The organism is Streptomyces sp. NPDC044571 (genome assembly GCF_040647115.1).
Lineage (GTDB): Bacteria > Actinomycetota > Actinomycetes > Streptomycetales > Streptomycetaceae > Streptomyces.
In genome coordinates this window covers 1-54,869 of record NZ_JBEZBN010000003.1, presented here as the reverse complement: position 1 = coordinate 54,869, position 54,869 = coordinate 1, and the positions used below count along the sequence as shown (strand labels likewise).

At 72.0% G+C, this 54,869-nt stretch carries 58 protein-coding genes (1 of these 58 running past the window's edge); 35 read left to right on the top strand and 23 right to left on the bottom strand.

All coding sequences use genetic code 11. From position 1 onward, the window contains the following. Positions 1-853 carry the 3' portion of a cystathionine gamma-synthase gene (locus AB0B01_RS02445; protein ID WP_361712115.1) on the top strand. It extends 305 nt beyond the left edge of the window, so only the last 853 of its 1,158 coding nucleotides appear in the window; its start codon lies beyond the left edge, outside the window; its stop codon occupies positions 851-853. A gap of 27 nt (positions 854-880) precedes the next feature. Here AB0B01_RS02445 and AB0B01_RS02440 read toward each other — a convergent pair whose 3' ends face one another. From AB0B01_RS02440 to AB0B01_RS02430, 3 genes are all read right to left on the bottom strand, one after another. Then, on the bottom strand, positions 881-1,132 hold the full coding sequence (locus AB0B01_RS02440; RefSeq protein WP_361712114.1) for a hypothetical protein: 252 nt from the start codon (positions 1,130-1,132) through the stop codon (positions 881-883). Next, positions 1,129-1,560: a sigma factor-like helix-turn-helix DNA-binding protein gene (locus AB0B01_RS02435; RefSeq protein WP_361712113.1), complete on the bottom strand. Its 432-nt coding sequence runs from the start codon at positions 1,558-1,560 to the stop codon at positions 1,129-1,131. Before AB0B01_RS02435 ends, AB0B01_RS02440 begins: the two co-directional genes overlap by 4 nt. A gap of 138 nt (positions 1,561-1,698) precedes the next feature. Further along, positions 1,699-2,220 (bottom strand): MarR family transcriptional regulator, encoded by a 522-nt coding sequence (locus tag AB0B01_RS02430; protein WP_361712112.1) that lies wholly within the window; start codon positions 2,218-2,220, stop codon positions 1,699-1,701. A gap of 205 nt (positions 2,221-2,425) precedes the next feature. Between AB0B01_RS02430 and ilvA the strand changes: the two genes are divergently transcribed. From ilvA to AB0B01_RS02415, 3 genes are all read left to right on the top strand, one after another. Then, the gene (gene ilvA / locus AB0B01_RS02425) at positions 2,426-3,658 is read left to right on the top strand and encodes a threonine ammonia-lyase (RefSeq protein ID WP_361712111.1); all 1,233 of its coding nucleotides are present in this window, start codon (positions 2,426-2,428) and stop codon (positions 3,656-3,658) included. Positions 3,659-3,724: 66 nt separating this feature from the next. After that, the gene (locus AB0B01_RS02420; RefSeq protein ID WP_361712110.1) at positions 3,725-4,741 is read left to right on the top strand and encodes an ATP-binding cassette domain-containing protein; all 1,017 of its coding nucleotides are present in this window, start codon (positions 3,725-3,727) and stop codon (positions 4,739-4,741) included. Then, complete coding sequence (locus AB0B01_RS02415; RefSeq protein WP_361712109.1) at positions 4,738-5,595, top strand: ABC transporter permease; 858 nt, start codon at positions 4,738-4,740, stop codon at positions 5,593-5,595. The genes AB0B01_RS02420 and AB0B01_RS02415 overlap by 4 nt, the downstream gene beginning before the upstream one ends. A 71-nt stretch (positions 5,596-5,666) precedes the next feature. Here the strand turns inward: AB0B01_RS02415 and greA are convergent, their stop codons facing one another. Continuing rightward, positions 5,667-6,164, bottom strand: coding sequence for a transcription elongation factor GreA (gene greA / locus AB0B01_RS02410; RefSeq protein WP_361712108.1), 498 nt, complete (start codon positions 6,162-6,164; stop codon positions 5,667-5,669). A gap of 190 nt (positions 6,165-6,354) precedes the next feature. Beyond that, positions 6,355-6,777 carry a DUF4307 domain-containing protein gene (locus tag AB0B01_RS02405; protein WP_361712107.1) on the bottom strand — a complete coding sequence of 141 codons (423 nt, stop codon included), beginning with the start codon at positions 6,775-6,777 and terminating at the stop codon, positions 6,355-6,357. A 121-nt stretch (positions 6,778-6,898) separates the two neighbouring features. On the opposite strand from AB0B01_RS02405, the gene mca reads away from it, so the two are divergent. Beyond that, complete coding sequence (mca, locus tag AB0B01_RS02400; protein WP_361712106.1) at positions 6,899-7,786, top strand: mycothiol conjugate amidase Mca; 888 nt, start codon at positions 6,899-6,901, stop codon at positions 7,784-7,786. Further along, a complete protein-coding gene (locus tag AB0B01_RS02395) occupies positions 7,783-8,007 on the top strand; it encodes a hypothetical protein (protein WP_361712105.1) in 225 nt (74 codons plus the stop codon). Before mca ends, AB0B01_RS02395 begins: the two co-directional genes overlap by 4 nt. A 145-nt stretch (positions 8,008-8,152) precedes the next feature. Here the strand turns inward: AB0B01_RS02395 and AB0B01_RS02390 are convergent, their stop codons facing one another. Then, positions 8,153-11,350, bottom strand: a complete 3,198-nt coding sequence (locus tag AB0B01_RS02390; RefSeq protein ID WP_361712104.1) for a tetratricopeptide repeat protein — start codon at positions 11,348-11,350, stop codon at positions 8,153-8,155. Positions 11,351-11,527: 177 nt separating this feature from the next. Here AB0B01_RS02390 and AB0B01_RS02385 point away from each other — a divergent pair, with 177 nt between their 5' ends. From AB0B01_RS02385 to AB0B01_RS02375, 3 genes are all read left to right on the top strand, one after another. Further along, on the top strand, positions 11,528-12,256 hold the full coding sequence (locus tag AB0B01_RS02385) for a DUF4344 domain-containing metallopeptidase (RefSeq protein WP_361712103.1): 729 nt from the start codon (positions 11,528-11,530) through the stop codon (positions 12,254-12,256). 241 nt (positions 12,257-12,497) lie between these two features. After that, positions 12,498-12,653 (top strand): hypothetical protein, encoded by a 156-nt coding sequence (locus AB0B01_RS02380; RefSeq protein ID WP_361712102.1) that lies wholly within the window; start codon positions 12,498-12,500, stop codon positions 12,651-12,653. Positions 12,654-12,687: 34 nt separating this feature from the next. Continuing rightward, positions 12,688-14,778: a thioredoxin domain-containing protein gene (locus tag AB0B01_RS02375; RefSeq protein ID WP_361712101.1), complete on the top strand. Its 2,091-nt coding sequence runs from the start codon at positions 12,688-12,690 to the stop codon at positions 14,776-14,778. A gap of 84 nt (positions 14,779-14,862) precedes the next feature. Here the strand turns inward: AB0B01_RS02375 and AB0B01_RS02370 are convergent, their stop codons facing one another. Next, positions 14,863-15,531 carry a hemolysin III family protein gene (locus tag AB0B01_RS02370; RefSeq protein WP_361712100.1) on the bottom strand — a complete coding sequence of 223 codons (669 nt, stop codon included), beginning with the start codon at positions 15,529-15,531 and terminating at the stop codon, positions 14,863-14,865. A gap of 219 nt (positions 15,532-15,750) precedes the next feature. Here AB0B01_RS02370 and AB0B01_RS02365 point away from each other — a divergent pair, with 219 nt between their 5' ends. Continuing rightward, positions 15,751-17,583 carry a phosphoenolpyruvate carboxykinase (GTP) gene (locus AB0B01_RS02365; protein ID WP_361712099.1) on the top strand — a complete coding sequence of 611 codons (1,833 nt, stop codon included), beginning with the start codon at positions 15,751-15,753 and terminating at the stop codon, positions 17,581-17,583. A 634-nt stretch (positions 17,584-18,217) separates the two neighbouring features. Beyond that, a complete protein-coding gene (locus tag AB0B01_RS02360) occupies positions 18,218-18,637 on the top strand; it encodes a hypothetical protein (protein ID WP_361712098.1) in 420 nt (139 codons plus the stop codon). Positions 18,638-18,693: 56 nt separating this feature from the next. On the opposite strand, the gene AB0B01_RS02355 is transcribed toward AB0B01_RS02360, so the two are convergent. Beyond that, complete coding sequence (locus AB0B01_RS02355; protein ID WP_361712097.1) at positions 18,694-19,101, bottom strand: hypothetical protein; 408 nt, start codon at positions 19,099-19,101, stop codon at positions 18,694-18,696. A gap of 110 nt (positions 19,102-19,211) precedes the next feature. Next, entirely contained in the window at positions 19,212-20,423 is a 1,212-nt protein-coding gene (locus AB0B01_RS02350) for a pyridoxal phosphate-dependent aminotransferase (RefSeq protein ID WP_361712096.1), read from the bottom strand. 266 nt (positions 20,424-20,689) lie between these two features. Between AB0B01_RS02350 and AB0B01_RS02345 the strand changes: the two genes are divergently transcribed. Beyond that, complete coding sequence (locus tag AB0B01_RS02345; protein ID WP_361712095.1) at positions 20,690-21,223, top strand: Appr-1-p processing protein; 534 nt, start codon at positions 20,690-20,692, stop codon at positions 21,221-21,223. Here the strand turns inward: AB0B01_RS02345 and AB0B01_RS02340 are convergent. The 4 genes from AB0B01_RS02340 to AB0B01_RS02325 all read right to left on the bottom strand — a co-directional run bounded on the left by AB0B01_RS02340 (position 21,163) and on the right by AB0B01_RS02325 (position 24,915). Continuing rightward, positions 21,163-21,615: a nitroreductase family deazaflavin-dependent oxidoreductase gene (locus tag AB0B01_RS02340; protein WP_361712094.1), complete on the bottom strand. Its 453-nt coding sequence runs from the start codon at positions 21,613-21,615 to the stop codon at positions 21,163-21,165. The genes AB0B01_RS02345 and AB0B01_RS02340 overlap by 61 nt on opposite strands. Positions 21,616-21,776: 161 nt before the next feature. Further along, positions 21,777-21,968 carry a hypothetical protein gene (locus AB0B01_RS02335; RefSeq protein ID WP_361712093.1) on the bottom strand — a complete coding sequence of 64 codons (192 nt, stop codon included), beginning with the start codon at positions 21,966-21,968 and terminating at the stop codon, positions 21,777-21,779. A 74-nt stretch (positions 21,969-22,042) separates the two neighbouring features. Then, positions 22,043-23,614, bottom strand: a complete 1,572-nt coding sequence (locus AB0B01_RS02330) for a D-aminoacylase (RefSeq protein WP_361712092.1) — start codon at positions 23,612-23,614, stop codon at positions 22,043-22,045. Between the two features lie 8 nt (positions 23,615-23,622). Beyond that, a complete protein-coding gene (locus AB0B01_RS02325; RefSeq protein ID WP_361712091.1) occupies positions 23,623-24,915 on the bottom strand; it encodes an alanine racemase in 1,293 nt (430 codons plus the stop codon). A gap of 143 nt (positions 24,916-25,058) precedes the next feature. Between AB0B01_RS02325 and AB0B01_RS02320 the strand changes: the two genes are divergently transcribed. Continuing rightward, a complete protein-coding gene (locus AB0B01_RS02320; protein ID WP_361712090.1) occupies positions 25,059-25,826 on the top strand; it encodes an IclR family transcriptional regulator in 768 nt (255 codons plus the stop codon). After that, positions 25,819-26,229: a RidA family protein gene (locus tag AB0B01_RS02315; RefSeq protein WP_361712089.1), complete on the top strand. Its 411-nt coding sequence runs from the start codon at positions 25,819-25,821 to the stop codon at positions 26,227-26,229. The genes AB0B01_RS02320 and AB0B01_RS02315 overlap by 8 nt, the downstream gene beginning before the upstream one ends. Before the next feature lie 55 nt (positions 26,230-26,284). On the opposite strand, the gene AB0B01_RS02310 is transcribed toward AB0B01_RS02315, so the two are convergent. After that, entirely contained in the window at positions 26,285-27,622 is a 1,338-nt protein-coding gene (locus AB0B01_RS02310; RefSeq protein WP_361712088.1) for a M14 family zinc carboxypeptidase, read from the bottom strand. 140 nt (positions 27,623-27,762) lie between these two features. Beyond that, the gene (locus AB0B01_RS02305) at positions 27,763-29,454 is read right to left on the bottom strand and encodes a glycoside hydrolase family 18 protein (protein WP_361712087.1); all 1,692 of its coding nucleotides are present in this window, start codon (positions 29,452-29,454) and stop codon (positions 27,763-27,765) included. A gap of 363 nt (positions 29,455-29,817) precedes the next feature. On the opposite strand from AB0B01_RS02305, the gene AB0B01_RS02300 reads away from it, so the two are divergent. The 14 genes from AB0B01_RS02300 to AB0B01_RS02235 all read left to right on the top strand — a co-directional run bounded on the left by AB0B01_RS02300 (position 29,818) and on the right by AB0B01_RS02235 (position 40,940). After that, the gene (locus AB0B01_RS02300) at positions 29,818-30,741 is read left to right on the top strand and encodes a hypothetical protein (protein WP_361712086.1); all 924 of its coding nucleotides are present in this window, start codon (positions 29,818-29,820) and stop codon (positions 30,739-30,741) included. Between the two features lie 46 nt (positions 30,742-30,787). Beyond that, on the top strand, positions 30,788-31,489 hold the full coding sequence (gene cpaB / locus AB0B01_RS02295) for a Flp pilus assembly protein CpaB (protein ID WP_361712085.1): 702 nt from the start codon (positions 30,788-30,790) through the stop codon (positions 31,487-31,489). A 7-nt stretch (positions 31,490-31,496) separates the two neighbouring features. After that, complete coding sequence (locus AB0B01_RS02290) at positions 31,497-32,801, top strand: AAA family ATPase (protein ID WP_361712084.1); 1,305 nt, start codon at positions 31,497-31,499, stop codon at positions 32,799-32,801. A gap of 3 nt (positions 32,802-32,804) precedes the next feature. Further along, positions 32,805-33,164 (top strand): TadE/TadG family type IV pilus assembly protein, encoded by a 360-nt coding sequence (locus tag AB0B01_RS02285; RefSeq protein WP_361712083.1) that lies wholly within the window; start codon positions 32,805-32,807, stop codon positions 33,162-33,164. 1 nt (position 33,165) lies between these two features. Continuing rightward, positions 33,166-33,573, top strand: coding sequence for a TadE/TadG family type IV pilus assembly protein (locus AB0B01_RS02280; protein ID WP_361712082.1), 408 nt, complete (start codon positions 33,166-33,168; stop codon positions 33,571-33,573). Further along, on the top strand, positions 33,570-34,916 hold the full coding sequence (locus tag AB0B01_RS02275) for a CpaF family protein (protein ID WP_361712081.1): 1,347 nt from the start codon (positions 33,570-33,572) through the stop codon (positions 34,914-34,916). Before AB0B01_RS02280 ends, AB0B01_RS02275 begins: the two co-directional genes overlap by 4 nt. After that, positions 34,913-35,851 (top strand): type II secretion system F family protein, encoded by a 939-nt coding sequence (locus tag AB0B01_RS02270; RefSeq protein WP_361712080.1) that lies wholly within the window; start codon positions 34,913-34,915, stop codon positions 35,849-35,851. Before AB0B01_RS02275 ends, AB0B01_RS02270 begins: the two co-directional genes overlap by 4 nt. A gap of 9 nt (positions 35,852-35,860) precedes the next feature. After that, positions 35,861-36,754 (top strand): DUF5936 domain-containing protein, encoded by an 894-nt coding sequence (locus AB0B01_RS02265; protein WP_361712079.1) that lies wholly within the window; start codon positions 35,861-35,863, stop codon positions 36,752-36,754. Positions 36,755-36,757: 3 nt separating this feature from the next. Then, positions 36,758-38,041, top strand: coding sequence for an ATP-binding protein (locus tag AB0B01_RS02260; RefSeq protein WP_361712078.1), 1,284 nt, complete (start codon positions 36,758-36,760; stop codon positions 38,039-38,041). Next, positions 38,041-38,724 carry a response regulator transcription factor gene (locus AB0B01_RS02255; protein ID WP_361712077.1) on the top strand — a complete coding sequence of 228 codons (684 nt, stop codon included), beginning with the start codon at positions 38,041-38,043 and terminating at the stop codon, positions 38,722-38,724. The genes AB0B01_RS02260 and AB0B01_RS02255 overlap by 1 nt, the downstream gene beginning before the upstream one ends. A 110-nt stretch (positions 38,725-38,834) precedes the next feature. Beyond that, positions 38,835-39,035 (top strand): hypothetical protein, encoded by a 201-nt coding sequence (locus tag AB0B01_RS02250; protein WP_361712076.1) that lies wholly within the window; start codon positions 38,835-38,837, stop codon positions 39,033-39,035. Beyond that, positions 39,032-39,676, top strand: a complete 645-nt coding sequence (locus AB0B01_RS02245; protein WP_361712075.1) for a pilus assembly protein TadG-related protein — start codon at positions 39,032-39,034, stop codon at positions 39,674-39,676. The genes AB0B01_RS02250 and AB0B01_RS02245 overlap by 4 nt, the downstream gene beginning before the upstream one ends. A gap of 30 nt (positions 39,677-39,706) precedes the next feature. Next, on the top strand, positions 39,707-40,297 hold the full coding sequence (locus AB0B01_RS02240; protein ID WP_361712074.1) for a hypothetical protein: 591 nt from the start codon (positions 39,707-39,709) through the stop codon (positions 40,295-40,297). A gap of 4 nt (positions 40,298-40,301) precedes the next feature. Further along, positions 40,302-40,940 (top strand): OmpA family protein, encoded by a 639-nt coding sequence (locus AB0B01_RS02235; protein WP_361712073.1) that lies wholly within the window; start codon positions 40,302-40,304, stop codon positions 40,938-40,940. Here the strand turns inward: AB0B01_RS02235 and AB0B01_RS02230 are convergent. Next, positions 40,937-41,524 (bottom strand): helix-turn-helix domain-containing protein, encoded by a 588-nt coding sequence (locus tag AB0B01_RS02230; protein WP_361712072.1) that lies wholly within the window; start codon positions 41,522-41,524, stop codon positions 40,937-40,939. The genes AB0B01_RS02235 and AB0B01_RS02230 overlap by 4 nt on opposite strands. Before the next feature lie 103 nt (positions 41,525-41,627). On the opposite strand from AB0B01_RS02230, the gene AB0B01_RS02225 reads away from it, so the two are divergent. Then, positions 41,628-42,053, top strand: coding sequence for a nuclear transport factor 2 family protein (locus tag AB0B01_RS02225; RefSeq protein ID WP_361712251.1), 426 nt, complete (start codon positions 41,628-41,630; stop codon positions 42,051-42,053). 31 nt (positions 42,054-42,084) lie between these two features. On the opposite strand, the gene AB0B01_RS02220 is transcribed toward AB0B01_RS02225, so the two are convergent. Further along, positions 42,085-43,116 (bottom strand): SGNH/GDSL hydrolase family protein, encoded by a 1,032-nt coding sequence (locus AB0B01_RS02220; RefSeq protein ID WP_361712071.1) that lies wholly within the window; start codon positions 43,114-43,116, stop codon positions 42,085-42,087. A 159-nt stretch (positions 43,117-43,275) separates the two neighbouring features. Beyond that, entirely contained in the window at positions 43,276-43,854 is a 579-nt protein-coding gene (locus tag AB0B01_RS02215) for a helix-turn-helix domain-containing protein (RefSeq protein ID WP_361712070.1), read from the bottom strand. Positions 43,855-43,970: 116 nt separating this feature from the next. Here AB0B01_RS02215 and AB0B01_RS02210 point away from each other — a divergent pair, with 116 nt between their 5' ends. The 3 genes from AB0B01_RS02210 (at position 43,971) to AB0B01_RS02200 (ending at position 47,135) form a co-directional block, all read left to right on the top strand. Then, complete coding sequence (locus tag AB0B01_RS02210; protein ID WP_361712069.1) at positions 43,971-45,560, top strand: MDR family MFS transporter; 1,590 nt, start codon at positions 43,971-43,973, stop codon at positions 45,558-45,560. 297 nt (positions 45,561-45,857) lie between these two features. Then, complete coding sequence (locus AB0B01_RS02205) at positions 45,858-46,685, top strand: polysaccharide deacetylase family protein (RefSeq protein WP_361712068.1); 828 nt, start codon at positions 45,858-45,860, stop codon at positions 46,683-46,685. 126 nt (positions 46,686-46,811) lie between these two features. Continuing rightward, positions 46,812-47,135, top strand: a complete 324-nt coding sequence (locus AB0B01_RS02200; RefSeq protein WP_361712249.1) for a nuclear transport factor 2 family protein — start codon at positions 46,812-46,814, stop codon at positions 47,133-47,135. On the opposite strand, the gene AB0B01_RS02195 is transcribed toward AB0B01_RS02200, so the two are convergent. Continuing rightward, the gene (locus tag AB0B01_RS02195; RefSeq protein WP_361712067.1) at positions 47,126-48,298 is read right to left on the bottom strand and encodes a serine hydrolase domain-containing protein; all 1,173 of its coding nucleotides are present in this window, start codon (positions 48,296-48,298) and stop codon (positions 47,126-47,128) included. The two genes, AB0B01_RS02200 and AB0B01_RS02195, sit on opposite strands and share 10 nt — an antisense overlap. Positions 48,299-48,437: 139 nt before the next feature. On the opposite strand from AB0B01_RS02195, the gene AB0B01_RS02190 reads away from it, so the two are divergent. Next, on the top strand, positions 48,438-49,061 hold the full coding sequence (locus AB0B01_RS02190; protein ID WP_361712066.1) for a hypothetical protein: 624 nt from the start codon (positions 48,438-48,440) through the stop codon (positions 49,059-49,061). A 230-nt stretch (positions 49,062-49,291) separates the two neighbouring features. Here AB0B01_RS02190 and AB0B01_RS02185 read toward each other — a convergent pair whose 3' ends face one another. The 3 genes from AB0B01_RS02185 to AB0B01_RS02175 form a co-directional block, all read right to left on the bottom strand. Beyond that, the gene (locus AB0B01_RS02185; RefSeq protein WP_361712065.1) at positions 49,292-50,575 is read right to left on the bottom strand and encodes an extracellular solute-binding protein; all 1,284 of its coding nucleotides are present in this window, start codon (positions 50,573-50,575) and stop codon (positions 49,292-49,294) included. 297 nt (positions 50,576-50,872) lie between these two features. Then, complete coding sequence (locus AB0B01_RS02180) at positions 50,873-51,490, bottom strand: SMI1/KNR4 family protein (RefSeq protein WP_361712064.1); 618 nt, start codon at positions 51,488-51,490, stop codon at positions 50,873-50,875. A gap of 59 nt (positions 51,491-51,549) precedes the next feature. After that, positions 51,550-51,936: a DUF192 domain-containing protein gene (locus AB0B01_RS02175; protein WP_361712063.1), complete on the bottom strand. Its 387-nt coding sequence runs from the start codon at positions 51,934-51,936 to the stop codon at positions 51,550-51,552. Between the two features lie 69 nt (positions 51,937-52,005). Here AB0B01_RS02175 and AB0B01_RS02170 point away from each other — a divergent pair, with 69 nt between their 5' ends. Continuing rightward, complete coding sequence (locus AB0B01_RS02170; RefSeq protein ID WP_361712062.1) at positions 52,006-52,740, top strand: A24 family peptidase; 735 nt, start codon at positions 52,006-52,008, stop codon at positions 52,738-52,740. 141 nt (positions 52,741-52,881) lie between these two features. On the opposite strand, the gene mgrA is transcribed toward AB0B01_RS02170, so the two are convergent. Then, entirely contained in the window at positions 52,882-53,919 is a 1,038-nt protein-coding gene (gene mgrA / locus AB0B01_RS02165) for an L-glyceraldehyde 3-phosphate reductase (protein ID WP_361712061.1), read from the bottom strand. A gap of 130 nt (positions 53,920-54,049) precedes the next feature. Here mgrA and AB0B01_RS02160 point away from each other — a divergent pair, with 130 nt between their 5' ends. Further along, positions 54,050-54,811, top strand: coding sequence for an isoprenyl transferase (locus AB0B01_RS02160; RefSeq protein WP_361712060.1), 762 nt, complete (start codon positions 54,050-54,052; stop codon positions 54,809-54,811). Positions 54,812-54,869 lie beyond the last annotated feature (58 nt).

Genomic DNA, 54,869 nt, shown 5'->3' with positions numbered 1-54,869 from the left:
CATCCCCAACGACGCCTACGGCGGAACCTTCCGCCTCTTCGCGAAGGTCGTCTCCCGCTGGGGCGTCGAGTGGTCGGTGGCCGACACCTCGGACCCGGACTCCGTACGCGCCGCCCTCACCCCGAAGACCAAGGCCATCTGGGTCGAGACCCCCTCCAACCCGCTGCTCGGCATCACCGACATCGCCGTCGTCGCCGACATCGCGCGCACGGCCGGCGCCAAGCTGGTCGTCGACAACACCTTCGCCTCGCCCTACCTCCAGCAGCCCCTCGCCCTGGGCGCCGACGTGGTCGTGCACTCCCTGACCAAGTACATGGGCGGCCACTCCGACGTCGTCGGCGGCGCCCTCGTCACCGCCGACGCGGCGCTCGGCGACGAACTGGCCTACCACCAGAACGCGATGGGCGCCGTGGCCGGCCCCTTCGACTCCTGGATCGTGCTGCGCGGCATCAAGACCCTCGCCGTCCGCATGGACCGCCACGCGGAGAACGCCGCCAAGGTCGCCGAGATGCTGACCCGCCACCCCAAGGTGCACACGGTCCTCTACCCGGGCCTGCCCGAGCACCCCGGCCACGAGATCGCCGCCAAGCAGATGCGCAACTTCGGCGGCATGATCTCCTTCCAGGTCACCGGCGGCGAGGCCGCGGCGGTCGAGGTCTGCAACCGCGCCAAGCTCTTCACCCTGGGCGAGTCCCTCGGCGGTGTCGAGTCCCTCATCGAGCACCCGGGCCTCATGACCCACGCCTCGGTGGCCGGCTCGGCCCTGGAGGTCCCCGCGGACCTGGTCCGCCTCTCCGTCGGCATCGAGAACGCCGACGACCTGATCGCGGACCTGACCCAGGCCCTGGGCTAGGACGAAGAGCGCGCCGCCGGGCGCGGGCTACCAGCCCTCCAGAGGCGGGGAGACATCGCTCGGCGGCACCTCCCACGGGTGGGCCAGCGAGGCCCACACCGCGAAGGCCACCGCAGCCGCGCACAGCAGCACCCAGCCGGCCCGGCGCAGCGCCCGGCGGCGCCGCAGCAGCCGGTCGCCCCGGGCCGCGGCGCTCGCCGCGAGCCCGGCCGGAACCACCGGGTACGGGCCCTCCATCAGCCGCCTGACCTGGGATTCCTTGCGGTCCGGGAGGCTCATACGGCCGTCTCCGCGGAGCGCATCACGGCCACCGCCCGGCTGCACAGCACCCGTACCCGCTCGACCGGCAGCCCCAGCTGCGCGGCGGTGACCTCCTCCGCGACGCCCTCGTACACGCGCAGCACGAGGACGAGCCGTTCCAGCGGGCCGAGCCGGGCGAGGACTCCCGGACCGCCGTGCAGGCGCCGACCGGTGCGGGCGAAGGCCGTGCACAGCTCCTGGCGCGTCGCGGCGTACGGGTCGTCGCCGCGCAGCCTGCGCCAGTTCGCGTACGTGTGCGCCAGCGCCCCCGCGAGCAGGCGCCGGGCGGCGACCGGCCGGTCCGGCGGCTCGGCCGTCAGCAGCAGGGCGACATGCAGGAGCCGGCCCGCCGCCCCCGCGACGAAGGCCTCGAACTCCGCGTAGCCGCCCGGCCGGTGGTCGTCCACAGGGCACATAGTGCGGGCAGCGCCACCGCCCCGGTCAAGGGGTCGTACGCACCCGGCTCGGGACCCGGATCGGCCCCCGGCTCGGGACCCGGCTCGGGACCCGGCCCGGGATCTGGTTCGGGACCGGGCAGGACCGGCTCAGGAGGCCGGGCCGGCCTCCGCGACGGCGCCCATCAGCTCGGACAGGGAGACGTTGAAACGGGTCAGCAGCGCGGTGAACGACTCGCGCTCCTCCTCGGTCCAGTCGTCCGTCACCCGGGCCATCAGCTCGCGCCGCGAGGAGCGCACCTCCTCCAGCCGCGCCTGCCCCCGCGGGGACAGCGCGAGGACCACGGCCCGCCCGTCCTCCGGGTGCGAGGTGCGCTTGACCAGGCCGCTGTCCACCAGCGGCGCGACCTGACGGGTCACGGTGGAGGAGTCGATGCCCATGCCGCCCGCGAGCGCCTTGACACCCATCGGGCCTTCCAGGTCGAGCCGGTTCAGCAGCAGGTAGGCGGCCCGGTCCATCGAGTTGCGGGCCTGGCCGACCCCGCCCAGGCGGGTCTGCTCGGCGCGGCGGGCGAAAACGGCCACCTGGTGCTGGAGCGCGTCGAGGAGACCGGCTTCGGCGGGCGTCTCGGCCGCCTTGGACAGGTCGGAATTGGCCGGGATGGAGGGCATGGCCGTGAGCTCTCTTCGCGTGGGGCCGACAAGGATGGGGGACAGAGTACGCGGCCGTGCGGGCGCTCGTACGCCGCGTACGAGAACTGGTACGGGCAGTGCGGACCCGGCCCGCGGACCTGTCCCGGATGGCGGGATTTCGCCCCTGTACGACCCCCCACCGCCGTCCTGAGCCGTGCCCCGCACGGGCTGCGAGACTTGCGGCATGAGCTACCGCGTGCCCCAGCCCGTCCCGCAGGTCATCCTCGACGACGTCCGGGGGGCCCAGAAGATGCTCTCCGGTGTCTCCCGGGTCACCCCGATGGAAGGCAGCAGGCACCTCTCCGCCCTCACCGGCTCCCCGGTCCACTTCAAGTGCGAGAACCTCCAGCGCACCGGCTCCTTCAAGCTGCGCGGCGCGTACGTGCGCATCGCGGGCCTGCGCCCCGAGCAGCGGGCCGCCGGCGTCGTCGCCGCCAGCGCCGGCAACCACGCGCAGGGCGTGGCCCTCGCCTCCTCCCTGCTCGGGGTCCACTCGACGGTGTTCATGCCGGTCGGGGCGCCCCTGCCCAAGGTGGCGGCGACCCGGGAGTACGGCGCCGAGGTACGGCTGCACGGGCAGGTCGTCGACGAGACGCTCGCGGCCGCCCAGGACTACGCCGACCGCACCGGAGCGGTCTTCATCCACCCCTTCGACCACCGCGACATCATCGCCGGCCAGGGCACGGTCGGCCTGGAGATCCTGGAGCAGTGCCCGGAGGTCCGCACGATCCTCGTCGGCATCGGCGGCGGCGGCCTCGCCGCGGGCATCGCCGTCGCCGTGAAGGCGCTGCGGCCGGACGTCAAGGTCATCGGGGTCCAGGCCGCCGGGGCCGCCGCGTACCCGCCCTCGCTGAAGGCCGGGCACCCGGTGTCGATCGACAACCCCGTGACGATGGCGGACGGCATCAAAGTCGGCCGCCCCGGCGACGTCCCCTTCAAAATCATTGGCGAACTGCTCGACGAGGTCCGTACGGTCTCCGAGGACGCGCTCTCCAGCGCGCTGCTGCTGTGCTTGGAGCGGGCCAAGCTCGTCGTCGAGCCGGCCGGCTGCAGCCCGGTGGCCGCACTGCTGAGCGAGCCCGAACTGTACGGCGGCGGTCCGGTCGTCGCCGTGCTGTCCGGGGGCAACATCGACCCGCTGCTCCTCCAGCGCATCCTGCGCCACGGCATGGCGGCCGCGGGCCGCTACCTGTCGCTGCGGCTGCGCGTGGCCGACCGGCCGGGGGCGCTGGCCGGACTGCTGGCCGTGTTGTCAGTGGTGGATGCGAACGTGTTGGACGTGAGCCACGTACGGACCGACCCGCGGCTCGGGCTCACCGAGGTGGAGGTGGAGCTGCACCTGGAGACGAAGGGTCCGGAACACTGCGCCGAGGTCGCGCGGTCGCTGCACAGCGCCGGGTACGGGGTCATGGGCTGAGTACCGGATCAGTGATGTGACAGTCCGCTGAGGAATACGAACACACTTCACACTGGGAGAACCTCTATGCCAGGCGCCATCTACGCCGAAGGCCTGGTCAAGACCTTCGGCGACGTCCGGGCTCTGGACGGCGTGGACCTCGATGTCCCCGAAGGCACCGTGCTCGGCCTGCTCGGCCCCAATGGAGCCGGCAAGACCACCACCGTGCGCGTCCTGACCACCCTCCTCAAGCCCGACAGCGGCAAGGCCGTCGTCGCCGGAATCGACGTCCTCAAGCACCCCAACGAGGTCCGCCGGGCGATAGGCCTCTCCGGCCAGTTCGCCGCCGTCGACGAGTACCTGACCGGCCGCGAGAACCTCCAGATGGTCGGCCGCCTCTACCAGATGAGCGCCAAGGCGGCCAAGGCCCGGGCGGGCGAGCTGCTGGAGCGCTTCAACCTCGCCGACGCCGCCGACCGCACGGCCAAGACGTACTCCGGCGGCATGCGCCGACGCCTCGACCTCGCCGCGGCCCTCGTCGTACGCCCGCCCGTGATGTTCATGGACGAGCCCACCACCGGCCTCGACCCGCGCAACCGCCAGCAGCTCTGGGACGTCATCCAGGAGCTCGTCGCCGGCGGCACCACCCTGCTGCTCACCACGCAGTACCTGGAGGAGGCCGACCACCTCGCCCACGACATCTGCGTGGTCGACCACGGCAAGGTCATCGCCCGCGGCACCTCCGACCAGCTCAAGGCCCGCACGGGCGGCGAGCGGGTGGAGGTCGTCGTCCACGACCGCGAGCGCATCGCCGACGCCGGCGCCGTCCTCGCGGGCTTCGGCAAGGGCGAGACCACCGTCGAGGAGCACACCCGCAAGCTCACCGTGCCGGTGACCGGCGGCGCCAAGCTGCTCGCCGAGGTCATCCGCGAGCTGGACGCCCGGGGCATCGAGATCGACGACATCGGCCTGCGCCGCCCCACCCTCGACGACGTGTTCATCTCCCTCACCGGCCACGCGGCCGCCCTGGCCGGCGAGGAGAACGGCGAGGCGCCACCGGAAGACGCCAAGGGCCGCAAGGCCCGGAAGGAGACGGCGAAGTGACCACCACCTCCCCGACCCCGGAGCTCACCGCCCCCCGCCCGCGCGGCGGCATCGCCCAAGGCGTCAGCGACTCCCTGGTGATCGCCAAGCGGAACCTGATCCGGATGTCCCGGATCCCGGAGATGATCATCTTCGGTGTCATCCAGCCGGTCATGTTCGTCGTGCTGTTCAGCTACGTCTTCGGCGGCTCGATCAGCGTCGGCGGCAACACCTCGCCGGCGGCCTACCGCGAGTTCCTGATGGCGGGCATCTTCGCCCAGACCGTCACCTTCGCCACGGCCGGTGCGGGCGCGGGCATCGCCGACGATATGCACAAGGGCCTCATCGACCGCTTCCGCTCGCTGCCGATGGCCCGCGGTGCGGTCCTGACCGGCCGCACGCTCGCCGACCTCGTCCAGACCACGCTCACCGTGGTCGTCCTGGCCGTCGTCGCCCTGATCGTCGGCTGGCGTACCCACGAGAACTTTGCCAAGGTGCTCGCCGGCTTCGGCCTGCTGCTCCTGCTCGGCTACGCCTTCTCCTGGATCGGCGCCCTGATCGGCCTCTCGGTGCGTACCCCGGAGGCGGCCACCTCCGGCGGGCTGATCTGGCTCTTCCCCCTGACGTTCATCTCGAACGCCTTCGTCCCCTCCGACAATATGCCGGCCTTCCTGCGGCACATAGCGGAGTGGAACCCGTTCAGCGCCACCGTCCAGGCCGCCCGCGAGCTCTTCGGCAACCTGCCGCCCGGCTACGAGGCGCCCCAGGCCTGGCCGATGCAGCACCCGGTTCTCGCATCCGTCCTGTGGTCGCTGCTGATCATCGCGGTCTTCCGCACCCTGGCGGTCCGCAAGTACCGCTCGGCCACCGCGTAGCGCGCGCCCCGCACAATGCAGGAGCCCCCGCCGGATTACTCCGTCGGGGGCTCCTGCGTGTCCGAGGGTGATCAGCCGGTGAACGGCTTGACGTCCAGGATCTTGACCGTGGCCTTCTTGCCGTTCGGCAGCTCGTACTCGGCGTCCTCGCCGATCTTCTTGCCGAGCACCCCGGTGCCCAGCGGGGACTGCGGGGAGTACGTCTCGAAGTCCCCGGACGCGTACTCGCGCGAGGCGAGCAGGAAGGACATGGTGTCGTCCTCGTCGCCGTCGAAGGCGATCGTGACGACGGTGCCCGGGGCCACCTCGCCCTCTGCGGCGGGGGCGGTGCCGACCTTGGCGTTCTCCAGGAGCTGCGTCAGCTGGCGGACGCGGAGCTCCTGCTTGCCCTGCTCCTCCTTGGCCGCGTGGTAACCGCCGTTCTCCCGCAGGTCGCCCTCTTCGCGGGCGGCTGCGATCTTCGTGGCGATCTCCGTGCGTGCGGGACCAGAGAGGTAGTCCAGCTCGGCCTTCAGCTGGTCGTACGCCGCCTGGGTCAGCCAGGTGACGCTCTCGCTCGTCTGGGTCACGGGTGCTCCTCGTCGGTACAGGGGACTACATGGCCGCCAGCGGCGGGCGAAACCACGAGCCTAACAATTCGGGAAGAAAAGGGGGAGGACACCATGGGTATGAAGTGTGTCATTGGGCCCGGTGGGCGGTACGTGCCCGATGGGTCCGCCGGAGCGGCCGCGGGGCCGCAGCCGCCCGGTGCAGGGCTGGTCAGCGGGCCTGGCCCTGCGGGCCGGCCGCCTGGCAGCCGACCAGTTCGATCATCACGGCGCGGCCGGTCGTCCGCAGCGAGACGACCTCGTCCACCCGCGAGTCCTCCTGCCCGAAAGTGAAGTCCGCACGCCCGACCTCGCCATGGTCCTTGTCCTGGGAGCTCAGGGTGCACACGCCGGTCACGGAGGGGTCCTTGCGCACCTCCAGGTGCACCTTCACCTCGGTGTCGGACACCACCTGGAACTTGATCACCTCGGCGCTGACGCTCTGCCCGGCCACGTAGTCCCAGCCGATCCAGCCGACCACCGCGAGCAGCCCGACCCCGAGGGCCGACCCGACGATCTTCAGCCGCCGGTCCGCACGCTGGTCCCCGGACCGCCCGTAGCGACCCTCGGGCAGTCCCTCGCGCACCGCGCTCATGATCTTTCCTTCCGAGAGGGCCGGGTCGCCGCCGATTCCGGGGCCACCCCGGAATTTTTCCACCCCCCGATTCGGTCACTATAGGAGGCGTCCGCCCTGACGAATCACAGAGGATCCTGTCTTGACCGAGCAGCTTCGACTGATGGCCGTCCATGCCCACCCCGACGACGAGTCGAGCAAGGGCGCGGCCACCATGGCCAAGTACGTGTCCGAGGGGGTGCCCGTGCTGGTGGTGACCTGCACCGGCGGCGAGCGCGGCTCGATCCTCAACCCCAAGCTCCAGGGTGACAAGTACATCGAGGAGAACATCCACGAGGTGCGCCGCAAGGAGATGGACGAGGCGCGCGAGATCCTCGGCATCCAGCAGGAGTGGCTCGGCTACGTCGACTCCGGCCTGCCCGAGGGCGACCCGCTGCCGCCGCTGCCGCAGGGCTGCTTCGCCCTGGAGGACGTGGACGAGGCCGCAGGGCGGCTGGTGCAGAAGATCCGTGCCTTCCGGCCGCAGGTCATCACCACGTACGACGAGAACGGCGGCTACCCGCACCCCGACCACATCATGACCCACAAGATCTCGATGGTGGCCTTCGAGGGCGCGGCCGACACCGAGAAGTACCCGGAGGCCGAGTTCGGCCCGGCGTACCAGCCGCAGAAGCTCTACTACAACCAGGGCTTCAACAAGCCGCGCACCATCGCCCTGCACGAGGCGCTGCTCTCGCGGGGCATGGAGTCCCCTTACGGGGAGTGGCTGGAGCGCTGGAAGGAGTTCGAGCGCACCGAGCGGACGCTCACCACGCACGTGCCCTGTGCGGAGTTCTTCGAGATCCGCGACAAGGCCCTGATCGCGCACGCCACGCAGATCGATCCGGACGGCGGCTGGTTCCGTGTCCCGATGGAGATCCAGAAGGAGGTCTGGCCCACGGAGGAGTACGAGCTCGCGAAGTCGCTCGTCGACACCTCCCTCCCCGAGTCCGACCTGTTCGCGGGCATCCGGGAGAATGCTCAGTCATGAGCGCTACGCAGGCAGCACTGACCCAGCTCCTCCCGCTGGCGGGTGACACCTTCGACAAGAACAAGGTGACGCCCGGCCTCCTGGGCTTCATCGTGTTCGCGGCCCTCGCCCTTGGCGTGTGGGGCCTGATGAAGTCGATGAGCCGGCACATGAACCGCGTCGACTTCGAGGAAGCCCCGGACCCGGCGGCCCAGCCGGCCGGCGGCCGGCCCACCCCGTAGGGAACGCCCCGGGACGCGCCGCCCCGCCGACCGGCGGGGCCGCCCCGCCGCCCCGCCGACCGGCGGGGCCGCCCCGCCGCCCCGCCGACCGGCGGGGCGGCGGCTTCCGTGTGCCGCCGTCCCCGCCGCCCCGGGCCCGGGCCTCTCAGGGAGCGGCCGGCGGCGGCAGCGGGACCCCCATGATCTCCCGCGAGTGCAGGTTCGGGACCATCCCCAGGCGCCAGGCCTGCCAGTCCTCCGCCGGGTCCACACCCCGTCCCAGGGCCACCGCGTACGCGTCGAGGCAGTCCTCCAGCCGGCCGTCCCGCATCGGGTGCGGGGCATCGGCCAGCCTGGCCAGCTCGGTGCGGGCCTCCTCGGCGCCACCGCCCGGGACCGCGTACGGCAGCAGCGTGCAGCGCAGGAAGCGGGCCCAGTCCTCGCCGCGCCGGTCTCCGTACGAGATGAACAGCCGGGCCGCCTCCTCGCACAGGCCGAGCGCCTGCGCCACCCGCCCGTTGCCCGCGTCGACCACTGCCAGCTCCAGGCAGGTCCAGGCCTCGCCGTGGGCCAGGGAGATCCGCCGGAAGTCGGCCCGCGCGTCCACCAGCAGCTGCCGCGCGAACCCGGAGTTCTTCAGGTTCCCCGTCTGCGCGGCGCGCTGGTCGCGGGTGACGCGGCCCGAGTGGTGGCGGGCGTGGGCCAGCCCGTACACGTCCCGCATCCGCGAGAACATCGTGCGGGACCGTTCCAGCTCCCGGACCGCCTGGTCGCGTTCGCCGCTCTCCTCCAGCGCCTGGCCCAGGTAGTACAGCGTCCACGCCTCGCCGCGCGCGTCCTCCGCCTCCCGGTGCCGGGCCAGCGCCTCCCGCAGGCGTTCCACCGCCGGTCCGGGATCGCCGGCCACCACCCGGGCCCGGCCCAGCTGGGTCAGCGCCCAGGCCTGGCCGCGGTCGTCGCGGGTGCGGCCGTACAGGTCGAGGGCCAGGCGCAGCTCCTCCTCCGCCCGCGGGACCTCGCCGAGCCGCAGGTGGACCTGGCCGAGCTGGAAGTGCGCCCAGGCCTCGCCGTGGACGCTCTCGCTCTCGCGGTGCAGGGCGAGGGACTGCTCCAGCAGCGTCATCGCCTCGGCCAGGTGGGCCCGGTCCCGTTCGACGGCCGCCAGTGCGTGCAGGCCCCACGCCCGGTCGCCCGCCAGCTTGTCCGGTTCCTGGAGGACGAGCGCCTCCCGGATCCGGGCCGCGGCCTCCGGGAGCTGGCCCTGGTGGTGCAGGGTGATGCCGAGGGAGATCAGCGCCATGGCGGCGCCGGCGTCCTGCTGGGCCTCGCGGTACTGGTCGACCACCGAGGTCAGCGTGGTGCGGGCCTTGTCCAGTTCGCCGAGCTGGCGGGCCGCGATACCGGTGCGCCACTGCACCGACCGCACGAGCCGGCCCTGGCCGGGCCCCTGGTCCACGGCCCGCATCAGCTCGTCGATCTCGCCGAGCCGGTACAGGTCGCCGCGCAGCAGGCAGAAGTCGCACAGCGCGCCCAGCAGGTCGAGTACGGCGTCCTGGTCGACGCCTTCCGAGTGGCGCAGCGCGGCCGTGATGAAGCTGGACTCGTCGTCCAGCCAGCGCAGCGCCGCGTCCAGCGAGGCGAAGCCGTGCCCGCCGAAGTGGTGGGCGCGGGTGGACGTCTTCCCGTCGACCATCCGGATCACGGAGTCGGCGAGCTGCGCGTAGTTGCGGATCAGCCGCCCGTGCGCGGCGGTGGCCTGCGCCCGGTCCTCGTCCGCGGCCAGGCGCGCGGCCGCGTACGAGCGCACCGCGTCGTGCATCCGGAAGCGCTCCCCGCGGACGTGGTCCAGCAGCCCGGCCTGCGCCAGCTCGCGCAGCAGCAGCCCGGCCTGGGCCTGGTCGGCGTCGATCAGCGCGGCCGCGGCGGAGGGGCCGAGCGAGGCCCGGCCGGCGAGGGTCAGGCGCCGCAGCAGCCTGCGTCGGTCTTCGGGCAGGGCGGCGTAGGCCAGGTCCAGGGCGTCGTCGAGGCTGCCCGGCCCGTGGGCCGGGCCGTCCGGGCCGGCGGCGCCGACCGGGGCCAGGACGCGCAGCGCCAGCGGCAGGCCGTCGGCGAGCGCGAGCAGGCCGGGCAGGGCGTCCGCCGCGTACGGGGCCGCGTCGGCGGCCTCGGCTCCGGCGCGGAGCAGTGCGGCGGCCTCCGGCTGCGCCAGGCGCTCCACCGGCAGCTGGTGCACCCAGGCCGCCAGGTCCCCGGGCAGCTCCAGCGGCTCGCGGGCGGTGACCAGCACCAGGCTCTCGGACCGCTCGGGCACCAGCGTCCGTACCTGCGCCGCGTCCGAGGCGTCGTCCAGGATCACCGTGACGGGCAGCCCTTGGAGGTGCTGGTGGTACAGCTCGCCCAGGCGCCGGACCTGCTGCTCCGCGGAGGAGCCTTCGCGGAACAGCAGCTGCTCGCGGGGGGCGCCGAGCCGGTTGAGCAGGTGCAGCAGTGCCTCCCTGGTCGGCAGGGGGGCCTCCCCGCTCAGGGAGCCGCCGCGCAGGTCCACCACGCACGCCCCGCGGAACTGGTCGCGCAGCGCGTCCGCGGCCCGCAGGGCCAGCGCGGTGCGCCCGACTCCCGGCTCGCCGTGCAGGACGACCACCACCGGGCGGGTCTCCGTACTGGCCCGGGCTGCCTGCACCCACTGCGCGATCCGGGTCAGCTCGGTGCGCCGACCGGTGAACGCGGCCTCTGGCTCCGGGAGTTGGCCGAAGGACTGCTCCAGTACACTGCGCCGTCGGGCTTGCGCACTGCGGTCGGCGCCCCGCAGCTGCGGGGTCGGCCGGGGCGCCCGCGCGGCGGCGGCCACCGTGCGCTGCTGCTCCAGGAACGGCCGTATCCCGCGGACCTCCAGCGCCGACAGCCACTGCAGCCTGAGCTGCTCCGCTCCGCCGGGCCGGCCGAGTTCCCCGGCCCGGCGGTTCGCGGCGGGCAGGTGGAGCGCGGTCACCTTGGCGACGGTGGCCACGGCGCCGGCGATGCCGGTGACGGCGCCGGCGGTCAGCGCGGCGCCGGCCGCCACGCCGAGCGCGAGGTCGGTCCCGGCGGCCGCGACGGCGGCAACGGCCGTCACCAGCAGGGCGGTCGAGGCGTTCCCGCGCCGGAACGCCTCGCCGAGGGACTGCTCCCCGGCCGCGGCCTCGTCCAGGGCCCGTGCGTACGCCTCGTACTCCTCGGCCGCGCTCGCGGCGAGCGCGTCCAGCGCCTCCCGGCCGCGGGCGAGGAGCGCCGCCGTGTCGACCGGTGCCCCCGCGGCCCGCCGCGCTTCCTCGTCCACGGCCCGTTCCAACAGCCGCTCGGCCTCACCGCGATGGCTGTCCCGCATCGGCATCCCCCTCAAGAGAGCTCCGGCAACGTGCGCCAAGTGTCCGCCGGGACGGGCGTCCGCGCGAGGAATCTGAGCTAGTTCAGAGGGAGTTGAGCCTTTCCCGGACAGCCGCGTGCATATATGTACGTTCCGAGGGGTGGGGCGGTGGACCGAGGTGGGGAAAGGCCTGTACGGGTGGCGGCCGTGCTGCTGATGCTGGTGCTGACGGGCTCGGGGTGCGCGCAGCCCCCGGCCGGCCGGGGATTCGAGGTGCGGTACGAGGCGCCTGCCGCGGCCGACGGCGCCGACGCGCGGTTCCTGCGGGAGCGCAGGACGGCGGAGCGGGCCGCGGACGCGCTGAACGCCTACCTCGACCTCCCGTACCGGGTCACCCTCATGGCCCGGTCCTGCGCCGGGGAGGGTTCGGGCTACGACCCGCAGGCCCGGCGCATCGAGCTCTGCTACGACGACCTCGCCGAGGACCGGGCCCTCTTCGAGGCGGCGGGCCGTCGGCCGGCCGGCGACGCGGTGGAAGCGGTGGTCGCCGAGACGGTCCACCACGAGGCGGGCCACGCCCTCGTCGACGCGCTCGACCTGCCGGTCGGCGGCGACCGGGCCGAGGAGGACGCCGCCGACCGCTTCGCCGCCCTGATGCTCCTGCGCGAGGGCCCGTCCGGCGAGGCGAAGCTCCGTACGGCCGCGGAGGCCTATGAACTGGCGGCAGCCGAAGGTCCCGGCTCCGGTCGCGACGAGCACGCCCCGCCCGCGACCCGCGCGGCCGCCCACCGCTGCCTCCTGTACGGCGCGGCTCCGGACCGCCACCCCGCACCGGCCGCCGGCGAGCAGGGCTGCGCCCCCTCCTGGCCGGAGGTCCGGGCGGAGTGGGAGCGGGCGCCGGGGCCGCTGCTCCGGAAGAGCCCGTAGGCTCCCGGAGCAAGATCAACACCTCGGGGATCCGGTGACGGTACGAGAGATACGCGCAGGGCGGCCCGGCTGGTGGGCCGCCGGGCCGCCCTGCGCCACCTGGCGCTCCGCGCCGGGGCCGCGCTGCTGTCCGCCTGCACGGGCAAGGACCGGCCCGCCGGGCCCGCCGCCCCCTTCTCCCCTTCCGCCACACCTCCGGGCAGTGCCCGGGGCCTCCTCCGCCGGGAAGGTGCCCGACACGGTGGACGACCACCTCGGGATCACGCTGCCGTGGTACCCGCTGGGAGCCCAGGACGTCTTCGGCCGCCCGGAGGCCGCCTCCGACGGCACCGACCTGCGCATCCGCCATATGGACCCGTCCGGCGCCATGTCGATCCACGTGTGCACCCGAGCCTGAGGCAGGCCCGCGCGGGTTGCGCGAGGATGGTCCCATGTCGAACCGCCTCGCGAACGAGACCTCGCCCTATCTCCTCCAGCACGCCGACAATCCCGTCGACTGGTGGCCCTGGTCGCCGGAGGCCTTCGCCGAGGCGCGGGAGCGCGACGTGCCGGTGCTGCTCAGCGTCGGGTACAGCAGCTGCCACTGGTGCCACGTCATGGCCCACGAGTCCTTCGAGGACGAGCCGACCGCCGCCGCCATGAACGAGCACTTCGTCAACATCAAGGTGGACCGCGAGGAACGCCCCGACGTCGACGCCGTCTACATGGAGGCCGTGCAGGCCGCCACCGGGCAGGGCGGCTGGCCCATGACCGTCTTCCTCACCCCCGATGCCGAGCCCTTCTACTTCGGCACCTACTTCCCGCCCGAGCCCCGGCACGGGATGCCCTCCTTCGTGCAGGTCCTCGAAGGGGTGCGGACCGCCTGGACCGGGCGGCGCGAGGAGGTGGCCGACGTCGCGCAGCGGATCGTACGGGACCTGGCCGGGCGGCAGCTGGACTACGGCAAGGCGGGCGCCCCGGGGCCGCAGGAGCAGGCGCAGGCGCTGCTCGCGCTGACGCGGGAGTACGACGCCGTGCGCGGCGGGTTCGGCGGGGCGCCGAAGTTCCCGCCGTCCATGGTGCTGGAGTTCCTGCTGCGCCACCACGCCCGCACCGGGGCGGAGGGGGCGCTGCAGATGGCCGCCGACACCTGCGAGGCCATGGCCCGGGGCGGGATCTACGACCAGCTCGGCGGCGGGTTCGCGCGGTACTCCGTGGACCGGGAGTGGGTGGTTCCGCACTTCGAGAAGATGCTCTACGACAATGCACTGCTGTGCCGGGTCTACGCCCACTTGTGGCGCGCCGCCTCCCGCGGCGGGCACGACGCACTCGGCGAGCTCGCGCGGCGCGTCGCGCTGGAGACCGCCGACTTCATGGTCCGGGAGCTGCGCACCGCCGAGGGCGGCTTCGCCTCGGCGCTCGACGCGGACAGCGAGGACCCGGCGAGCGGCAAGCACGTGGAGGGCGCGTACTACGCCTGGACGCCGCAGCAGCTGGCCGAGGTGCTCGGGGAGGAGGACGGGGCCCTGGCCGCCGCGTACTTCGGGGTGACGCAGGAGGGCACCTTCGAGCACGGCACGTCCGTGCTCCGGCTGCCGCAGGACGGACCCGCCGTGGAGGCCGGGCGGATCGCCGGCATCCGGGAGCGGCTGCTGCGGGCCCGCGCCGAGCGGCCCGCGCCCGGGCGGGACGACAAGGTCGTCGCCGCGTGGAACGGGCTGGCGATCGCCGCCCTGGCCGAGTGCGGGGCGTACTTCGACCGGCCGGACCTGGTCGAGCGGGCCACCGAGGCCGCCGATCTGCTGGTGCGGGTCCACTTCGACGCGGCGGCCGGCCGGGCCCGGCTCGCCCGGACCAGCAAGGACGGGCATGTCGGCGCGAACGCCGGGGTGCTGGAGGACTACGGGGACGTGGCGGAGGGCTTCCTCGCGCTGGCGTCGGTCACCGGCGAGGGGGTGTGGCTGGAGTTCGCGGGATTCCTCCTCGACCTGGTGCTGGACCGGTTCACCGCCGAGGACGGGTCGCTCTACGACACCGCGCACGACGCCGAGCCGCTGATCCGCCGCCCGCAGGACCCCACCGACACGGCGGCCCCGTCCGGCTGGACGGCCGCAGCCGGCGCGCTGCTCTCGTACGCGGCGCACACCGGCTCGGAGGCGCACCGCACGGCGGCCGAGCGGGCGCTCGGGGTGGTGCACGCGCTGGGTCCGCGCGTCCCGCGCTTCATCGGGCACGGACTGGCGGTCGCCGAGGCCCTGCTGGACGGTCCGCGCGAGGTGGCCGTGGCCGGTGACCCGGAAGATCCGGCGACGGCGCAGCTCCACCGGACGGCGCTGCTGGGAACCGCTCCCGGGGCCGTGGTGGCGGCCGGTGTGCCGCAGCCGGAGGCCGCCCGGCCGGACGAGGCCGAGTTCCCCCTGCTGGCCGGGCGCACGCTCGTGGACGGCCGTGCCACGGCGTACGTGTGCCGCCACTTCGTCTGTGCGCGGCCCACGACGGACCCGGCCGAACTGGCGCAGCAGGTGGGCGGGGTCCGCGACTGAAGCAGCCACAGCCCCGCCGGGCCGGTCCCGTCGCCGATCGTGACGGGGCCGGCCCCGCTTGTGCCCCGGCGGGCCGGGCCGGCCCTAGCGCCCGTAGGCGGCCAGGGAGATGCCCACGTAGTGGGCCACGAAGGCGGCCAGCGTCAGCGAGTGGAAGACCTCGTGGAAGCCGAAGAAACGCGGGGAGGGATTGGGGCGCTTGAGGCCGTAGATGACGCCGCCCGCGCTGTAGAGCAGGCCGCCCGCGATCACCAGGACCAGGACGGCGATGCCGCCGGCCCGCATGAAGTCGGGCAGGAAGAAGACCGCCGCCCAGCCCATCGCTATGTAGCACGGGGTGTAGAGCCAGCGCGGGGCGCCGACCCAGAAGACGCGGAAGGCGATCCCGGCCGCCGCCGCGATCCAGACCGCCCACAGCAGCGTCCGTCCGGTGGAGGGCGGGAGCAGGAGGACGGTCAGCGGGGTATACGTCCCGGCGATGATCAGAAAGATGTTGGCATGGTCGAGCCGCCGCAGGACGGCCTCGCCCCGCGGTCCCCAGGTGCCGCGGTGGTACACCGCGCTGATGCCGAACAGCAGGCAGGCCGTGAGGATGTACACCCCGCACGCCACCCTGGCCCGGGTCGAGTCGGTGGCGGCCATCAACACGAGGCCCGCCACGACCACGGCCGGGAACATCCCGGTGTGCAACCAGCCGCGCATGAGCGGCTTGGCCTCGGGAGCAGCCGGCACGGCAGCGGCGTCAGAAGTCATGAACGCGATGTTACCTACGGGTCCGTAGGTTTCAGTTGTGCGCTTTACGGAAGATTGACGGGAGTGGCGATGCTCACGTGAGAGGCCCCCTGGACATATGCGCACATGCACCGGATGATCAGATGAGTGCGGTCGGCACCGGATGAGCGGAGCGCGAAGCGTCCGGGTCGCAGCCCCCACGGGGCATACACCAAACACACCCCTCAACAAGGAGCAATCGTGGCGCGCGACAACGCGGCTCCCACTTCCGTCCCGACGAACCACCAGGCGCTGACCGCCTGGGTGGACGAGATCGCAGCCCTCACCCAGCCGGACCGCGTCGTCTGGTGCGACGGCTCCGAAGCCGAGTACGAGCGCCTGTGCGAGGAGCTCGTCGCCAAGGGCACGTTCAAGAAGCTCGACGAGACCAAGCGCCCGAACTCCTACTACGCCGCCTCCGACCCGTCCGACGTCGCGCGCGTCGAGGACCGGACCTTCATCTGCTCCGAGAAGGAGGAGGACGCGGGCCCGACCAACCACTGGAAGGCCCCGGCCGAGATGAAGGAGATCTTCGCGGGCAAGGGCGAGGAGGGTGGCATCTTCCGCGGCTCCATGAAGGGCCGGACGATGTACGTCGTCCCCTTCTGCATGGGCCCCCTCGGCTCCGAGCTCTCCGCCATCGGCGTCGAGATCACCGACTCCGCGTACGTCGCGGTCGCCATGCGCACCATGACCCGCATGGGCAAGGCCGTCCTCGACGAGCTCGGCACCGACGGCTTCTTCGTCAAGGCGGTCCACACCCTCGGCGCTCCGCTCGCCGAGGGCGAGGCCGACGTGCCGTGGCCGTGCAACACCACCAAGTACATCTCGCACTTCCCCGAGACCCGTGAGATCTGGTCGTACGGCTCGGGCTACGGCGGCAACGCCCTGCTCGGCAAGAAGTGCTACGCGCTGCGCATCGCGTCCGTCATGGCCCGCGACGAGGGCTGGCTCGCCGAGCACATGCTGATCCTCAAGCTCACCCCGCCGCAGGGTGAGGCCAAGTACGTCGCGGCCGCGTTCCCGAGCGCCTGTGGCAAGACCAACCTCGCCATGCTGGAGCCCACGATCCCCGGCTGGACGGTCGAGACCATCGGCGACGACATCGCCTGGATGCGCTTCGGTGAGGACGGCCGCCTCTACGCGATCAACCCCGAGGCCGGCTTCTTCGGCGTCGCGCCCGGCACCGGCGAGCACACCAACGCCAACGCCATGAAGACGATGTACGCGAACACCGTCTTCACCAACGTCGCGCTCACCGACGACGGCGACGTCTGGTGGGAGGGCATGACGGAGGAGACTCCCGCCCACCTCACCGACTGGAAGGGCAACGACTGGACCCCGGAGTCCGAGACCCCGGCGGCCCACCCGAACGCCCGCTTCGCCGTCCCGGCCTCCCAGTGCCCGACGATCGCCCCCGAGTGGGAGGACCCCAAGGGCGTCCCGATCTCCGCGATCCTCTTCGGCGGCCGCCGCGCCTCCGCCGTGCCGCTGGTCACCGAGTCCTTCGACTGGAACCACGGCGTCTTCATCGGTTCGAACATCGCCTCCGAGAAGACCGCCGCCGCCGAGGGCAAGGTCGGCGAGCTGCGCCGCGACCCGTTCGCCATGCTGCCGTTCTGCGGCTACAACATGGGCGACTACATGGCCCACTGGATCAAGGTGGGCGCCTCCGCGGACGCCGCGAAGCTCCCGAAGATCTACTACGTGAACTGGTTCCGCAAGAACGACGCGGGCAAGTTCGTGTGGCCCGGCTTCGGCGAGAACAGCCGCGTCCTGAAGTGGATCGTCGAGCGCCTCGACGGCACCGCCGAGGGTGTCGAGACCCCCATCGGCATCCTGCCGACCAAGGACTCGCTCGACCTCGACGGCCTGGACCTCCCGGCCGAGGACCTGGACTTCCTCCTCACCGTGGACAAGGAGGTCTGGCGCGAGGAGGCCGCCCTGGTCCCCGAGCACCTGAACACCTACGGCGACCACACCCCCAAGGAGCTGTGGGAGCAGTACCACGCGCTCGTCGAGCGCCTGGGCTGAACGAGCCCGAACGAGCCCGCCCGTAAAGGGCGCATGGATGTGGGAGCCCCCGACCAAGCGGTTCCCACCGCTGCACCGACCACCTGTCGCGTCTGTCAGTAGCCCTCGTGCTCCTGCAGACAGGTCGTGTGCGCCTGCTGACGGCGGGCCTCCCTTGTCAGGAGGCCCGCCGTCACGCGTTCCGCCTCCTCCGGCAGGTCCACCCCGCCCAGCCGGTCCCGCAGCCGCCCCAACTGCCGCCGTACGTCGTCGACCTGCTCGGCGAGGCGCCCTGGACGGAGATCAGCTCGTACTCGGAGGCTCCGGTCGGCAGTTGCCAGGTGCGGTCCTCGCCGGCGGCCTTGAGGAAGCCCGGGAGCCCGACGTCTCGGTCTTCACGATGTAGCCCTTGAATCAAGGGCCTTGACGACGTCGGGATCGCGGAAGTATGCGGATTTCTCGTATCCGATGACGCCGTGCACCGCCAGGGCGATTCCCGGGATGCGTCTCACGGGTGCAGGGTGCTCACGAAGACCCACATCCCGCGTGGAGTTGCATGAACGGCCGGTGTCCAGGCGGTCCCACTTCGAAATGCTGTGTGGGTCGGACGGTGCTGGCAGGCGGGGCGGCAGGCCGGGAGGATCGTGCCATGGGCGTGAGCGCATTGAAGTGGCAGGGCTGGCTGGTCGGCCTCGTGGTGCTGGCCGGCATGCTGGTGTTCGCCCCGTTGGGCCTGTACGTGTGGGCCAGTGCCGAGCCGGCCCCGGCGCCGGCGCGGCCCGCGGTGGAGGACGTACGGATCACGGGGTGCCGGATCGACGCGGCGAGTCGGCGCGTGGTGGCGGCGATGGAGGTGACGGGCAGCCCCGCGGGGCCCGGCACGTACGTGGTCACGGTGGAATTCCGCGACACCGCCGAGCCGGCGCCGGGCACGCGGACGGCGCAGACGCTGGTGCGGGTCCCGGGCGTGGCTCCGGGCGCGCGGGAGCACAGCGAGGCCGTCGGCCCGGTGTGGCCGGTCGCCACCGCGGCGTGGTGCGGGGTCGCGGGGGCGGAGTTCACGCCCGTGCCGTGAGTGCGGGGCGGGCGTGGCACCCGGTCCGGAGCCTCCGCGGCCCCGGACCGGGGCCGTCAGAGGGCGCCGGCCAGGTCCGTGGAAGCCAGGGCGGCGGCGTGGGCGTCCATGCGCTGGGCGGCGAGGATCGCGACGGTGGTGTCGGCGCGGGACGCGGCGACGACCAGGGCGCGGCCGGCCAGGTCATGGGCCTTGCGGTGGAGCGCGGGGAGCTCCTCTGCGGGAGCCTTCGGGGCGCGTGCGGGCTCGGCTCCGCCGCGCAGCCGCGTCACCTGGGCGGCGATGCGGGCGGCCTCGCCATCGAGCCCGAGCTCGTCGGTGACGGCGAGGAGGGCCGCCAGGTGTCCGGCGAGCTGGGAGTCGAGCGCTTCGGCGCGGCTGCTGTGCGGGTAGCCGGTGTGGCTGTCGGCGTGACGGCCGCCCACTCGGTGGACGACCGACTTGGTACGGATCGGCTCGTACATGAGGAGGCCTCCTGCGTGGTCAGGAGGCCATCCTACATTGGATTGGTTCTAAAGTTGTGCTCGATCCGGCACTGATACGGCTCCGGCCGGTCCCGATCGGCTCCGGCCGGTTACGGCTGGCCGTAACCGTCGAGGAACTTGCCGATCCGGATCACCGCGTCGCCCAGGTCCTTGGCGTTCGGCAGCGTCACGATGCGGAAGTGGTCGGGCTCGGGCCAGTTGAAGCCCGTACCGTGCACGACCATGATCTTCTCGGCCCGGAGCAGGTCGAGGACCATCTGCCGGTCGTCCTTGATCTTGTAGACGGTCGGATCGAGCTTCGGGAACAGGTACAGCGCGCCCTTGGGCTTCACGCACGTGATGCCGGGGATCTGCGTCAGCAGGTCATACGCCGTGTCGCGCTGCTCCAGCAGCCGTCCGCCGGGGAGCACCAGGTCCTCGATCGACTGGCGCCCGCCGAGGGCGGTGGCGACGGCGTGCTGCGAGGGCATGTTGGCGCACAGCCGCATGTTGGCCAGGATCGTCAGGCCCTCGATGTAGGAGGCGGCGTGCTTCTTGGGGCCGCAGACCGCCATCCAGCCGGCCCGGTAGCCGGCGACGCGGTAGTTCTTGGACAGCCCGTTGAAGGTGAGGGTCAGCAGGTCCGGCGCGATCGCGGCGGTGTTCGTGTGCGTGGCGCCGTCGTAGAGGATCCGGTCGTAGATCTCGTCCGAGCAGACGATCAGGTTGTGGCGGCGCGCGATGTCCGTGAGCCCGCGCAGCATCGCGTCGTCGTAGACGGCGCCGGTCGGGTTGTTCGGGTTGATGATCACGATCGCGCGGGTGCGGTCGGTGACCTTGCGCTCGATGTCCCCGAGGTCGGGCATCCAGTCGGACTGCTCGTCGCAGCGGTAGTGCACGGCGGTGCCGCCCGCAAGGGAGACGGAGGCGGTCCAGAGCGGGTAGTCGGGCGCGGGCACGAGCACCTCGTCGCCGTCGTCCAGCAGCGCCTGCATCGACATCTGGATCAGCTCGGAGACGCCGTTGCCGAGGTAGATGTCCTCGACGTCCAGGTCGATGCCCTTGGTCTGGTAGTGCTGCATGACCGCGCGGCGCGCGGAGAGCAGCCCCTTCGCGTCCCCGTACCCGTGGGCGTTGCCCAGGTTGCGGAGCATGTCCTCAAGGATCTCGGGAGGGCACTCGAAGCCGAAGGCCGCGGGGTTGCCGGTGTTGAGCTTGAGGATGCGATGACCTGCCGCTTCGAGCCGCATGGCCTCTTCGAGGACGGGGCCGCGGATCTCGTAGCAGACATTGGCGAGTTTCGTTGACTGGATCACCTGCATGACGGGAGCTTACGGGCCCGGCGGCGCGCCCGCTGCGGTATTGCGGCCAGGAGTGGAGGAGGGATATGTCCCGTTTCGTGTGATGGGCGGGTGGCGTACGGCCTCACCCTTGGAAAAAGCGGCCGCACCCCCGCTGCGGCCTGCGGAATGGGTGAGCACGATCCGGGGGGAGCGCGGCGGGTGTTGCGCTCGTCACGTGCCTGCTCTGTCAGTGCCCGTCCGTACGGTGGGGGGTGATGCCGCACAGCACGGGGGAGGGGCGGGGCATGGAACCGTTGAGGATCGTCGCCGGGGACGCGACGAGCCCGCAGGTCGAGGGGCCGAAGATCATCCCGCACGTCTGCAACGACATCGGAGGCTGGGGCAGGGGATTCGTCCGGGCCGTCTCGCAGCGGTGGCCCGAGCCCGAGCGGCAGTACCGGGCCTGGTACCGGGGTCGCGGCGGAAATGACTTCGGGCTGGGGGCGGTGCAGCTGGTGCGGGTGCGGGCGGACCTCTGGGTGGCCAACATGGTCGGCCAGCGGGGCATACGGCGCGCGGCGCCCACCGGCGGCGGTCGCCCGCCGATCCGGTACGAGGCGGTGGCGCGCTGCCTCGAAGTGCTGGGAGGGCATGCGGTCGGGCTCGGGGCGTCCGTCCACATGCCCCCGATCGGCTGCGGACTCGCGGGCGGCACCTGGCCGCGGATCGAGCCGCTGATCACCGGCGCGCTGTGCGCGCGGGGCGTGGCGGTGACCGTCTACGACAGGGACTCGATGATCACCAGCGGGAGCTCGCGGGGCGCGGCCGCCGCCCGGTAGTCGTCGAAGAGCGGCCACAGGGCCGTCATCGCCGGCCAGTACGCGTCCCGCTCCACCGGGCACGCCGTGCGCGCCGTGGCCTGGAAGGCGGCCGGGCCGACCTGGAGGCGCACCTCCGGGTGGGCGGTGAGGTTGCGGTACCAGGCCGGGTGGTCCGCCGCGCCCCAGCCCGCTGCCACCACCAGGTGGCGGCCGCCGTCCTCCGCGTAGATCAGCGGGGTCCGCACGGTGCGCCCGGTGGCGCGGTGGACGGTGGTCAGCAGGAGCGTCGGGACCCCGTGCCACAGGTGCCCGTCGAGGCCGCCGGTCGTGACGTAGTCGCGTACGTGCTCCCGCTCGCGGACCGGCTTCGGGTCGGCGGGGTGGTCCCAGTCGATGGTGACCGTCTGCATGCTGCCTCCGAGTAACGACCCCCGCCAGGCTTAACGATCCTGCACCCCTCTGGATGCGGTCGCCCCGGCGCACAGTCGGGCCCCGGCCCGGGCGCGCGCTGCCCCGGACCGGGGCCCACCAGCAGCCACCGCGGCGCTGCGGCCCGCCCTGGGGTCGTTCCCTAGGGCAGGTAGCGCTCGATGACCGTCGGGCCCTCCTTCTCGATCAGCCGCCGGGCCTTCTCGACCCGCTCCGGAGTCGGGTCGGCGCCCGTCGCCATGACGAGGTCCTCGGGGTCGTAAGGCCGCTCACCGCCCGTCCACAGCTTCGTGGGACGGTCGGCAGTGGGCTGCTGGTCCGATTCACTTTCCATCGGGTACCTCCTCGAAGTGCCCCCCCGGTCCCCTCATCCTCCGGCGGCGGCCCCAAGAACGCACTTCGGCCCGGTCAGCGCCCCCGGAAGGGCGTGCGGCGGACCGCCCGCCCGGCCAGGACGTCCGTCCTGCGGCCCTCCCGCACCACGAACCGCCCGTCGATCAGGACGTGCGGGATGCCCGTCGGCAGGACGCGGGGCTCGTCGTACGTGGACCCGGCCGCGACCGTCCCCGGATCGAAGAGGACGAGGTCGGCGCGGTGGCCCGGGCGGACCAGCCCCCGGTCGGGCAGGCGCAGCCGGGCCGCCGGGCGTCCGGCCAGGTGCGCCACGCATTCCTCCAGCGACAGCACGCCCAGCTCGCGCACGTAATGGCCGAGGTAGTGCGGGAAGGTTCCGTACGCCCTCGGGTGCGGTTTCGCGCCCTGGAGGATGCCGTCGGAGCCGCCCGTGTGGACCCGGTGCCGCATGATCGCCCGGACGTTCTCCTCGTGTCCGACGTGCTGCAGGACCGTCGGCCCGAGCCGGTCCCGCAGCAGCAGCCGCCGGGCGGTGTCCCAGTCGGGCAGGCGCGTGCCGACGTACGCGGCGAGCGCCGGATCGGTGACGCCCGAGACCTCGATCGTCGACCAGTCGACGGGCACCCCGTGGCAGCCGTCGGAGCCGGTCACCTCCAGCGCGTACCGGATCCGCTCCGCCCCGGCGTCGTCGCGCAGCCGGGCGAGCGCCGCCTCGGGGCCGCCCTCGCCCGCCCAACTCGGCAGCAGTGCCGCGAGGGTGGTGCAGCCGGGCGTGTACGGATAGCTGTCCAGGGTGATGTCGCAGCCCTCGGCGAGCGCCGCGTCCAGCAGCGCGAGCAGCTCGGGCGCCCGGCCCCGGTTCTCGGCGAAGTTCATGGTGGCGTGGGCCAGGTGCAGCGCGCAGCCGGCCTCCCGGGCCAGGGCGACCATCTCCGCATAGGCGTCGAGCGCGCGGTGCCCGTACGAGCGGTGGTGCGGGCAGTAGTAGCCGCCGTACGCCGCCACGACGCGGCACAGCGCGGCCAGCTCGGCGCCCTGGGCGTACATGCCGGGGGTGTAGGTGAGTCCCGAGGACATCCCGACGGCGCCCTGCGCGAGGCCCTCGGCGACCAGCGTCCGCATCCGGTCGAGCTCCGCCGACGTGGCGGGCCGGTCCTCCCAGCCCAGGACGTACGCGCGGACGGTGCCCTGGGGCACGAGGTAGGCGGCGTTGACGGCGATGCCCGTGCGGTCGAGCCGGTCGAGGTATCCGTCGACGGTGCGCCAGTCGAAGTCCACGTCGTCGCCCGGGCCGTTCCAGCCGGTGATGGCGGCCCGCACCTCGGCCAGGGTGCGCTCGTCCACGGGCGCGTACGAGAGCCCGTCCTGGCCGAGCACCTCCAGGGTCACGCCCTGGGCGGCCTTCGCGCTGTGGTCCGGGTCGCGCAGCAGGGCGAGGTCGCTGTGGGCGTGCATGTCGGTGAAGCCCGGGGCGAGGGCGAGGCCGTGCGCGTCCAGGGTCCGCCGCCCGCCGGACCGGATCCGGCCGATCCCGGCGATCCGGCCCTCGTGGACGGCGACGTCGGCGGTGTACGAGGGCCCGCCCGTGCCGTCGACGACGCGGGCCCCCCGGATCACCAGGTCCACCGCGGCGGCTAGAAGAAGGTGCGCACGTAGTCGGTGACCGTGCCGTCGGCCTCCACCACCGGGATCAGCGGCCACTTCTCGAAGATGGTGCACGGGTGGGACATGCCGAGGGCCACCCAGTCCCCGACCTGGACGGCGTCCGCGGAGTCGGTCTCCAGCCAGGCGTGCTGGTCGGACAGCTTGACCACGCGGATGCCGGTCGCGGGCCGGTCGGCGCCGGTGAGGGGGTCGCGGACCAGTTCGGCCTCGGGCAGGCCCAGGTCGTAGGCGACGTCGCGCTTGCCGGCGTTGACGAAGGCCTGGGTGGCGGTCGGGCGCGAGACCACCTGGGTCCACAGGCGGAAGGCGGGGCGTAGGCCCCCCTCTCCGGGAACCCGGTTGAAGGGGGTCAGGCGGGTGTACCAGCCGTGGTCGTGGGAGACGTACGCCCCGGAGCGCAGCAGCCGCAGGACGGGCCGGGACAGCTCGGGCAGTTCGCCGAACACGTCGGCGACGGCGTCGAACCAGGCGGAGCCGCCCGCGCTGACGACGATCTCGTCCAGGCCGGCGGCGAACCGTCCGGCCTTGTCGAACTCGACGGCCAGCGCGGTGAGCCGGCGCAGGTAGGCGTGGACGCCGTCCGGGTCGGCGTCGGGGACCTCCGCCTCGTACCCGGCGACGCCGACGAGGCGCAGGGTGGCCGTCGCGGCCACGGCGTCGGCGACGGCCCGGCAGTCGTCCTCGGTCCGCGCCCCGGTACGGGCGCCCTCGCCCGCGCCGAGCTCGACGACGACGTCCACGCGGCGCCCGGCGCCTCCGGTGTGCTCCCGCAGGGCCCGGTCCATGAGCTCGGCGCCGCGTACGGAGTCCACGTAGCAGACGAACCGGAAGTCCGGGTCGGCGGCGAGCTCGTCAGCGACCCAGCGCAGCGCGACGGGGTCGACGAGCTCGTTGGCCAGGAAGATCCGCTGGATGCCGAAGGCGCGGTAGACCCGGGCCTGGTGGGGGACGGCGGCGGTGATGCCCCAGGCGCCGTGGTCGAGCTGGCGCCGGAACAGCTGGGGCGCCATGCAGGTCTTGCCGTGCGGGGCGAAGGCGAGGGAGTGGCGGGCGGCGTACGCGCCGAGGGCGGTGAGGTTGTGCTCCAGCGCCTCGGCGTCGAGGGTCAGCACGGGGGTGGTGAAACCGCCGGTGTAGAGGTCGCGGCGTTCGGCGGCCAGCTGCCCGACGGTCAGGCGGGCGCGTTCGGCGTCCGGGGGCAGGCCTTTGAAACGGTGGTCGACCGGTTCGTCGGCGAGCCGCCGGACTGCATCGCTGCCCATGCCAGGTCCTCCTTGTGTTGCGTGGTACGCAACGGTCGTTGCAGAGCGTGCCGCTGGCTGTCTAACATCCCGCGTGACGGCGGGTCAACATCGCGCCGCACCGGCCCGGGAGGCCCCTCAACGGGATGCAGGAGGGACACGGCGTGAGCCAGTCGGTGGAGCGGGCTCTGCGGATCCTCCCCGCACTGGCCGGCGGACCCGCGTCCCTGGGGGACGTCGCCGAGGAGCTCGGCGTGCACAAGAGCACGGCCCTGCGGCTGCTGCGCACCCTGCACGCGCACGGTTTCGTCTACCGGCAGGCCGACGGCCGCTACCGGCTGGGGGCCCGGCTCTTCGAGCTGGCCGCCGAGGCCGTGGAGGGCCTCGACGTCCGCGGGATCGCCCACCCGCACCTCGTCGAGCTGGCTCGGGCCACCGGGCACACGGTCCACCTCGCCCTGCACCAGGACGACGAGGTGCTCTACGTCGACAAGGTCGACAGCCGCCGTCCGGTCCGGATGTACTCCCGCATCGGCAGGCCGGTCGCGCTCACCGTCGCCGCCGTGGCCAAGGTCCTGCTAGCCGACCTCCCCGAGGCGGAGCGGGAGGGCCTCGCGGCCCGGATCGAGTACCCCGCGTACACCCCTCGCTCGACTCCCGACGCGGCCGCGTTCCTGCGCGAGCTGGCCCTCGTACGGGAGCAGGGCTGGGCCGCCGACCTCGGCGGCCACGAGGAGTCCGTCAACTGCGTGGCCGCGCCCGTGCGCGGTCCCGACGGGCGGGCCGTGGCCGCACTGTCGGTCTCCGCCCCCGCGGTGGTCGCCGGCGCCGAGGGGCTGCTCGGACTGCTGCCCCTCGTCCTGCGCACCGCCGACACCATCAGCCGGGAGTACTCCGGCTCCGCACCCGAAGAAGAGGCCCCGCGTGACTGAGAAGACCGCCGTCCTTCCCGCCACCCACAACCCGCCGCCGGCGCGGTTCTCGCACGGCGTGCGCAAGGGGAACATCCTCCAGGTCGCCGGCCAGGTCGGCTTCCTCCCGCATGTCGAGGGGCAGCCCCCGACCCCGGCCGGCCCGACCCTGCGCGAGCAGACCCTGCAGACCCTGGAGAACGTCCGGGCCGTCCTGGAGGCCGGCGGGGCGGGCTGGGACGACGTCGTGATGATCAGGGTCTACCTCACCGACACCGGCCACTTCGCCGAGATGAACGAGCTCTACGACGCCTACTTCGACGCGCAGGGCCTGAAGGAGGCCCCGGCCGCCCGCACCACCGTGTACGTCGGCCTGCCCGCCGGGCTGCTCGTCGAGATCGACGCGCTGGCCGTGCTGGGATGACCGCAGGGGCGCCCTCCCGGTGGGAGGGCGCCCCTCGTTCACCCGGCCCGGACTCCTAGACGCAGTACTGCGCCTGCTTGCCGATCGAGCGGTACATGCAGTCCGCGTTCTCCAACAGTTGGAGCACCGCGTCCCGGTTGCGCGCCGTCTCGCGGTCGATCACCTCGTCGGGCGGGTAGAAGCCGCCCCCGCCGCCGGTGTCGGACGGGTACATCTCGAAGGTGTAGGCGAAGATCTTCTGGTTGCCCCACAGCCAGTCGTCGATCGTCCCGTCCGTGATGTACAGGTCGCTCGACTGCTCCGGCGTGTAGCCGTTGCTGCGCGCCATGCTCGTGCCGATGGTCTTGTACACGGCGAGGTCGTCGGCGGTCAGGCCCGGAGCCGTGTCGTTGTACGTCCACCCGAACGGCCACAGCACCAGCTCGCTGTACGTGTGGAAGTCGATGGCGGCGGTGATCTGCTGCTTGCCGCCGACCACGCGGCTGCGGACGAAGTCCGCGACCACCTTCACCTCGGGGGCCGACTCGGCGGCCGCGCCCCGGTAGGTCTCGGAGCTCTTGCTGCTGCTGGATCCGCCGCAGCAGCCCCACTTGTAGTTCCAGTTCCGGTTCTGGTCGGTGCCGACGTAGGAGGAGCCGGAATTGGGCTGCCGGTTCTTGCGCCACGAGCGGTACGAGCCGGTCGCGATGTCGTACTCGCCGCCGTCCGGGTTGACGTCCGGCACGATCCAGATCTCGCGCGCGTTGACCATGTTGGTGACCCGCGTGTCGGTGCCGTACTTGGAGCCGAACTCCTTGAGCAGGTAGAGCGCCATCTCGACGGTCAGGTGCTCCCGGGCGTGCTGGTGGTGCGTGAAGAGCACCTCGGGCTCGTTCTCGTCGGTGGCGACGTTGTCGCTGATCTTGATCGCGATGATGTCCCGACCCTGGTACGACTTCCCGATCACCTTCTTGCTCATGATCGAGGGGTATTGGGCGATCCGCTGGTCGATCTCGGCGTTCGCCTCGGCGTAGTTGTGGTACAGCGAGTCCTTGGACGGGAAGTCCATCGGGCTCGCCGCCACGCCGCGCTCGGAGCGGTCCGGCGGCCCGGGCAGGGCGACCAACGTGTAGCCGAGCGCCCGCAGGGTCTTGGCCTGGAGCGGATCGGCGCTGACGACGACCGAGCGGGCGTCGACCTCGTCGATCGAAACGCCCGTGCGGAGCAGGGCCGTGCGCTCGGCGGCGGTGGACGGGCCCTGGATCTCGTACTGGGCGATCGCCTCGTCCTGGGTGGCGGTGGACGGTGTGGGCGGTGGGGCCGCCGTCGCGCTCATGCCGTAGGCGGGTGCGCCGAGCGCGAGAGCGAGCAGGGCCGCCGTGACGGCGGCCCTGTGTCGGGTGTGGAGCCGCATGCGTTCTCCTGGGTGGGAGTGTGGGGGTAGCCGTGCGGACGCGCACAGCGTGCTCTTGTGGCATGTTCGGGTCAAGACCCGCCCTGCACTTATCAGACACGCGGCCGGGTCTGCCGTACGGCCACCCCCACAGGTACCGCCTACGGGAGGCTGTGGACCTTCGGACCCACCGCGTTGGACCAAGCACCACCCGCCTTGGCGTCCCAGTTGGTCGACCAGGTCATCGCCCCGCGCAGGCCCGGGTAGGTCTTCGAGGGCTTGAAGGAACCGCAGTTCGTGCCCCGGGCCAGGCAGTCCAGCGCGTTGTTGACGACGGTCGGCGAGACGTACCCGCTGCCCGCGCCGCTCGGCGAGGCCGGAACGCCGATGCCCACCTGCGAGGGGTCGAGGCCGCCCTCCAGCTGGATGCAGGCCAGCGCGGTGAGGAAGTCGACCGAGCCCTGGGAGTAGACCTTGCCGTCGCAGCCGTTCATCGAGCCGCTGTTGTAGTACTGCATGTTGACGACGGTGAGGATGTCCTTGATGTTCAGCGCCGTCTTGAAGTAGCCGCCCGCCGTCGACTGCATGTCGATGGTCTGCGGGGCCATCGTGATGACCAGGGAGGGCCCCGCCTTCGCGGACAGCGCGCGCAGCGCCTGCGTCATGTAGGTCGGGTTGAGGCCGTTCTCCAGGTCGATGTCGATCCCGCTGAAGCCGTACTCCTGCATCAGCGCGTACGCCGAGTTCGCCAGGTTGGCCGCGGAGGCCGAGTCGTTCACCGAGATGGTGCCCTTCTCGCCGCCGATGGAGAGGACCACCGAGGCGCTGGCCGCCTTCTTCGCGGCGATGTCGGCCTTGAACTGCGCCACCGTGTAGCCGCCCAGGCCCGCCGAGTCGAGCGTGAAGGAGATGGCCCCAGGCGTGGCGGTGGCGTCGGCGAAGGAGACGGCGATGATGTCGTACTGGGACGGGACGTCGGAGATCTTCTGGACCGTCGCGCCGTTGTTGAAGTTCTGCCAGTAACCCGTCAGGGCATGCTTGGGCACCGACGGATTCGGGTGGGGGCTCCCGCCGCCGGTCGTGGTGCCGGTCACCGCCGCCGACTTGGGGCCCTCGCCCGCCGCGTTGTACGCGCTCACCTGGAAGGAGTACGAGGTGGCGGCGGCGAGCCCGGTGATCTGGGCGGGGGAGGCGGAGACCGTCCGGACACGGACGCCGTCCTGGTACACGTGATAACCGGTGGCCCCGCCGACCGCGTTCCACGAAAGCGTGAGCCCGTCGGCGCTCTGGCCGGAAACGGCGGGCTGCGCCGGGGCGCCGGGGACGGACGGACCGGGGTCGGTGCCGCCGCCGTCCGGGCCGAAGACGCTGAACTCGTCGGCGAAGTAAGCGGGCTGGCCGTACCAGCCGTGCGTCCAGACGGTGACCTTCGTGGTGCCGGGGCCGGTGGTGAAGGTGGTGGAGAGCTTCTGCCAACCGCCGCCCGAGCCGGGGGTCCAGGTGGACACGTCCTGGGTGCCGGTCCCGGTCGCGCCGAGGTACACGTACGAGCCCTGGACCTGCGCGCTCAGCGTGTACGTGGAGTTCGGCTTGACGGTGACGGTCTGGCTGCACAGCGCGTTGTCCTGGCCCGCCGGGGTGGCCTTGAGCGCGCCGGAACCGGTGTGGACGGGCGAGGAGACGGCGGCGCCGCTGCCCGAAGTGCAGGTCCAGTCGGCGAGGCCCGACTCGAAGCCTCCGTTGCGGGCGACGTTGACGTCGGCGGCCTGGGCGGTGCCGGTGGCGAGGGCGGTCAGGCCTCCGGCGGTGAGGGCGGCCGCGCCGATGAGGGCGAGGGAGCGTATGCGGTTCACGTGGGCTCCGTGGGGGGAGGAAGGAATGCGAAGGGGGTGGTGCAGCGGGGGTGTTGAGGAGCATGTGGGGGACCCCGCAGACCGGTGCGCCCCAAGTTGGTCCAGACCAATCCGCGTGTCAAGGTTCTTTGCAATGTGGCTTGAAGTGATCGGTCCCCCGGCCCCGGTTGCCCGGGTTTCCGGCCACCTGTGACAGGGGGTCGGCAGGCGGGAATCACCAAGGGCCTGACCTGCCACGGACGACGCGGATATGGTGCTGGGGGACGGGGGATGTGCGCCGATCGTTTGCGGTCGCGCAGGGTGCGCGCGTACGTGACGGGCGCACCGACACATGTGGCGTACGGGGTGAACAGGGGGATTCGCGTGCCGACCGCCATTGCCGTCACCAGCACCGATCTGGTGCTGCCGGCCCCTGACCGGCACACGCAGCCGGCCGTCGTGCTGCGCCCGCCGGGGCAGCTCGACCTGGAGGGCGCGCTCGCCGAGACCAGCGCCCTGCTGGAGCGCCACGGCCACCTCGTGGCCGTCGTCCCGGACTGGCTGCCGCCCGCCGCCGTCCGCCGGCTGCACACGGTGCGGGCCATCCTCGAAACCGACCGGATCGCCCTCGTCGACACCGCCCTGCCCCCGCTCGCCACCGCCCTGCTGGTACGTCAGCTGCGCCAGCTCAGCGTGTGCGACTTCAGCCCCGGTGTCGTGGCCTCCGCCGCCCGACTGCTGTCCCACTACATCCACGCGGGGGCCCTGCTCGGCTCGGTGGCCCGGCTGGACCGGGTCGCGGTGAGCCTCAAGGCCCACGCGAAGTCGTGGTCGCCGGGCGCGCAGTTCGCCGTCCTCGCCCACCCGGCCCCGCACCTGCTCAAGCTGGGCGGCTCCGGCTCGGGGACCCACCGCAGCGGCGGACTGCCGCCCGGCCCCGACTTCGCCACCCACCTCACCTTCGCCCGCGGTCAGCTCGCCTCCGACTGGGTGACGGCCGAGCTCGCCCCCGCCTGGCGGGTCCAGGGCGTGATGGAGAACCCGCTGCCGGCCGACTCGGCCGCCTGGTGGGCCACTCCCAAGCTCGTCGAGTTCGCCGCGGCCATCCCGGACCTGTCCGTGCTCTACCAACTGGTGGCATCCGTACGCCGCGAGGAGTGCCGATGGTGCGGCTTCGAGCTGATCGGCGACCGCTGCGGCTTCTGCGCCGCACCCCTCGCCGCACCCCCGCCCGCCGCGCCCGCGAGCGCTTCCGGTGCTTCCGGTGCCGGCAGCCCTTCGAGGCCTTCCAGCTCTTCCAGATCGTGACTCCGACCGGCCCGAACGAACGAAGAACGGCGAGGTAGTACGGCTCATGAACTCACGCCAGCGCCGCGGCGTCATCCTGCTGCTCCTGTCGGCCCTGTGTGCCCTCGCGGCGTTCGGCGGGGTTCTCGTGGTGATCGGCGACGTCAATTCCAAGGTCGGCTCGGAGGTCGTCGCGTACCGCGCCAAGGCCGACATCGCGCCGTACAGCCCCCTGGCGGCCGGGCAGTTCGAGGAGGTCGCCATCCCCAAGCGCTGGCTGTCCGCGACCGCCGTCACCGACCTCGGCCAGGTCAAGGACAAGATCGCCCTCACCACCCTGCGGAGGGGCTCACTGCTCCAGGCGGACATGTTCGTCGACAAACCGCAGCTCCAGCCCGGGGAGCAGGAGATCGCCATCATGATCGACGCCGCCACGGGTGTGGCCGGCAAGATCTATTCCGGGGCCAAGGTCAACATCATCGCCACCTTCAAGGGCGCCAAGGACACCGAGCCCTCCCGTTCGGTGATCATCGTGGCCAATGCCCGCGTCCTGAACGTCGGCAAGCTCACCCCCCTGGACCGGGACAGCGACAAGAAGGGCCCCGCCGAGGCCGTCCCGATCACCTTCGCCCTCAACACCAAGGACACCCAGCGCGTCGCGTACGCCGAGTCCTTCGCGGAGCACGTCCGCCTGGCCCTGGTGGCCCCCGGCACCGACTCCGCGCCCGGCGCAGCCGACCGCACGTACACCCTCGACGGGGACAAGTGAGGCCCGGATGACCACCCGAATCCTCCCCGCGGCCGGCGACCCCGACGCCGCCCGCGCCCTGTCCACCCTTCTCGGCCGGCTCCCGGGCGCCGAACCGGCCGCCCCGGTCCCCGACTCCGCCTCCCTGCTGGACACCCTGGCCCGGCTGGCCGCCGACTCCATCGACGAACTGCCCGAGGTCGTCCTCCTCCACGAGCGGATCGGCCCGCTGCCGGCACTCGACCTCATCCGCGAGGTCGCCCTTCGCTTCCCGGCGGTGGGCGTGGTCCTGGTCTCCTCCGACGCCGGCCCGGCGCTCTTCTCCGCCGCCATGGACGCGGGTGCGCGCGGCCTGGTGGGACTGCCGCTCGCCTACGAGGAGCTCGCCGCCCGCGTCCAGTCCGCCGCCCAGTGGTCCGTGGGCGTACGCCGCCACCTGGGCCGAGGGCCCGAGCTGTTGACCGGCCCCGGCGGGCGGGTGGTCACGGTCACCGGAGCCAAGGGCGGGGTGGGCACCACCTTCACGGCGGTGCAGTTCGCGCTGGCCGCCACCGCCGCCGGGCGGCGTACCGCGCTGGTCGACATGGACCTCCAGGCGGGCGACGTCGGCTCGTACCTGGACGTGCAGTTCCGGCGCTCCATCGCCGACCTCGCCGGCATCCAGGACATCTCCCCGCGCGTCCTGCAGGACGCGGTCTACGACGACCGCACCGGCCTGGCCCTGCTGCTGGCCCCGGCCGACGGCGAACGTGGCGAGGAGGTCGACGACCGGGCCGCCCGGCACGTCCTCACCGCCCTGCGCAGCCGCTACGAACTCGTCGTCGTCGACTGCGGAACACAGGTGACCGGCGCGAACGCCGCCGCCGTCGAGATGGCGGACGTGGCCGTCCTGGTCACCACCCCCGACGTGGTCGCCGTACGGGCTGCCAAGCGGATGGTCCGGATGTGGGAGCGGCTCCAGGTGCGCAAGGCCGAGGACACCGCGATGGTCGTCAACCGCTGGAGCAAGCACACCGAGATCCAGCCGCCCCTGATCGCGAAGATCACCAAGACCCGGCCGACGCGCACCCCCGTCCCGGCGGCCTTCAAGGAACTCCAGGCCGTCGTCGACGCGGGCCGGGTGCAGGACCTCGACAACCGCTCCACCGTGAAGCAGGCCCTGTGGGCGGTGGCGGGCGAACTGGGCCTGCTGGCGGCCTCGGACGCCGACACCGCAGGCCCGGGAACCCCCGGCGCGGCCCTGGCCGTACGGGCCTCCGGACCGGTGGCCCGGCTGCGGGCCGGCGACCGGGGCGCCCTCGGGCCCTGGCTGCGCCGCGGCCGGGAGGGCTGAGCGATGCCCGGCGCCCGCGGGGACCGCGGCCAGGTGGCCGTCGAGTTCGTCGGCACGGTCCCGCTGATCCTGCTGCTCGTGGCGGCGGTGTGGGAGTGCGTGCTGATCGGGTACGCGTTCTCGCTGGCGGGGAACGCAGCGGACGAGGCGGCGCGGGCGGGCGCCGTGCACGGGGGCGGGGCGTGCACGGCCGCGGCCGGCCGGCACATCAGCGGCGCCTGGGCCATGGAGGCGTCCTGCACGGAGTCGGGCGACCTCGTCAAGGCCACCGTCACGCTCCACCTCCCGGTGCTCTACCCGGGGCTGAGCATCGGTGTCCCGATCACGGGCGAGGCCGCCGCGGCCAAGGAGAGGGAGAACTGAGATGCCTCATCGGCTCGTCCCGGGCCCCGGCCGGGCTCCCGGCGTCGTCCCCGGCGCGCGCGACCGCGGCCAGGTGGCCCTGGAGTACATCGGCTTCATCCCCATCCTGCTGTTCGTGGCGTTGTGCGGGATCCAGCTCGGCTGGGTCGCGTATGTCCACGAGCAGGCGGACACGGCCGCCCGTACCGCGGCGCGCGTGGAGGCCCGCAACGGCCGCGGCGGCGAAGCCGCCGGGCAAGCGGCCGTCAAGGGGGGCCTGCATCCGGACGTGGTCGTGTCCAAGTCGGATGACGCGGTCACCGCCACCGTGACCATCACCGTCAAGTCCATCGTCCCCGGGCTCGCCCTGGACCCGGCGAAGGCCACGGCCGTCATGCCGAACGACGACCCGGAGGTGACCGGACCATGAGCCTGCGCGCCCGCGTCAACACCCCCGACGACCGCCACGGTCCGCGCGAGGACGGCCGGCTGGTCTCCTCGTACCGCGCGAAGCTGCTGGAGGAGATCGACCTCGCCGAGATGTCCGCGCTCGCGCCCGCCGAGCGCCGGGCGCGGCTGGAGCGCGTCCTCGGGCACATCATCAGCCGCGAGGGCCCGGTCCTGTCCACCGTCGAACGGGCCCAGCTGATCCGCCGGGTCGTGGACGAGGCGCTCGGCCTCGGTGTGCTCGAACCGCTCCTCGAAGACCCCTCGATCTCCGAGATCATGGTCAACGGCCCGGACCAGATCTTCGTGGAGCGCGCCGGCCGCGTCGAGCAGCTCCCGCTGCGCTTCGCCTCGCACGAACAGCTGATGCAGACCATCGAGCGCATCGTCTCCACCGTCAACCGCCGCGTGGACGAGGCCAACCCGATGGTCGACGCCCGCCTGCCCAGCGGCGAGCGCGTCAACGTGATCATCCCGCCGCTCTCGCTGACCGGGGCCACGCTCACGATCCGCCGCTTCCCGCGTGCGTTCACCCTCCACGAGCTGATCGCCCTCGGCTCGCTCGACGAGCAGATGCTGCTGCTGCTGTCGGGGCTGGTCCAGGCGAAGATGAACGTGATCGTCTCCGGGGCCACCGGCACGGGCAAGACCACCCTCCTCAACGCCCTGTCCGGCCTGATCCCCGAGGGCGAGCGGATCATCACCATCGAGGACTCGGCCGAGCTCCAGCTCCAGCAGGCCCACGTCATCCGCCTCGAATCGCGCCCGGCCAACGTGGAGGGCAAGGGCCGGATCACCATCCGCGACCTGGTCCGCAACTCCCTGCGCATGCGCCCGGACCGCATCATCGTCGGCGAGGTCCGCGGCGGTGAGACCCTCGACATGCTCCAGGCGATGTCGACCGGCCACGACGGCTCCCTGGCCACCGTCCACGCCAACAGCGCCGAGGACGCCCTGATGCGCCTGCAGACCCTGGCGTCGATGTCCGAGGTGGAAGTGCCCTTCGAGGCGCTCCAGGACCAGATCAACAGCGCCGTGAACGTGGTCGTCCAGCTCACCCGCTTCGGCGACGGCTCCCGCCGCATCACGGAGATGGCGATCCTCGACTCGCACGGCCGCGAACCCTTCCGGCTCACCACCGTGTGCCGCTTCGCGGCCCAGCCGATGGCCGCCGACGGCCGCGTCCACGGCCGCTTCGAATACCACCCGCTGCCACGCCGGATCGCGGACCGCCTCTACATGAACAACCAGCCGATCCCGCAGGCCTTCGGGGTCGCCCTGTCGGACGACGCACTCGCCACCCGCATCACCCGGACCGTCCTGTGAACCCACTCATCCTCCTCACCCTCGGCGCCGCCCTGCTGGCCTGCGTGCTCGTCGTCGCCGGCGTCCACGCGTACGCCGCCGGCCGGGCCCAGCGCGCCGCCCTCGTCGAACGCCTCTCCCAGGAGGGCGCGCCCCCGCCGGCCGGCCGCCGACGCCGCTTCACGGGCGTGGACCGCCGACTGCGCCGGACCGCGCTGGGCCGCCGGATCGAGGTGAAGCTCGCGGTGACGGGCCTCGACCTGACCCCGGGCGAGTTCTTCGTCTACATGCTGGCCTCCGTGGCCGGGACCTGGCTGATCGCGGCGAGCTTCCTGGCGCCCTTCTTCGGCCCCGTGGCCGGGCTGATCGGCCTGTGGGCCGCCAACGCCTTCCTCAACTGGCAGCGGGCCCGGCGTACCGAGCGCTTCATCAACCAGCTCCCCGAGCTCGCCCGGATCCTCGCCAACGCCACCCAGGCCGGCCTGGCCCTGCGCACGGCCATCGCCATGGCGGCGGAGGAACTGGAGGCCCCCGCGGGCGAGGAGCTATCCCGGGTCGCCGACCGCCTGGCCGTCGGGCACTCGATCGAGGAGTCGCTGGGCGAGATCGCCGAGCGGCTCCCCTCGCGCGAGCTGGTCGTCCTGGTCTCCACCCTGGTCCTGTCCGCACGGGCCGGCGGAGCGCTCGTGGGCAGTCTGCGCAATCTGACGGTGACGCTGGAGCAGCGCAAGGAGACCCGGCGCGAGATCCGTACCCAGCTCTCCCAGGTGACCGTGACCGCCTACCTGGTGCCGGCGATCGGGCTCGGATCGCTGCTGCTGGTCAACCTGATGATGCCGGGCGCGCTGGACCGGATGACCGGCGCGTTCATCGGCCAGACGGCCGTGCTCGTCGCGCTCGGCCTCTTCACGCTCGGCTTCGTCCTCATCCGCCGCCTGTCGAAGATCGATGTGTGAGGGCCGGTCATGACTGCTCTGCTGCTCGCGCTCGCGGCCGCGGTGTCGATCCTCGGCGTCTTCCACGGCGTCCGCCTCTACCGCGCCGACGTGAAACTCCCCTCCGACCTGGCCCTCGCCCTGGAAGTCGGCGCCACCCGCACGACGGCGGTCGGCTCCGCCGTCGACCGGATGGGCATCAGGTGGGCGCCGCTGGTGCTGCGCCTGATGGGCCCGAACCGGGTGGCGCGCAAACGCCGCCAGATCGACATGGCGGGCAACCCGGCCGGCCTGACCATCGACCGCTACGCGGCCCGCCGTGCGGTCTACGGCTTCCTGGGCGCCCTCGGCGCCTTCGCGATGCTGATCAACGGCCGGCTCGTACCGGCGCTGCTGATGGTGGCCTTCGGCCTGTTCTGGATCGAGGTCGGCCTGTGGTCGGCGATCCGGGTCCGCCGCGACCACATCGAGCGGACGCTGCCCGACTTCCTCGACGTGCTGGCGGTGGTGGTGAGCGCGGGGCTCGGCTTCCGGCAGGCGCTGGAGCGGGTGGCCGGCAAGTACGAGGGCCCGTGGTCGGACGAGATCCGCATCACGCTCCAGCAGATGGACATGGGCGTCAGCCGCCGCCAGGCCTTCGACGAGCTGCGGCGGCGCAACGACTCCGAGCAGGTGGCCCAGTTCGTCACCGCGCTCCAGCAGGGCGAGGAGCTGGGCTCCCCGATCGTGGAGACACTGATCGCCATCGCGGAGGACATGCGCCGTACGGACGCCCAGAACGCGCGGCGGCGGGCGGCCCGGGCCGTGCCGAAAGCCACCTTCGCGGTCACCATGTTCATGCTGCCGGGGACGCTGATCCTGCTGGTGTGCGGGTTCGTGTACGGCGCGAACGTCGACTTCGGCGCGATGCTCGGAGGCGGATGAGCCATGGCGGTACTGGACATCGCGGCCGGGGCGTTCGGCCGGCACCGGTCGGAGACGGCGACGGCCGTGCGGGCCGGGGCGGCCGCGGCGACGGCGACGGCCACGGGGGCCGGGGGAGCGGCGGAGGCTCCGGCTCCGGCCCTTCAGGCGGGGGCGCTCCAGGCGCTGTGCCGCCAGGTCTTCGCCTTCCGGATGGTGATGATCGGCCTGGGGGCGCCACTGGCCCTGGGGCGCACGGCCCCCAGTGGCCCGACGTACCTCGTCGGCGGCGCGATCCTGCTCACCTTCATGCTCTCGTACGTCCTGTTCCGCGACTGGGAGCGGTTCGGGCCGCTGCTGCTGCGCCACCGGTGGCTGCTGGCGGCCGACATGGCGTTCAACGCCCTGCTCCTGGCCACGGCCACCCCCGAGTCCCCGCTCGGCTTCGTCTCCCTGTGCACCCCGCTGCTGGCCGGACTGGTCTACGGCTGGCGGGGCTCGGCGGTCTACGCGGCCCTGCAGGCGGCCCTGGTGGCGGCGTCGGGCGGTGCCTTGTCCCTGGCCGGCCTCTGCCTTCTGGCGGGCGCGGCCGGTTCCTGCCTGCGGGACCTGCTGTTCCGCTTCGGGGCGGCGAGCCGGGCCCTCACCGAGACACGGGCCCGCCTGGCGGTGGCCGAGGCGGTCCGGGCCGAACGGGACCACCTGGCCCGCGAGATGCACGACTCGGTGGCGAAGACCCTGCACGGCCTGGCGCTGGCCGCGGACGCCCTCGCGCGGACGACGGAGCCTGAGGCCGTCCGCCGCCAGGCGGCATTCCTGGCGGGCGCGGCCCGCCTCGCGGTCGCGGAGTCCCGGGAGCTCCTGACCGACCTGCGGCGCGATGCGGACGCGCCGGGCGTCTCCCTGCTGGGCGAGCTGCGCGGGATGACCGCCCCCGGTGTGGAACTGCGCACGAGCGGAACCCTGCCGCCGGTCCCGGCCGCGGTGGCCCGCCACCTCTTGGCGGTGGCCTCGGAGGCCCTGGAGAACGCCCGCCGCCACGCCGGAGCCTCGGCCGTGACGGTCACGGCCGGGGTGGAGGGGGCCCACCTCACGCTCACCGTCGAGGACGACGGCCGCGGCCTGCCGGACACCGCCCCCGACCTCCCGGCCCTGCACCGCGCCGGCCGCTTCGGCCTGGTCGGCATGGCGGAGCGCGCGGCGGCCATCGGGGCCCGCCTGCGCATCGGCCCCCGCCCGGCCGGCCCCGGCACCGAGGTGCGTCTGGAGCTCCCGCTCGCGGCCCTGACCGGGGAGGAGGCCCCGTGATGCCGCTCCGCGTCCTGATCGCCGACGACAACCCGGTCGTCCGCGCCGGCCTCACGGCCCTCCTGGCCACCACCGGTACCGTCGAGGTCGTCGCCCAGGCGGCGGACGGCCGCGAGGCCCTCAGCCTGACCAGGCACCACGCCCCCGACGTGATCCTGCTGGACGTCCGCATGCCCGGCGTCGACGGCATCTCGGCCCTGCCGCACCTGGTCCAGCTGGCGCCGGTGCTGATGCTGACGTACAGCCAGGAGGCGCAGATAGTCCGCGAAGCCCTGCTCCTGGGCGCGGGCGGCTACCTGGTCCACGGCGAGTTCACGGCCGACGACCTGCTCCGAGCGGTCCACGACGTCCGCGAGGGCCGCGCCCACTTCACCCCGACGGCGGCCACGGCCCTCCTCGCGGAACTCCGCACCTCTTCGCAACCGCAACGAACTGTGGCACAGTCTTCTGAGCGGCTGCACAACTTGACTCTGTTCGGGCTGAGTTCGCGGGAGGTGGAGATCATGGATCTGATCGCGTCCGGGATGAGCAACCAGCAGATCGCGGCGGCGTGCTTCATCAGCGAGAAGACGGTCAAGAACCACATCAACCGCATCTTCGCGAAGCTCCAGAGCACCACCCGCAGCGAGGCCATAGCCCGATGGCTGGGAACCGCCCGTCCAGGGGTGACCGGCCATGGGTAGACGGAGTGCGCAGTGGGTCCGTAATTGGGCCCCGGGACCCTTGGTGATGACTCGTCACTCGCCGTACGGTCCGCAAACCAGCACCGTCACCGGCCCGGGAGGAAACCCCCATGCTGCAGAACACCCTGGCAAGGCTGCGGAACCGCCACACCCCCCGCCACACGGGGGACCGCGGCCAGACGGCCTTCGAATACCTCGGCATCATCCTGGTGGTGGTGGTCATCATCGGCGCCATCGTCGGCACGGGCATCGGCCAGACCATTACGGCGAAGATCACGAGCCAGATCGGCGCGATCACGGCCGGCAAGTGACAGGGAAAGACGCCCCAGGTGACCGAGGGCAGGCTTTCCCCGCCTACATCGTGGTCGTGGCGGGCCTGCTCTTTGCCGCCCTGGTCTTCTTCGTCGTCGGCATGGCCGGCATTACCCGTAGCAACGCGCAGGGAGCGGCTGATGCAGCGGCGCTGGCAGCAGCCGGTGAAGCAAGGGACGACCTGTTTCTCGGGCTCGACTTGCTTGACCTGAAGCCCTCGGACTGGGAAAAGGTCGTCGGCGGCGATCTGCTCAATGCGGACGGGGCTTGTGGGAGGGCCGCCGAGTTCGCCGCACTGAACGATGCCAGCGTTACCTGCTCGGCGCCCCTGCCTGAAGTCACTGTCGAAGTGACAACCAAACAAGCAGTCGGGAACTCGGTTGTCCCTGCCAGCGGGGACCTGCACGGCAGGGCCACGGCCACGGCCCGCATCGAACCGCGATGCTCGCTCCGCTCCGCCCCGATGCCTGCTCCGACACCTCCTCCGACGCCCACACCCACACCAACCCCGGCGCCGTCAGCCGAGGCGAGGAACGTGACCTTCGTGTGCAGCGGGAAGCCCTTCACGTTGGATCCGTCGAAGCCGGGCGGCTTGTCCCAACTGGCGAGGAAGCTGTTCACCGTACGACTGGTCGACTGACAATGAGCGAGAGACAAGGAACCTGCATAGATGAGCATTCGGCACACGGTGAAAGCCCGCGGGGGAGCGGCCGTAGCTTTTGCGGCGGTCCTCGCCCTTGCATTGGCCGGGTGCGGCGGTGGCGATGACGGTAAGTCGAAGGAGCCGCGGCAGTCGACTGCAGCCAGTGCCCAAGGTAGTGCTCCGCAGACGCCTGCGACCGGCGGCACTGCCAGTCCGACGCCGACGCAGGTGCTGGCCATGGCCAATGGCGAGGACGGCATGGTGATGACCATCAATGCGGCTGCCCGTGACGCGGGCGGATTCCTGACGATCAGCGGCCAGTTCAAGAACGGTGGCAGCGCGGACTACACGAAGACGCCTGCCTGGAGGGGCAACGAGCTCACTCAGAGCGGAACCTCGATCGCTGGAGTCACCGTGACCGACAAGGCAGGTAAGAAGAGGTACTACGTGCTGCGGGATACAGACGGCAGGTGCCTGTGCACCACGGGGATCGCGCTGATCGAGCATGGTGCCGTGGTTCCGTTCTTCGCGCAGTTCCCGGCACCGCCTGCGAGCACAACCGAGGTTGAGATCAGTCTGCCGACCTTCGCCACGGCGACCGTCAAAATCTCCGGGTGACCCCATGACACAACGCCACCGCACCACCGCTGCGACGGTAGTCGTCGGGCTCGTCATCGCCGGGGGTCACTTCCTCGGCGCGGGCAGCGCGTACGCCGACGACGTCAAGCCGTCCGTGCCGCCCGGCACCGAGCCCTCGGCCGCGGCGCCCGTGCCGATCGACTCCAATGCGCCCGGGCTGAAGATCCCCCAGGGGGGGACCCTGGCACCCGTCAAGGTGCTGGACATCGCCGAGGTCGTCGAAGACCTGGGCGGGGAGCAGCGGCGGCAGGAGACCAACCAGACGGTCATGATGGCGCTGCAGTCCGAGGTGCTGTTCCCCGAGAACAGCGCGGTCTTCAACGCGCAGGCCGCCGCACGGATACAGGCCATCGCCAACGAGATCAACACCCAGAAGGCCACTCGCATCCGGGTCTTCGGGTTCACCGACGACCAGGGCAGCTACGAGCACGGCAAGGAGCTGTCCAAGCAGCGCGCCGACGCCGTGCAGGCCGAGCTGGCCAAGACCGTGACCAACCCCGGTGTCATCTACGACGTCCGGGGTTACAGCGAGGACTACCCGATCGCCGACAACAGCACCGAGGAAGGCCGCAAGAAGAACCGCCGCGTCGAGATCACCTTCCCCCGCAGCGTCGGCAACTAGGCCCCGGCTCCGGTTTCCACCGCGGCGCCCGCCCCGGCCCCCGCCCCCGCCGCCGCCGTCAGGACGGACGCCGCCGCGCGGGCCCGGTGGGCCGGTTCGGGGCCGGGGGTGAGGGCGGCCACCGCCGTCGCGCCCTCGACCAGGATCAGCAACTGGTCCGCCAGGTCGGGCCGGTCCGGGCCGGCCAGGTCGGCCAGCAGGGTCCGCAGCTCCGCCTTGTGGCGGCGCACGACGTCCAGGACGCCGGCGGGGCCGGTGCCCAGCTCCCCGTAAACGTTCAGGAACGCGCAGCCCCGGAAGTCCGGCTCCGCGAACCACCCCGCCAGCCAGTCGAAGACGGCTCCGACCGGGTCGTCCGCGCCCGCCGCCACCGCCTCGCGCAGGCTGTTCATCCAGCGCCGGTCGCGCCGGTCCAGGTAGGCCGCGACCAGCGATTCCTTGGCCGGGAAGAGCGTGTAGAGCCGTTTGAGCGGGACGCCCGACTCCGTGCGGATGCGGTCCATGCCGACGGCCTGGATGCCCTCCGCGTAGAACAGCGCCTCCGCCGTGTCCAGCAGCCGGGTGCGGGCCTCTTCGTCGTCCATGCGGGGAGCGTAGCCCAGAACCGCTTGCGTAGAGAACGCTCGTTCTCTACGGTTCGAGAACGTTCGTTCTCTTCACCGAGCTTCGAGAGGTACCGCCATGGCCGTGCCCGTACGCCCGCCCCTGCCCCCCTTCACCGAGGAGTCCGCCACCGCGAAGGTGCAGGCGGCCGAGGATGCCTGGAACTCCCGCGACCCCGAACGCGTGGCCCTCGCGTACACCGAGGACTCCGTGTGGCGCAACCGCGACCGCTTCCTCACCGGCCGCGCCGAGATCCGGGAGTTCCTCGCGGAGAAGTGGGAGCGCGAACGCGACTACCGCCTGCGCAAGGAACTCTGGGCGTACACCGGCAACCGCATCTCCGTCCGCTTCGAGTACGAGTGGCACGACGACGCCGGGCAGTGGTGGCGCAGCCATGGCAACGAACAGTGGGAGTTCGACGACAACGGCCTGATGCGCCGCCGCGAGGCCAGCATCAACGACGTCCCCATCGCGGAATCCGAGCGCCGCCTCCACCGCCCCACCCCGTGAGGCGCCCTTCGTCGTGAGGCCTCTTCGTCCCTCAGGCTCTCGTCGCTCCCAGGCCGACCAGAGCACGCGTGACCAGGTCTGCCTGGTGGGTGGTGCCCAGGAGGTTGGGGTGGAGCAGGGTGCAGGCCTCGCCGGATGAAGGGATCGCCCGGCAGAGAACGGACGGCTCATCGCTCTGGCTTCCCGGGCCCGTCAGCTCGTCCTTGATGCCGTACATCCAGCGCTGCTCACCGCTCGCACACACTCCGTGCCCGGCGCTGGAGGTGTACGTGTCCACGTAGGCCGCGCCCGCCTTGCGGGCCTGCTCGCGCAGGACGGTGTTCACCCGCCGCTCCGTGCTGTCCAGCCATGGGAGGTCGCCCTTGGTGGCGGTGCCGAACTGCTGCCACGAGCCCCAGCGGCAGCCGGCACTGTCATCGACGAGGGCCGGATACCCGACCAGTGCGACCCTGGCCCGCGGTGCGCGGGCCCGGATGGCCTGCATGAGGGTCGCCAAGTCGGCCTCCAGCGAGGCGAATCTGCCGTTCAGGGCGGCGGCCCCCGCCCCCGTGGTGTAGTGCGAGGTGCACGGCTTGCCCATGCCGAAGGCGGCGACGCCCTGCGCGACGCACTGCTCCACGATCTCCTTGAAGCCGACCGAGTTGCCCCCGATGCCGACCGTGACCAGGTCGGTGGCGGCCGAAAGCGCGTTGATCTGGGCCGGTTTGGCGGGCCAACCGCCGGGTGGCGGCACCGAGGGCGGCCCGGTCATGTCGGTCTGCCGCTCCAGCAGGCCCGCTCTGACCTCGGCGGCGGAGCAGGTCACATCGGTGAGGCGCACCCGCAGCTGCCGTGCGGCCTGCTGCGGGTAGCTCAGGGCGGAGCGCCCGCAGCCGTCGTCCGTCGACCACGGTCGGACGAAGGCGCCCGAGCTGTACGAGTCCCCCATGGCGACCCAGTTGAGAGCCTCGGGCGGGGAAGCGGCCGCCGCGGGGCTCGATGCAGCCGTGGTGGAAGTGGCGACGGAGAGGGTGGCGAGTGTGGTCGCGGCGGCGAGCGCCAGCCGGGTACGGGTGGTGGACATGGCGGTGTCCTCTGGCTCGGGCGCCCGAGGCTCGTCCCCCACCGGCGCGTTTCACCAAAAGTAACCGGAGTCCTCACCGAGAGTAATCGCTCGATCGGGTGATCCCGACCCTCGTCCCCACTGCGATCGGGCCCGTCCCCGGCCGCAGTCCGCCCAGCGTCACCGTTCGTGGTGCGCCCGCGTGATCAGGTCGGTGGCGACCTCCAGCGCCGCCAGCCGGGTCTCCTCCGGGTCGCCCTCCACGTGCTGGAGGAACATCATCCCCGCGTGCAGCGTGAACAGGGCGCTGACGCAGCGCACCTGGTCCACCGTCGGGGCGCCCTCCGTGCGCAGCAGGTCGACCAGGGTGAAGAGCCGGCGCTTGACCGTCTCGCCGATGGTCAGCTCCCGCATCGTCGCCTGGTTCTCCTGCATGAAGCGGTACAGCGGGGCGCCCGCCACCATCGCCTCGCTGTAGCGCCGCAACACCTCGCGCTTCGTCTCCAGCGTCCGCGGCTGCCCCTTCGCCCACTCGATCAGCTCGTCGATGGGGCGCGTCAGGTCTTCGAAGACGCTGATGATGATGTCTTCCTTGCTCTTGAAGTGGTAGTACAGCGCCGCCTTCGTGACCTCCAGCCGCTCCGCGATCTCCCTCAGCGAGGTCTTCTCGTACCCCTGCTCGGCGAAGAGCTCCAGTGCGACGTCCTGGATGCGCTGACGCGTGTTGCCACGACGCGCCTGCGGACTGCTGCTGGACATGGCTCTCCCCAATTACTTACTTGACGCCCGGCTAGTGACGGGTCTACCTTCCCCAGTGTAGTGAACTAGCCGGGCGGCAAGTAAGTGCCCGGGAGCGGGTGCAACGGGGAGTGGACATGGTCGATATCACCAAGGCGGCGCAGACCTCGGAGGAGGTGAAGCCGCGCAGCGTCCGTGTGGTCCTCATGGCGCTCATGATCGCCATGCTGCTGGCCATGCTGGACAACATGATCATCGGTACGGCGATGCCCACCATCGTCGGCGAGCTCGGCGGGCTTGAGCACCTCTCCTGGGTGGTCACGGCGTACACGCTGGCCACCGCGGCCTCCACCCCCATCTGGGGCAAGATCGGCGACATGTACGGGCGGAAGGGCTCCTTCCTCACCTCCATCGTGATCTTCCTCATCGGCTCCGCCCTCAGCGGCATGGCCCAGGACATGGGCCAGCTGATCGGCTTCCGCGCCATCCAGGGCCTCGGTGCCGGCGGTCTGATGGTCGGCGTCATGGCGATCATCGGCGATCTGATCCCGCCCCGCGAACGCGGCAAGTACCAGGGCATGATGGCCGGCGTGATGGCCCTCGCCATGATCGGCGGCCCGTTGGTCGGCGGCACCATCACCGACCACATGGGCTGGCGCTGGTCCTTCTACATCAACCTCCCCCTGGGCGCCGTCGCCCTCGCGATGGTCACCGCCGTCCTCCACCTGCCGAAGAAGACAGGACAGGGGGAAGGGCGGAGGATCGACTACCTGGGCGCGGCCCTGCTGACCGTCGCCATCACCTCGACCGTGCTCGTCACCACCTGGGGCGGCACCGAGTACGCCTGGGGCTCCGGTGAGATCGTCGGCCTGATCATCCTCGGCCTGCTGTCGATCGCCGCGTTCCTCTTCGTCGAGACCAAGGCCGCCGAGCCGGTCATCCCGCTGCACATCTTCCGCAGCCGCAACTTCACGCTCATGTCGGTGATCGGCTTCCTCGTCGGCTTCGCGATGTTCGGCGGCGTGCTCTACCTGCCGCTGTTCCAGCAGGCGGTCCAGGGCGCCTCCGCCACCAACTCCGGCCTCCTGCTCCTGCCGATGCTGCTCTCGATGATGGTCGTCTCCCTGATCGCGGGCCGGGTCACCACCAGCAGCGGCAAGTACAAGATGTTCCCGATCATCGGCGGCGCGCTCATGGTCGTCGGCCTCTTCCTGCTCGCCCAGATGGACACCGGTACCAGCCGCCTGGTCTCGGGCGTCTACATGGCCGTCCTCGGCGCCGGGCTCGGCTTCCTGATGCAGATCACCATGCTCGTCGCGCAGAACAGCGTCGACATGAAGGACATGGGCGTCGCGTCCTCCTCGGCCACCCTCTTCCGTACGCTCGGCGGCTCCTTCGGCGTGGCCCTCATGGGTTCGCTGTTCACCAGCCGGGTCACGGAGACCATGGGCGAGCGCCTCGGCCCGGACGCGGCCGGCGCCGCGGGCTCCGCCCAGCTCGACGCGGCCAGCCTGGCGAAGCTGCCGGAAGCGGTCCGCGACGCCTATCAGCACGCGGTCGCCGCCGGTACGCACTCCGCGTTCCTGCTCGGCGCGTTCATCGCCGTACTGGGCTTCGCGGCGGCCTGGTTCGTCAAGGAGGTCCCGCTCCGGGGCGCGGGTCCGCAGGCCGGCGGCGCGGGCGCGGACAAGGCGGCCCAGGCTGCACAGGAGTCCATCTCGCACTGAGCGGGCGCGACCGGCCGGCGCGAGCGGCCAACAGAACGACCGGCCACCAGAACGACCGGCCGACAAAACCAGCGGCCCCGGCGGACGGCAATCGTCCGCCGGGGCCGCGGCATGTCCGGGAGTTGACGGCCGCTCAGGGTCCTCCGGCGAACTCGGGACCAAATCGGTGCGATCAAGGACCAAGGTCCTATTGCCTGAAATCCGGCAGAAATCGGTGGGAACCCTTCCACCTCGCCACACGTCCTGAACGGGAGAGTGATCGCGAAGGCGGAGGGGAGTGGACCGTCCATGGGCTTCATGGCGCGCACCGACCGGCAGGGCCTGCGGACCAGGATGGCCGTCGCGGCCTCGGCCGCCGCCGTGGCGGCGACGATAGGAGGAGTCACCACCCTGGTGGCGTCGGGCGGTCCCGCCCAGGGCGGCGCCGCGAGCGGCAGGCAGGTGTCACCGCCTCAGGGCGCCCCGGCGCAGCAGGATCCCGTACACGGCGGCGCCCCGCCGGAGGCACGCATACCCGACGGCATAGCCCACGCGTCGGAGAGCGGCGGCAGCGCCGTCAACATCACCATCGACGACGGCCCCGACCCTGCCTGGACCCCCCGGATACTCGACGTCCTGGGGAAGCACGACGTCAAGGCGACCTTCTGCATGGTCGGACCGCGGGCCGCGGCCCACCCCGACCTGGTCAAGCAGGTCGTGGCGGGCGGCCACCGGCTCTGCGACCACACCGTGGACCACGACACCGCCATGGCCAAGAAGCCGGCCGCCTACCAGGAGAAGCAGATCCTCGACGCGAAGAAGATGATCGAGGACGCGGCGGGCGGCGCGGCCGAGGTGGAGTACTACCGGGCCCCCGGGGGCGCGTTCACGCCCGACAGCCGCCGCACGGCCGCCGCGCACGGCATGCGTCCGCTCGGCTGGAACGTCGACACCAAGGACTTCCAGAAGCCCGGCGTCGCCGCCATCGTCAACACCGTCAAGAAGGAGCTGGGCAACGGCCCCACGGTCCTCTTCCACGACGGCGGCGGCAACCGCGGGCAGACCGTCGAAGCCCTCGACCAGGTCCTGTCCTGGCTGCGGGAGCAGGACCGGCCCACCGGATTCCCCGTCCGGACCACCCCGTAGGCCTCCACAGGTCGGTCGTCTGACACGCCGCCCGGCGGCGAACGGGTGAGGATCGACGCCCCGGCGCCGCCCGCGGTGTTCCCTGGTCGCACCCGCACCACCCGTACGACCGGCCAGGAGGCCTCCGTGATCGCGCCGAGCAAGCTGTCCGACCCCGCCGTCAGGGCTTTCGTCACCGCCGTCAACGCGCACGACCAGGCGGCCTTCACGCAGTTGCTGACAGCCGACGCGAGCATGTCCGACGACGGCTCCGACCGCGACCTCGCCGAGTGGACCGACAAGGAGATCTGGTCCTCCAACGGCCACATGGACGTCGTCTCCGAGTCCGACGGCGGCCACCGCCTCATCGTCGACTACCGCAACGACACCTGGGGCGAGATGCGCACCGCATGGCGGTTCACGGTCACCGGCGAGGGGCGCATCAGCCGCTTCGAGACCGGTCAGGCCTGAGCCGCCTCCCCGGCCGCCGCCCCCGCGCCCGGACCGCGCGCGATCCGCAGGACCGCCGCCGTCAGGGGCACGTTCTCCGGGGCCGCCCCGCCCGGGAAGCCGAAGCGGCGGCGCGTGTACCCGTAGGCGAGGCCGGTCGCCGGATCCGCCCAGCCCAGCCCGCCGGCCGCGCCGCTGTGCCCGAACGCCCGCGGGCCCACCGCGGGCTGCTGCTCGAAGCCCAGCCCGAAGTGGTCCGGCTCCGCGGTGACCCGGTCCTCGCCCGGGGTGTGCAGCCTCGCGAACTCGGCCGCCGTCTCCGGCTCCAGCAGCGGAGCCCGGCCGTCCACCTCGCCGATCGCCGCCGCGTACAGCCGGGCCACCCCGCGCGCCGTGCCGATGCCGCCGGCCGAGGCCGGGCCCAGCGCCTTCACCTTCGGGTGGTTGGCGTACACCACCAGGTCCATCGGCTGCTTCCCGTGTGCGTTGAAAGCCACCGGCAGCAGCTCCGGGACCTGCGCCCCGCCCGCCTGCGCGGCCGCCAGCTGCTCGGGCGTCGGGAGCATGTCCAGCACCGGCTTCCACCGCCCCTCCAGCGCGCTCGGCAGCCCCATGTAGAGATCCAGGCCGTACGGCGCCCGGATCCGCTCCTCGTACACCTGGGGCAGGGACCGGCCGGTCGCCCGCCGCACCAGCTCGCCGGTCAGCGCGCCGATCACGAAGGCGTGGTACCCGTACGCCGTCCCGGGCTCCCAGTACGGCTTCTGCCCGGCCAGCCGCGCCGCGATCAGCGCGTCGTCCGCGATCTCCTCGTAGTCGAAGCCCTCGGGGGTGCTGAGCAGGCCGGCCTGGTGGGACACCAGCTGGCGTACGGTCAGCCGCTCCTTGCCGCCGCCGGTGAACTCCGGCCAGTACGCCGACACCGGCCGCTCCAGGTCGAGTACGCCGTCCTGCACGAGCAGCGCCACCACCAGGTAGGCGGCGCCCTTGGTGATCGAGTAGACGCCGGTCAGCGTGTCGGCTCCGGTGTCCTCGCCCGCCCACAGGTCGACCACCCGACGGCCGTCGTGGTGCACCGCCAGCTGCGCCTCGGGGGAGTGCGCCTCCGCTGCGACGAAGGCCTCGAACTCCTCCCGTACGGACTCCCAGCCCGCTGCCACCGTGCCGTTCACCTTCGCGCCCATCGGGCCCCCTGTCGCCGTACTCCGTCGGTTCGGCACGCACAACGGGAGATGATCATGGAATATTCCGGTGCCGGCTCCCGTACGGGTGAAAGCCCGCCCGGTGTCGTTCCAGCCCGCGGGGGCTCCCGTTGGACCGGACATGAAGCGCACCCGCATTGCCGCTCTCGCCCTCGCCGCGTCCGCGGCGGCCCTCGCACCCGCCTTCGGCCAGGGCGCCGCCACCGCCGCCGAGGGGAGCTACCTCCAGGACCCGGCCGGCGGCGAGAAGACGATGAAGTCGCTGTGGACCAAGGACGAAATGCACAGGGTGGAGGGGCAGCTGCGCTTCTACCCCGGCATCCAGTACAAGACGGTCGCCCGCCACGGCCCCGCGGCCGCATCGGACTTCCCGCACCAGGCCCCCGACCCGAAGTCACTCGCCTGGCTGCCCTCGTTCGATTTCGGGTGGGCGGTGTCGGACTCGACCGTGGTGAAGAAGGCGGTGACCACCAAGGAGGGAACCCACCCGATCGTCGTGCACGCCGTCCTGCGTGCGGCGGACCGGGCCAAGGTGGTCGAGGTGCGCCAAGAGCTGAAGGACCAGTCCGCGACCGGACGCGCCAAGGTGCCCGGCGGCAAGCGGGTCGCCTGCGACACGGGTGAGTACACGGTGGAATGGTCGGTCACGCGCTCGGGCTACGGGACGCTGACGGGCTCGCTGCGCTGGGACTCCAGCTGCGAGCAGCACCGGACGGCCTTCGCGGCGGAGCACGGTCCGCAGTAGCGGTGAAGAGGGGCCCGCGGGCCGGCGAGGAGAAAGCCGGCGGGAGGGGGCCCCGGGGGAGAGGGGCCGGCCGCCCCTGCGCCTTGTGGGCACTCGGCGGGGCGACTGGACCGCGGCCTTGGATCAAGAGCCGTGGACCATCATGCCGCATGGGATGGGATGCGACGGGGGACGAAAGTCCCGTGTTCGATGGGCTGTTCGGCGGAGCGGGCGGTGTTCCGCGCGCCCGCTCAGTGCTTGCGTCCGGCCTCGTTCGCCTTCGAGGCGATGTCCTCCAGGACGCTCTTCGCGTCACCGTTCGGCTCCACCGCGCGGCCGATGTTGCGCTTGATGGTGTCGCTGACCGTCACCCACGAGGGGTCGTTCACCGGGTAGAGCTGCGCACCGCGCAGGGCGGTCAGGAACTGCGTGTCGGTGCTGTCGATGCCGCCGTCCAGGGTCCGGGAGGCGGAGACGGTGGAGGGCAGCAGGTGGTAGCGGCCTGCGAAGTCCGACATGTTCTTGTCCTGGTAGACGAAGTCCAGGAACTTGCCGATCTCCTTGCCCTTGTCGTTCTGCTTGAACGCCATCATCCAGTCGGCCACGCCCACGGTCGGCGGGATCTCCCCGGAGCCGAGCGAGTCCGCCACCGGCATGGACACCGTGCCCACGCTGATGCCCTTCGCGCGCGCCTCGTGGACGAGCGAGGGGTAGCCGTTGACCATGCCGACCTCGCCGCGTACGAACGCCGCGAACGCGTCGGCCCGGTTGAGCTGGGACGGCGTGACCGGTCCCGTCAGGCCGGGGGTCACCAGGTTGTCCTTGACCCAGCGGAAGGTCTGGATGTTCTGGTCGGAGGCCAGGCTGTAGTTGCCGCTGCTGTCGGCGTAGCCGCCGCCGTTGCTCAGCTCCCAGATCAGCGCCTCGGCGTGCGCCTCCTCCGGCCCCAGCGGGAGGGCGTACGGGAACTTCACGCCCTTGTCCTTGAGGGCCTTGGCGGCGGACTTCAGCTCGGACCAGGTCTTGGGCGGGTTGCTGATGCCCGCCTTCGTGAACAGGCTCTCGTTGTAGAAGAGGAGGCGGCTGCTCGCCACCCAGGGCAGGCCGTAGAGGGTGTTGCCGATGGAGCCGGCCTCGGCGAGCGGCTGGAGGAAGTTCGCCTCGGCGGTGATGGAGAGGAGTTCCTCCGCGGAATAGAGCTTTCCCTGCGCCGCGAAGTCGGAGTAGGAACCCATGAGGGCCATGTCCGGCGCGTTTCCGGCCTTGACCATGCGGGTGACCTCGCGGTCGATGTCGGCCCACGGCAGGAGCTGCACCTCGACCTTGATGCCGGGGTTGGCCTTGGTGAAATCAGCCGTCACCTTGTCCCAATAGGCCTTGGAGCTGGTGGCTTGGCTGTCGCCGTACTCCGCGGCCACCAGGCGCAACGTACCGCTGTCGCCTGCACCGTCGCCCGAACCGCTGCATCCGGCCAGTGGGATCAGCAGACCGAGTACGACCGCGGTCGCGGCCGTGCCGAAGATTCTTCGTCGCACGGGTGTATTCCCCTGAATTTCTTTTGAGTCCCGTTACTACTTATGAGTTGCTCCGGGCTGGGGTGTCCCTCCGTGGCCCGTTGGCCGGAATTCTCTCCTGAAGCGGGGCGATTGATTCCATTGGGTCGGTACTTGTGGTCAATGCTCCAAGTGCGGCATTTCCGGCTGGTGTTTTCCCCTAGCTGATCCACAAATCGGACGCGCGTAGACATGCTGAAACGCCCGTTTCACGCGGAGGTGCGCTCTGCGACGGGTGGGACGGTGCGAGGAGGGGGCCGGTACGGGTGCGGCGGGCTCTCAGGGCGTGAAGTCGCCCGCGTACGGATCGGGCTCGCCGGTCTCCGGGTTGCGGCCCTCCTGCCAGCGGCGCTGGGCCTTGCGCCAGTGGACGAAGCTGAGGTGGCCCCCGTCCCAGAAGGTGATGCTGACCGGGCTCACGTCGAACTCGTCCGAGCAGAGCCGGTAGAGGAACTCGGTCATGCCGTACGGATACACGGCGAAGGAGTCGGCGGTGTGCCGGCCGACCACCAGGACGGGCCAGCGGTCCGGATCGGGGTCGTTCGTGAGCCAGCAGAGGATGTCGGCTCCGCCGGTGACACCCCAGGCGATGATCGACTCGGGGTCCAGGTCGAAGGCGGCCCGGCCGCCCTCCGCCTCCCAGGTGAGGCGGGCGTTCTCGGTCTCCTCGGCCATCTCGGCGGGATCCCACTGGAGTCCGGGCTTGGGCAGCGGCAGCAGGATGCTGGCCTCGCCGTTGATGGAGCCCGCGCCGAAGCGGCCCATGAAGGCGACGTAGTCGGACGGGAAGCGGGTGCGCCAGACGGCCTCGGCGGCCTGCCAGTCGATGTCCTCGTCGGCGCCGTGCGTCGCCGGCATGATCTGCTCCAGCGCCTTGACCCGCGCGTTCTCCGTCATGCCGCTCCCCTGACACCCCAGCCCAACCGCCCCAACCTACCGCCGTGTCCGCGCACGGCCTAGCCGCGGCTGAGACGCTCCGGGCGGCCCGGCCCCGCGATGTGCAGGCGGGACCCGGTCCGCAGCCCCCACGCGGCCATGGCGCCCGCCTCCGCCTCCAGGACGTGCCGGGAGCGCAGCCGGGGCAGCCCGAGCCGGCCCGGGACCATGGTGGTCAGCGCGATCACCTCCAGCCGCCGGTCCAGGTACGCCACGTCGATCGCGAACCGCATCCGGAAGGTGTGCACGTTCCCGGCGGGCGTGAGCAGCAGGGCGCCGGTGATCCCGTCGCGCCCGAGCAGCCCGCGGGTCCGGGCCCGGTAGGAGGCGGCCACCTCCAGCGGGATCGCATCCCCGGTCCCGTCGACGCGCAGCACCGCCTCGCCGTCCCTCCACCCCTTGGCCATGCGGGCAGCGTAGGGCCATTGGGTCTCCGGGCCCATGCCGCCCGCGCCACCGCGGCCTACCGTCGGCGGATGGGCCTGGTCGTGATCATCCTTGCCGCGGGCTACGGCGTGGCCGCCGGGCTGCTGCTGCCGCGCGCCGCCTACCGGCTCTCCGTGGCGCCGGGGGAGCCCTGGCGGGAGCGGTGCCCGCGGGAGCACCCCCTCGCGGGCTGGCTCGGCCCGCCGCGCTGCCGCGCGGGCGGCGCCGGGGAGCGGCATGCGTACGGGCCCGGGGCCGCGCCGGTCGCGGCGCTCAGCGGCGCGGTGTGCGGGCTGCTCGGTGCCGCCGCCGGGGGGCGGCCCGAGGCGGTGGTGTTCGCCGGGGTGGCGCCCGTACTCGTCCTGCTCGGGCTGGTCGACCTCGCCGTGCACCGGCTGCCCGACGTCCTGACCCTGCCCCTGGCGGCCCTCACGGCCGCCGGCCTCGGGGCCGCCGCCCTGCTGCCCGGCGCCGCCGGGTCCTGGCGGCACGCCCTGACCGGCGGGGTCGCGCTCGCCGCCGCGTACCTGGTGCTGTTCCTGATCAACCCCGCCGGGATGGGCTTCGGCGACGTCAAGCTGGCGCTCGCCCTCGGGGTCACTCTTGGGTGGTACGGCTGGGGGGTATGGGCCGCGGGGGCCTTCCTCGGCTTCCTCTACGGGGCCCTGTACGGCCTCGGCCTTGTGCTGAAGGGCCCCGGAGGAGCGAAAAAGGGCTTCGCGTTCGGTCCGTTCATGGCGGCCGGAGCCCTCACCGGAGTGCTGCTGGGTGGTTTCGGAGCGTAATCATCGCGCGCCGATGCACGCAGCAGGCTTTACGAAGGGTTATGGTGGAACCCCCCCCTCGGGCCGGTCCGTATCCCCCCCACGGACCGGCCCGTTTTCCGTTTCGCCCCATCCCCTCCGGCGGCCGCGCAAAAACGCAGGTCAGCCGCGCTGGGCCCAGATGTTGGTGCCGGGGGTGGAGACGGCGAAGGAGTCGATCTCCTTCAGCTCCTCCTCCGACAGCGGCGCGCCGGCCAGGGCCGCGATGTTCTCCTCCAGCTGCGCCACGCTCGACGCGCCGATCAGCGCCGAGGTCATCCGCTCGTCGCGCAGCACCCAGCTGAGCGCCAGCTGCGCCAGCGACTGACCGCGCCGGGCCGCGATCTCGTTGAGCCCGTGCAGCCGCCGCCGCACGTCCTCCGAGAGCAGGTCCGGGTTCAGGGACTTGCCCTGGGCGGCCCGCGAGCCCTCCGGGATGCCCTGGAGGTACTTGCCGGTCAGCAGCCCCTGCGCGAGCGGGGCGAAGGAGATGCAGCCCATGCCGGCCTCCTCCAGGGTGTTCAGCAGCGCGTCCTCCTCCGTCCAGCGGTTGATCATGGAGTACGAGGGCTGGTGGATCAGCGGGCGCACCCCCGCCTCGCGCAGGATGCCCGCCGCCTCGGCCGTCTGCTCCGCGGTGTACGAGGAGATGCCCACGTAGAGCGCCTTGCCCTGCTGGACCGCGGACACGAGGGCGCCCATGGTCTCCTCCAGCGGGGTCTCCGGGTCGAAGCGGTGCGAGTAGAAGATGTCGACGTAGTCCACGCCCATCCGCTTCAGCGAGGCGTCGAGCGAGCTCATCAGGTACTTGCGGCTGCCCCACTCGCCGTACGGGCCCTCGTGCATGAGGTAGCCGGCCTTGGTGGAGATGATCAGCTGGTCCCGGTAGGACGCGAAGTCCTGCGCGAAGATCTTGCCGAAGTTGAGCTCGGCCGAGCCGGGCGGCGGGCCGTAGTTGTTCGCCAGGTCGAAGTGGGTCACGCCCAGGTCGAAGGCCCGGCGCAGAATGGCGCGCTGGGTCTCCAGGGACCTGTCGTCGCCGAAGTTGTGCCAGAGGCCGAGGGAGATGGCGGGGAGCTTGAGGCCGCTGCGTCCGGTGCGACGGTACTGCATGGAGTCGTACCGTGAGGGCTCTGCCCGATAGGGATTGTTATCAGTCACGTTGTCCTCCCTATCACGGACTTGTGACGTACCGAGTTGGGTACCCGATCCCGCCGCGCAGTAATGTGGCGGCCTCGGGGGTAGGGACCGCATTTCGCACGGGGGCATTGCACGGAGGGGCTGGAAGATCGTGAAGCTGCGCGACCTGGTGTACAGGCTCTACGCACGCCGGGTGGAAGGTCGCCTCGACCATGACGCGTCGCCCAAGCACATCGGCGTGATCCTGGACGGGAACCGGCGCTGGGCGAAGGCGTCCGGAGGTACGACGGAGCAGGGCCACCAGGCGGGGGCCGACAAGATCTCCGAGATGCTGGGCTGGTGCACCGAGACCGACGTCGAGGTCGTCACCCTGTGGATGCTGTCCACCGACAACCTGGACCGGCCGGAGGTCGAGCTCCGCCCGCTGCTCAACATCATCGAGAACACGGTCCGGGGCCTGGCCGCGGACGGCCGCTGGCGCGTCCACCACGTCGGCAACCTCGACATCCTCCCCGACCGGACGCAGTCCGTGCTCAAGGAGGCCGAGCAGGCCACGCACGACGTCGACGGCATACTGGTCAACGTCGCCGTCGGCTACGGAGGCCGCCAGGAGATCGCCGACGCCGTCCGCTCGCTGCTGCTGGAGCACGCGGAGAAGGGCACCTCCTTCGAGGAGCTCGCCAACATCCTGGACATCGACCACATCGCCGAGCACCTCTACACCCGCGGCCAGCCCGACCCGGACCTGGTGATCCGCACGAGCGGCGAACAGCGGCTGTCCGGATTCATGCTGTGGCAGAGCGCCCATTCCGAGTACTACTTCTGCGAGGTCTTCTGGCCGGCCTTCCGCAAGGTCGACTTCCTGCGGGCCCTGCGCGACTACGCCGCCCGCCACCGGCGCTACGGCACCTGAGGCCTGACGCCCCCTCGCACCCCCGGCCCGTACACGGCGCGCCCCGGACCTCCGTCCG

What these genes read in the sequence shown, in the direction of transcription:
- AB0B01_RS02310 (WP_361712088.1), bottom strand. Translation starts at nt 27,622, where the DNA reads ATGCGGCTCCACACCCGACACAGGGCCGCCGTCACGGCGGCCCTGCTC.
- AB0B01_RS02180 (WP_361712064.1), bottom strand. Translation starts at nt 51,490, where the DNA reads ATGACGGAGAACGCGCGGGTCAAGGCGCTGGAGCAGATCATGCCGGCG.
- AB0B01_RS02205 (WP_361712068.1), top strand. Translation starts at nt 45,858, where the DNA reads ATGGCGCGCACCGACCGGCAGGGCCTGCGGACCAGGATGGCCGTCGCG.
- AB0B01_RS02235 (WP_361712073.1), top strand. Translation starts at nt 40,302, where the DNA reads ATGACACAACGCCACCGCACCACCGCTGCGACGGTAGTCGTCGGGCTC.
- AB0B01_RS02195 (WP_361712067.1), bottom strand. Translation starts at nt 48,298, where the DNA reads ATGGGCGCGAAGGTGAACGGCACGGTGGCAGCGGGCTGGGAGTCCGTA.
- AB0B01_RS02285 (WP_361712083.1), top strand. Translation starts at nt 32,805, where the DNA reads ATGCCCGGCGCCCGCGGGGACCGCGGCCAGGTGGCCGTCGAGTTCGTC.
- AB0B01_RS02250 (WP_361712076.1), top strand. Translation starts at nt 38,835, where the DNA reads ATGCTGCAGAACACCCTGGCAAGGCTGCGGAACCGCCACACCCCCCGC.
- AB0B01_RS02210 (WP_361712069.1), top strand. Translation starts at nt 43,971, where the DNA reads ATGGTCGATATCACCAAGGCGGCGCAGACCTCGGAGGAGGTGAAGCCG.
- AB0B01_RS02420 (WP_361712110.1), top strand. Translation starts at nt 3,725, where the DNA reads ATGCCAGGCGCCATCTACGCCGAAGGCCTGGTCAAGACCTTCGGCGAC.
- AB0B01_RS02240 (WP_361712074.1), top strand. Translation starts at nt 39,707, where the DNA reads ATGAGCATTCGGCACACGGTGAAAGCCCGCGGGGGAGCGGCCGTAGCT.
- cpaB (WP_361712085.1), top strand. Translation starts at nt 30,788, where the DNA reads ATGAACTCACGCCAGCGCCGCGGCGTCATCCTGCTGCTCCTGTCGGCC.
- AB0B01_RS02370 (WP_361712100.1), bottom strand. Translation starts at nt 15,531, where the DNA reads ATGACTTCTGACGCCGCTGCCGTGCCGGCTGCTCCCGAGGCCAAGCCG.
- AB0B01_RS02345 (WP_361712095.1), top strand. Translation starts at nt 20,690, where the DNA reads ATGGAACCGTTGAGGATCGTCGCCGGGGACGCGACGAGCCCGCAGGTC.
- AB0B01_RS02290 (WP_361712084.1), top strand. Translation starts at nt 31,497, where the DNA reads ATGACCACCCGAATCCTCCCCGCGGCCGGCGACCCCGACGCCGCCCGC.
- AB0B01_RS02375 (WP_361712101.1), top strand. Translation starts at nt 12,688, where the DNA reads ATGTCGAACCGCCTCGCGAACGAGACCTCGCCCTATCTCCTCCAGCAC.
- AB0B01_RS02220 (WP_361712071.1), bottom strand. Translation starts at nt 43,116, where the DNA reads ATGTCCACCACCCGTACCCGGCTGGCGCTCGCCGCCGCGACCACACTC.
- AB0B01_RS02350 (WP_361712096.1), bottom strand. Translation starts at nt 20,423, where the DNA reads ATGCAGGTGATCCAGTCAACGAAACTCGCCAATGTCTGCTACGAGATC.
- AB0B01_RS02395 (WP_361712105.1), top strand. Translation starts at nt 7,783, where the DNA reads ATGAGCGCTACGCAGGCAGCACTGACCCAGCTCCTCCCGCTGGCGGGT.
- AB0B01_RS02335 (WP_361712093.1), bottom strand. Translation starts at nt 21,968, where the DNA reads ATGGAAAGTGAATCGGACCAGCAGCCCACTGCCGACCGTCCCACGAAG.
- AB0B01_RS02275 (WP_361712081.1), top strand. Translation starts at nt 33,570, where the DNA reads ATGAGCCTGCGCGCCCGCGTCAACACCCCCGACGACCGCCACGGTCCG.
- AB0B01_RS02230 (WP_361712072.1), bottom strand. Translation starts at nt 41,524, where the DNA reads ATGGACGACGAAGAGGCCCGCACCCGGCTGCTGGACACGGCGGAGGCG.
- AB0B01_RS02440 (WP_361712114.1), bottom strand. Translation starts at nt 1,132, where the DNA reads ATGAGCCTCCCGGACCGCAAGGAATCCCAGGTCAGGCGGCTGATGGAG.
- AB0B01_RS02190 (WP_361712066.1), top strand. Translation starts at nt 48,438, where the DNA reads ATGAAGCGCACCCGCATTGCCGCTCTCGCCCTCGCCGCGTCCGCGGCG.
- AB0B01_RS02355 (WP_361712097.1), bottom strand. Translation starts at nt 19,101, where the DNA reads ATGTACGAGCCGATCCGTACCAAGTCGGTCGTCCACCGAGTGGGCGGC.
- AB0B01_RS02260 (WP_361712078.1), top strand. Translation starts at nt 36,758, where the DNA reads ATGGCGGTACTGGACATCGCGGCCGGGGCGTTCGGCCGGCACCGGTCG.
- AB0B01_RS02175 (WP_361712063.1), bottom strand. Translation starts at nt 51,936, where the DNA reads ATGGCCAAGGGGTGGAGGGACGGCGAGGCGGTGCTGCGCGTCGACGGG.
- AB0B01_RS02340 (WP_361712094.1), bottom strand. Translation starts at nt 21,615, where the DNA reads ATGCAGACGGTCACCATCGACTGGGACCACCCCGCCGACCCGAAGCCG.
- AB0B01_RS02255 (WP_361712077.1), top strand. Translation starts at nt 38,041, where the DNA reads ATGCCGCTCCGCGTCCTGATCGCCGACGACAACCCGGTCGTCCGCGCC.
- AB0B01_RS02325 (WP_361712091.1), bottom strand. Translation starts at nt 24,915, where the DNA reads ATGGGCAGCGATGCAGTCCGGCGGCTCGCCGACGAACCGGTCGACCAC.
- AB0B01_RS02280 (WP_361712082.1), top strand. Translation starts at nt 33,166, where the DNA reads ATGCCTCATCGGCTCGTCCCGGGCCCCGGCCGGGCTCCCGGCGTCGTC.
- AB0B01_RS02170 (WP_361712062.1), top strand. Translation starts at nt 52,006, where the DNA reads ATGGGCCTGGTCGTGATCATCCTTGCCGCGGGCTACGGCGTGGCCGCC.
- AB0B01_RS02405 (WP_361712107.1), bottom strand. Translation starts at nt 6,777, where the DNA reads ATGAGCGCGGTGCGCGAGGGACTGCCCGAGGGTCGCTACGGGCGGTCC.
- ilvA (WP_361712111.1), top strand. Translation starts at nt 2,426, where the DNA reads ATGAGCTACCGCGTGCCCCAGCCCGTCCCGCAGGTCATCCTCGACGAC.
- AB0B01_RS02390 (WP_361712104.1), bottom strand. Translation starts at nt 11,350, where the DNA reads ATGCGGGACAGCCATCGCGGTGAGGCCGAGCGGCTGTTGGAACGGGCC.
- AB0B01_RS02265 (WP_361712079.1), top strand. Translation starts at nt 35,861, where the DNA reads ATGACTGCTCTGCTGCTCGCGCTCGCGGCCGCGGTGTCGATCCTCGGC.
- AB0B01_RS02430 (WP_361712112.1), bottom strand. Translation starts at nt 2,220, where the DNA reads ATGCCCTCCATCCCGGCCAATTCCGACCTGTCCAAGGCGGCCGAGACG.
- AB0B01_RS02215 (WP_361712070.1), bottom strand. Translation starts at nt 43,854, where the DNA reads ATGTCCAGCAGCAGTCCGCAGGCGCGTCGTGGCAACACGCGTCAGCGC.